Source organism: Paractinoplanes rhizophilus, assembly GCF_042664765.1.
GTDB classification, from domain to species: domain Bacteria; phylum Actinomycetota; class Actinomycetes; order Mycobacteriales; family Micromonosporaceae; genus Actinoplanes; species Actinoplanes rhizophilus.
The window spans coordinates 1-57,671 of the sequence record NZ_JBHTBJ010000017.1 but is presented as its reverse complement, the minus strand read 5'-3'; the positions used below and the strand labels follow the sequence as shown (position 1 = coordinate 57,671).

Sequence of the window (57,671 nt, the reverse complement as noted above, 5' to 3'; positions counted from 1 at the left end):
AGCGAGCGCTACCTGGCCCTGCTCGACCAGGTCGACAGCCTGGCCGCGCTGACCGGCAGCGGCGAGAAGGACCCGCTCGGCCGCGCCCGCAAGCGACTGCGCAAGGCCGACCGGCTGCTCGACACCGCGCTCACCGACGGGTCGGACGCGGAACTGCACGAGGCCCGCAAGGCGTACAAGAAAGCTCGTTATGCCGTTGAGGTTTTCGCGCCGGCCGCGGGCAAGGACGGCAAACGCCTGGTCAACGCCCTGACCGACCTGCAGGATGTGCTCGGCGCGCACCAGGACTCGGTGGTCGCCCGCGAGCTGTTGCGCGAGCTCGGGCCGGACAGCTTCTGGTTCGGCGTGCTCTGGGGGCGTCAGGAGCAGGTGGGCCGGGAGACCTACGCCCAGCTGCCGGTGGTGCTGGAAGCCTCGCGAAAGAAGAAGCTTCGTCGCCGGCTCGGCTGAGGTTCGCCGGTTCGGGGTAAGAAGCGCGGTATGCAGGCGGCGGAGGAGTACCCGGACGACCAGGTCACGCAGCCCTACGACGGGCCGGTCAAGAACCTCGGCGGCTACCGGGTCGCGGACGATGACGACGACGACCCGGTGCTGCTCAACGCGGACGGCAGCCCGGTCGACACGTGGCGCGAGGACTACCCGTACGACGAGCGGATGCCCCGCCACGAGTACGACCGGCACAAGCGGCTGCTCCAGATCGAGCTGCTCAAGCTGCAGAACTGGTGCAAGGAGACGGGCGAGCGGCTGGTGGTCCTCTTCGAGGGACGGGACGCGGCCGGCAAGGGCGGCACGATCAAGCGCTTCATGGAGCACCTGAACCCGCGCGGCGCCTCGGTCGTGGCGCTCGAGAAGCCGAGCGAGCGCGAGAGCAAGCAGTGGTACTACCAGCGCTACATCGCGCACCTGCCGGCCGCCGGCGAGATCGTGCTGTTCGACCGCTCCTGGTACAACCGGGCCGGCGTCGAGCGGGTCATGGGCTTCTGCACCCGCGCGGAATACCTGGAGTTCATGCGGCAGACGCCGGAGCTCGAGCGGATGCTGGTGCGCTCCGGCATCAACCTGGTCAAGTTCTGGTTCTCGGTCACCCAGGGCGAGCAGCGCACCCGCTTCGCGATCCGCCAGGTCGATCCCGTACGCCAATGGAAGCTCTCGCCGATGGACCTGGCCTCGCTCGACAAGTGGGGCGACTACACCGAGGCCAAGGAGGCGATGTTCTTCTACACCGACACCGCGGACGCGCCCTGGACGGTGGTGAAGAGCAACGACAAGAAACGAGCCCGGCTCGAGGCGATCCGGCACGTGCTGAACCGCTTCGATTACGCGAACAAGGACGAGGAACTGGTCGGCCGCCCCGACCCGCTGATCGTCGGCCCCGCCTCGCTGGTGGTGGAGAGCACGGAAATGTCGCCCCGCGTATTCCCGCGCCTCTAGTGATTTAAAAACGTTGGCGCGTGGTCGGGTCCCTCGATAACGTGGCCGTACACGTGAAGGGAGGTGGTCCGAAGTTGTATACCAACGGGACTCGTGAGGTGGCTGTCCGCTAGCCGCTGTCCTCGACAGCTTCGTTCTGTTTGAAGTGCCTATGTCGAGACCGTGTGGCAGCGGTCCGGCGAATATCAGGCAGCCACCCGACCCCCGGGGATCCGGCCTTGTCCGACCGGACCACGCGCCTTCGCGCGTGGAAGTTCCCGGGGGTCGCTTCATATCCGGGGAGTCGTGATGCGCGAGCTGGCCGTGCTCGGCACCGCCAGCCAGGTGCCCACGCGTCACCGCAACCACAACGGATACCTGCTGCGCTTCGACGACGAGGTGATCCTCTTCGACCCGGGCGAAGGCACCCAGCGCCAGATGCTGCTGGCCGGCCTCGCGGTCAGCCCGATCACCCGGATCTGCATCACGCACTTCCACGGCGACCACAGCCTCGGCCTGCCCGGCGTCCTGCAGCGGATCTCCCTCGACAAGGTCCCGCACCCGGTCACCGTGCACTATCCCGCCCAGGGCCAGGAGTATTACGACCGCCTGCGACACGCCACGAGCTACTGGGACAACGCCGAGATCGTCGCGGCCCCGGTGAGCGGCGCGAGCTTCACAGCCGGGCGGATCACCGCGCTGCCGTTGTGGCACTCCCTTCCGACGTACGGCTACCGGCTGACCGAGCCGGACGGCCGCCGCATGGTGCCCGGCCTGCTGGCCGCCCACGGCATCAGCGGCCCCGCGGTCGGCGAGCTGCAGCGGGCCGGCCGCCTCGGCGACGTCACGCTCGATCAGGTCAGCACCGCCCGCCCCGGGCAGAGCTTCGCCTTCGTCATGGACACCGGCCTGTGCGACAACGTCTACGCGCTGGCCGAGGGCGTCGACCTGCTGGTCATCGAGTCGACCTTCCTCGACGAGGACGCCGGGATGGCCCGGATGGTGGGGCATCTGACCGCCCGTCAGGCCGCCGCGGTGGCGCGCGAGTCACGCGTACGTGTGCTGGTCCTGACCCATTTCTCCCAGCGCTACCAGGACGCCTCCCGCTACCTGCGGGAGGCCCGCCTCGAGTTCGACGGCGAGATCGTCCTGGCCGAGGACCTGATGCGGATCCCGTTCCCGGCTAGAACCGCCACCGGGTAGCGCCGTGCGGCCTGGTTTCTCTCGGTTCGCTCATGCCGGGACAGACCGCCGGCCGGCGTCGAACTCATCGTCGCGCTCGAAACGGGTCATGGCGCTGATCTTGCCCCCGTCCAGGGTGAGGACATAGAGGCCGACCACCTCGCCCGTCCGCAGATACGCGACAAAGGCGGGCTGTCCGTTGGCGCGCGTCGGCAGGAGGCTGAACCGGCGGCCGGCCCGGAAGATCGCGGCACAGAATCCGGCGACGGCCTCGCGCCCGACGTACTCGTACGGCATCGGCGGCATCGCGATGAAGACGTCGTCGGTCAGCAGCTCGACCAGCCCGTCGATGTCGGCCGCTTCCCACGCCCGGACGAATCGCGCGACCGTGGCCTTCTCCTCCTCGGCCGCGGCGGGGCGAGGCGGCCGCGGCAGCCCGGCGCGGGCCCGTTTGAGTGCGCTCTTGACCGAGTCGACCGTGGTGTCGAGCATCCCGGCCACCTCGTCGGCGGGAAAACCCAGCACATCGCGCAGGATCAGCACGGCAACCTGTCGCGGCGGCAGCGTCTGCAGCGCGGTCACGAAGGCCAGCGAGATCGACTCCTGCCGCTCGTAGTTCTCCTCCGGCAGCAACGCGTCCGGGAACGGCTCGAGCCAGGGCACCTCGCCGAGCCGCGTCGGCTCCGGCACCTCGACGCCCGGGATGTCCCACTCCTTGGCGCGTCTCGACCGGCGCTTGTTGAGACACCGGTTGGTGGCTATCCGGTACAGCCAGGTGCGGATCGAGGCGCGGCCCTCGAACCCGGCGATCCCCTGCCAGGCCGCGAGCAGCGTCTCCTGCAGCACGTCCTCGGCGTCGTGCAGGTTGCCCAGCATCCGGTAGCAGTGCACCCGCAGCTCCCCGCGGTACGGCTCGGTCAGCTCCCGGAAGGCGTCCCCGTCCATGGGCTTCTCCTTTCTGTCCCCGGTACTGACACCCGCCGCGCCCCGTTCGGGTCGGCCGCGGTGTCAGTACTGCCGACAAGCACCTCGAGAGGAGAACCGTCATGGCCAGGATCGTCATCAGCCAGAACATCACATTGGACGGCGTCGTGCAGGACCCTACCGGCGAGGAGGGCCTGCCCGGCGGCGGCTGGTTCAATCGGATCACTCCCGGCGACCGCGAGGCGTGGGCCGGGCAGGAGAGCGCCGAGGCGATGGACGCCGTGGCCCTGCTGATCGGCCGCCGCAGCTACGAATACTTCGCGCCCCGCTGGCAGTCCCGCACCGGGGCCTGGGCGGACCGCCTGAACAGCATGCCCAAGTACGTCGTGACCGCCACGCTCGACGACCTGAAATGGGCCAACTCGACCCCGGTGCCGGCCGAAGCCGTCGGCGGGCTCAAGCGCGACCTGGACGGCGACATCGTCGTCAACGGCAGCGCCCAGCTGGCGCACGCCCTGCTGGAGCGGGACCTGGTCGACGAGCTACGGCTGATCGTCTTCCCGGCGCTCGCCGGCGCGGGCACCCGCCTGTTCCCCGAGGGCACCGCCCGCTCCTTGCGCCTGCGCACCAGCAGAACCCTGGGCGACAGCCTGACCGTGCTGACCTACGAGCTCGCCTGATCCCGGCGAACCCGGCCCGGGGGCCGCTTCCCGGGCCGGGCGCCAACGGTACGGTCGGGCGATGACGGCGTCGCTGCGTACCGGAAATGATGTTGATCTTTTGTCGGTGGGCGCGCTGCATTTTCGATCGCGGGCCGCCGCCTACGCGCACATCCTTCCGGCCGAGACGCTCGCCGAACCGCCGGCCGCGGCCCTCGCGGCCTGGTGGGCCGAGCGCTGGAAGTGGGAGCGCGACACCCATCGCCTCACCGTCGCCGAGGACTTCGACCGGATCGTCGGCTTCACCTACGTCGGGCCGAGCGAGGTCGAGGGGGCCGCCGAGCTCTACGCCATCCACGTCGACCCGGTTCTGGTCGGCACCGGGGTCGGGCGGCTGCTCATGGCGAACGCCCTGGAGCAGCTCGGCGAGATCGGCGACCCGGCGGTGCTCTGGGTGCTGGAGGCCAACGAGCGCGCCCGCCGCTTCTACGAGCGTGGCGGGTGGAAGGCCGACGGCGAGACGCGCGTCGAGGCGATCAGCGGGCAACCGGTGCCGCAGGTGCGCTACCGCCGCGGCCGGTAGGGAGCAGCCCCAGGCGGCCGAGCCGAGATCGGCCGCCCGGGCGCTCCCCCGTGTGTGTTCCAGGGCTTCATCGTCGCCCGGCGGCGGAACGCGGCACAGGAAAGCCACCGGCAAATCAACCGGCAATCAATGAGTGGAAGCGTTCCCTCTCCTCGCCCTCCAGCTCGAACGCGTCGGCGAGCAGCCGCGTGGTCTCGGGCCGCGGGCGTCCGGCACGGCCCGATTCGAGGTAGCGAATGGTGCGCACGCTCAGGCCGGTGCGCTCGGCGAGGTCCTCCTGGGACATGCCGCGCCGCAGCCGATGCCCGCGGATGCCGGGCACGGCCGAGGCACTGACGGGCGCGAGCTTGCCGCGCAACGCCGCGGCTTGTGGGTGGCCGAGGTCCACGAGGATGGCGTACGCCTCGCGCCGGCGCTCGGCCGCGGTCGCCACGTCGCCGAGGCTCTCGTAGAGGTCGCCGAGATGCGCGATGATCTGCGCCTCGACCGCGGGATTGCCGGTGCGCCGGGACAGCCGCAATCCCTCCTCGAAGTGCCGGGCGGCCTCGTCGGGCGAAGCGGTGGCCAGGTGGAGCAGGCCCAGGCTGTCCCGGGTGATCGACTCGTTCTCCCAGTCGCCGCAGCGCTGCTGCCGGGCGAGCGCCTCGGTGAAGTACGGCAGCGCGATCCGCGGCTCGCCGCGCTGCGCGTGATACCACCCCACCGCCAGGGCCGCCTTGCCCGCCCAGACCGGGTCGGCGAGGGTGCGGAAGATGTCCAGCGCCGCGCGGGCCTCGGCCAGGGCTCGCTCCTGGTCGCCCTGCAGCCACCACAGGTAGGAGAGGATGAACCGGCATTCGGCGGTGCCGGCCCGGTCGCCGTCGGCCTCGACCAGGGCGAGGGCCCGGGCCATGTGGGCTTGCGCCGCGCCGAACCGTTGCCGGCGGCCGTCGGCGACGGCCAGGAACGAGTACGCGTACGCCAGCGCGGGCCCGTCGGCGAGCGTGGCGGCCGCGTCGAGGGCGACCGCCCAGGCCGCGCCCTCGTCGTCCCAGCGGCGCTCCTCGTGCAGGAACGAGTCGAGCGCCCAGCTCAGCTGCCAGGCCTGGGTGTCGAGGCCCTCGTCGCGGGCCTGCCGGACGGCGGCGAGCAGTGTCTCCCGCTCGCCGGTGAGCCAGCCGAGCGCGGCCTTCATGTCGACCAGCGGGCTCGGCCGGGAGTCGTCGGCGGGGGCGCTCAGCGTCATCGGGATCGGCGCGCGGGTCGGGTTGAGCACGAGGTCGGCCTGGTAGGCGGTGTGCGTGTAGTGGTCCATGAGCCGAGTCAGGGCGGCGCGACGCTCGGCCGGCGGGTCGGTGTCCCGGGCGAGCTCGGCGGCGTAGGCGCGGATCAGGTCGGTCATCGCGTACCGGCCCGGCGCGGGCTCGGTGACCAGGGCCGACTCGGTGAGCTCGCGAAGCAGCCGCTTGCCCGCGACCGGTGGGACCGCGGCCAGCGCGGAGGCGGCGGCGAGCGCGATGTCGGGGCCGTTGACCAGGCCGAGCAGCCGGAACAGCCGAGCCGCGCCGGGGCTCAGGCCGGCGCCCGACCAGGAGAACACGGCCCGCAGGTCGTCGAGGGCCTCGAGCCGGCCGGCCGGGCGGCGCAGCTCGGCGGTGAGGGCCGCGAGGGCGGCCGGCGGGTGGTCGGCGGTGCGGATCCGGGCGGCGGCGAGCGTTACGGCGAGCGGGACGCCGCCGCACGCTCGTACGATGTCGGCCGCGCCCTCCTCGGTGGCGGCGCCCAGGCGCTGGTGGAACAGCGCGATCGCCGCGGGCTCGGACAGCGGGCCGAGGTCGATCGGGCGGGCGCCGACCGCGGCGATCAGCCCGGTGAGCCGGCGGCGACTGGTGATCACCGTGCGGGTGGCGTCGCCGGCCGGCAGCAGCGGCAACACCTGTTCCTCGTCGCGGGCGTTGTCGAGGAGGACGAGCAGGCGCTGCCGCTCGGTGAGGTCGCGGTAGAGGGCCTGGCGGCCGTCCAGGTCGGCGGGCATCCGGCCGGGCTCAACGCCGAGCGACTCGAGCAGCAGGCGCAGCGCGTCGGCCGGGTCGCGCGGGGCGGACGCCGCGAATCCGCGCAGATCGACATAGCGGCGGGTGTCCGGCTCGGCGCGGCGGACCCAGTGGACGGCCAGGGCGCTCTTGCCGACGCCCGGCGGGCCGGAGATGACCGTGACGCCGGGCGGGGTCTCGTCGAGGGCGGCCAGCTCGGGCTCGCGGCCGGTGAAGCCCGCGATCGGGGGTGGGACGGACATGCGATCGCAGCACCTCCACTGTGAATCAGCCCCACTATAGGTGGGCGGGAGCGCGCGACCGAGTTGATGCGGGGGAACCGATGGTCACGCGCTCCCGCCAACCGCCCCGCCCAAACCGGGGGTCGCGCCTGGCCGGAGGCGCTGGACCGGCGGAGGCGTGCCGGTCCTGTACCAGTTCAAGGGCGGGTCCTGTGGCGGAGTGCCGCGGCGCTGGCGGGGCGCTGCGGCTTCACGCCGGGAGACGTCGGCCGGGCTGATGAGCCGTGGCCTGCCGGGGGAGGTCAAGCTGTCGGCGACGTCGGGGCCTTATGGAGTTAGATCGAAATATCCGCGATTGCGGGCGCCGGGGTATCCGTGCCGGTCCTCCGTGCCGGCTCGCAGGCCGGGCATGGCCCGGATGCTGTTGAGGTCGTGCCGTACGGTCCACGCCTCCCGCCAGGGCCGCCGGGAGGCGGCGTCGGCCCGCTCGGCCAGGCGGCGCGGCGCGCACGGCCATCGCCATCCACACCAGACACAGTTCCGGTCGAGATCCGGCCCGGCGTGCCGCCCGAGCATCTGCTGGGCGTCGCGCCAGAGCATGTGGTCGACGATGTCGGGCGGTGCTTGGTCGGCGATGACCATCCGTCACTCTCCGTCGGGACGTGCTGCAACCTCCGGTACGTCCGATACAACCGCGCCGCGCCGCCGGCCCGCCGGACTTTCTGTGCGATTGCCATTGCGGACCGTCACCGTTCCTGTTCGCCGTGGGCGGACGGCCGGACGGCATCGACCCACGCCACGGTGTTGTTGAGGCGGTCATGGATACCGAACACACGAGTGTCGAACCTGAGGCGCTCGACGCCTACAGCCGCATCGTGACCGGTGTCGCCTCCAGCCTGCTCCCCTCGGTCGCCGCGCTCTCGGTGCGCACCGGTCGCGGGGCGGGCGCCGGTTCGGCGGTCACCTTCACCGACGACGGCTTCCTTCTCACCAACGCCCACGTCGTCGCCGGCGCCACCAGCGGCATGGCCGCGTTCGCCGACGGCACCGAGTCGAAGTTCGACGTGGTCGGCGCCGATCCCCTCTCCGACCTGGCCGTGGTCCGGGTGCAGAACTCGGGCGCGCCGGCGGCGCCGCTCGGCGACGCGGACGGCCTCAAGATCGGTCAGCTGGTCGTGGCGGTCGGCAACCCGATGGGCCTGGCCGGCTCGGTCACCGCCGGCGTGGTCTCCGGCCTCGGCCGCTCGCTACCGGCCCGGGACGGCCGCCGGGTCCGCATCATCGACAGCGTCATCCAGACCGACGCGGCGCTCAACCCGGGCAACTCGGGCGGCGCGCTGGCCGACTCCACCGGCACGGTGGTCGGCATCAACACGGCGGTCGCCGGCTACGGCCTCGGTCTGGCGGTGCCGGTCAACAGCACCACCCGCACGATCATCGGCGAGCTGACCGCCTCGGGCCGCGTCCGCCGCGCGTGGCTGGGCGTGGCCGGCATCCCGGCCCCGCTGCCCCCGCAGCTGGCATCCCGCCTGGGCCAGAAGCTGGGGCTCCGGGTCGTCGAGGTCGTCCCCGGCAGCCCGGCCGGAACCGCCGGGATCTACCTGGGCGACATGTTGATCTCGGCCGGCGGCCAGCCGCTGCAGACGGTGCAAGCGCTGCAGCGGCTGATGCTGGGCCCGGCGATCGGCCAGAACTTGCCGATCACCCTGCTCCGCAAGAACGCCCTGGTCGACGTGGTCGCCGTTCCCGCCGAGCTCAACTGACCGCGCTTTCCGGCGAGCACGGTATCCGGCAACACCCGCGATCGCCCCGCTGATGAGGAGACAGACGGTTTGGTGTCGCCGCGGGGTTTGCGGCGCCACCAAACCGGCTGGCTCCTCATCAGCCCCGAAGGGGCGATCGCCTGCGGAGCGAAGCGGAGCCATCAACAGAGCCATCAAAACAGGTGCGCCAGCAGGTCCTGCCTCGTCAGCACGCCGGCCGGCTTGCCGTCGACCAGGACCATGGCGGCGTCCGCCTTCTCCAGCAGGGCCACTGCCTCGCTCACCGGCTGCCCGCCGCCGATCAACGGGAGCGGGTCGCCCATGTGGCGCTCGATCGTGTCGTACAGGTGGGCCTGGCCGGTGAAGAGGGCGTCCATCAGCGCCTTCTCCGCTATCGAGCCGGCCACCTCGCCGGTGACCACCGGCGGCTCGGCCTTGAGCACCGGGAGCTGGCTCACGCCGTACTCCCGCATGTAGTCGATCGCGTCGCGCACTGTCTCGGTCGGGTGCACGTGGATCAGCGGCGGCATCCCGCCGCTCTTGCCGGCGAGGGCGTCGGCCACGGTCGGGGCGCCCGACTCGGTGTGCAGGAAGCCGTACCGGGCCATCCAGTCGTCGTTGAAGATCTTGGACAGGTAGCCCCGGCCGCCGTCGGGCAGCAGCACCACCACGACGTCGTCCGGGCCGGCCTTGCGGGCCACCTCCAGCGCCGCCACCACGGCCATCCCGCACGAGCCGCCGACCAGCAGGCCCTCCTCGCGGGCCAGCCGGCGGGTCATCTCGAACGAGTCGGAGTCGGAGACCTCGATGACCTCGTCGCAGATGTCGCGGTCGTAGGTGGCCGGCCAGAAGTCCTCGCCGACGCCCTCCACCAGGTAGGGACGGCCGCTGCCGCCGGAGTAGACCGAGCCCTCGGGGTCGGCGCCGATCACCCGGACCGGGCCCTGCTCCTTGAGGTATCTCCCGACGCCGCTGATCGTGCCGCCGGTGCCGACGCCCGCCACGAAGTGGGTGATCCGGCCGGTGGTCTGCTTCCAGATCTCCGGCCCGGTCTCCTCGTAGTGGGAGCGCGGGTTGGCCGGGTTGCTGTACTGGTCGGGCTTCCACGCGCCGGGGACCTCGCGGGCCAGCCGGTCGGAGACGTTGTAGTAGGAACGGGGGTCCTCGGGGGCCACCGCTGTCGGACATACGACGACCTCGGCGCCGTACGCCCGCAGGACGTTCTGCTTGTCCTCGCTGACCTTGTCGGGGCAGACGAAGATGCATTTGTAGCCGCGCTGCTGCGCGACCAGGGCCAGGCCGACACCGGTGTTTCCGCTGGTCGGCTCGACTATGGTGCCGCCCGGGCGGAGGAGCCCGGCCTTCTCGGCGTCGAGCACCATCCGCATGGCGATCCGGTCCTTGACCGAACCGCCCGGATTGAAGTACTCGACTTTGGCCAGCACCGTGGCTTCGATGCCCTCGGTGACGCTGTTCAGCTTTACCAAGGGTGTGTCACCGATGATCTCGACGACGTTGTCGTAGTAACGCACGCTTTAGATTACGACGACACGGTCCCGCTGCTTCTCCCACTCCAGGAAGCGCTCGGTCTCGGCGAGCACCGCGCCGGCCAGCCAGGTGATCATCACGGCGTCGTCGACCAGCCCGGCGACCAGCAGGAACGCCTCGGGAATGAGGTCGATCGGCGAGATCACGTACGCCGTGGCGGCCGCCATCACGGCCACCCGGACGCCGCCGTCGTACTGACCCTTCGCGGTCGCCTTCAGCATGCGGGGCAGGGCCGAGAGCCGTTTGCTCAGCGACGGGCCGCCGCGCGCTCCGGACACCAGTTGCTTGGCCAGCGCGGTGAACGCCGCCGTACGTCTCAGCGTTTTCGCCATCATTTCCCCTCTCCGCCACTCCAGCATGACGCGGCCGCGCCATGATTGCCTCTCACGGGGCGTGTTACCCATGATTGCCCCTCGCCGGAACGCGTTAGCCTCGGAATCCAGGCCGGATTGGGAGGGGGACCCGTGAACGGCATCGATCTCAACGAACAGGACTGGCGCCGGATCAAGGTCGCCGGCCAGGTCCTCGGCGGGTTGACGGGCGCGCTGGCCGTGGTGAGCGCCGGCTCGGCCGGGCTGCTGCTGCGGCAGGCGGCCGACGCCCGCCGGATCATCCCGCTGGCCGAGGCGCCCCCGCCGCGCGGCGACGGCCTTTACGGGCCGAAATTCGGCGGCAAGCCGCTGACCATGGTCATCCTCGGCGACTCCTCCGCCGCCGGGTACGGCGTGCACCGTCCCCGCGAGACACCCGGCGCACTGCTGGCCACCGGCGTGTCCCGCCGCCTGCGCCGCCCGGTGCGGCTGTACCGGGTGGCCGTCGTCGGCGCGATGTCGTCCGGCTTGTCGTACCAGGTGGACGCCGCCCTCGAGTACGAGCCGGACGTCGCGGTCATCCTGATCGGCGGCAACGACGTCACCCACGTCTCGGCCCGCGACCAGGCGGTGCGCTACCTCGGCGACGCGGTGCGCCGGCTGCGCGCGGCCGGCTGCAAGGTCGTGGTCGGCACGTGTCCCGACATCGGCGCCATCCAGCCGATCAAGCCGCCGCTGCGCTGGCTCGCCCGCAAGTGGAGCCGTGACCTGGCCGCCGCGCAGACCGTCGCCGTGGTCGAGGCGGGCGGCCGCACGGTTTCGCTGGCCAACCTGCTGGGCCCGATGTTCGAGGCCGATCCGGTACGCATGTTCAGCTCCGACCACTTCCATCCGTCGGCCGAGGGCTATGCCCGGGCCGCCGCGGTCGTGCTGCCGACGCTGCTGGCCTCGCTCGGCGAGGACGAGCGTGCGGCCGGGGTCGGCGTCAGCAACCTGGAGGTCGCGGCACAGGAGGCGGTCCGTTCGGCGGGCACCGAGGTGAGCCCGGCCAAGGCCGGTGGGCGGCGGGTGCTGCTGCGCCGGCACCCGTGGTTCGGCGAGCCGCGCACGTGGTTCGGGCACCGGGCCGCGCGGTCCCCCGGCGCCGCCGACGACGCGGACATGCAGCCGGCACCCGGCGCCACGGACCGCGCGGACGGCCTGGAACCGGGGCCGACGCCCGCCGGCGCGGACGGTGCGGAATTGCAGCCGGCCCAGGGCGGTGCGGACGGTGCGGACGGTGCGGAATTGCCGCCCGGACGCCGCGGCGCGCGATTGCGGCCGGCGCCCGGGGGTGCGAGCGGCCCGGTGTTGCCATCGTTGCCCGGGGGTACGGACGGGGCGGAGAATCTGGGCCCCTCCGCGAGCGGGGCCGTAGGGTGGACCCCAGCGGATCATTAGGCCGCGGGAGTGGCGAGGAGGCGAGAGATGGCGGGGCTGAACGCACGGATCGGCAGGGCGGCCGCCACCGGTCTGCTCGCCGGAGCGGTGGGCGGGGCCGCCCTGCTCGCCGGCGAGGTGCTCGCCGCCAAGGCCCGGCGCTACGCGAAACCGACGATGGGCCTCGCGCTGCGCACCTCGATGGGCAAGGTCTCGGCGCCGACGCTGCGCCTGGTGCTGCTCGGCGACTCGGCCGCGATCGGCGTGGGCGTGGAGTGGCTCTCCGAGACGGTCGGCGGCCAGCTCGCCCGTCTGCTCGCCGAGGGCACGGCCGACACCGGCGAGCGGCACGTGCTGCTCTCCAGCGTGGGCGTGGCCGGCTCGCGCGCGGCCGACCTGGCCACTCAGGTCGCGCGGGCGCTGCTGGGCGACCGGCCCGACGTGGCCGTGGTGCTGATCGGCGCGCACGACGCGACCAGCCTGCGCAGCCCCGACGAGGCGGCCGAGCTGCTCGGCCAGGCTGTGCGCCGGCTGCGCGAGGCCGGGGTGCGGGTGGTCGTGGGCACCTGTCCCGATCTGGGCGCGCTGCGGGCGATAGCGCCGCCGCTGCGCCAGGTGGCCGGCCTGCTGGGCCGGCGGATGGCGAAGGCGCAGGCCAAGGCGGTGCAGGCGGCCGGCGGCGCGGTGGTCGACCTGGCCGCGGAGACCGGGGCTGTCTTCCGGGCCGACGCGGGGACGTTCTGCTACGACGGCTTCCACCCCTCCGCCGATGGCTACCGCGTGTGGGCGCACGCGCTGTATCCGGCCGTGGTCAAAGCAGCGCTCTCCCCGCTGTGACAGGATCTGCACCCGCTCTGTGATAAATCTGCACTCGCAGAGGTTGTTACTGACCGGTTAACGTGGGGACATGCCGGAAGCTGTCATCGTCGCCACCGCGCGCTCCCCGATCGGCCGGGCCGTCAAGGGGTCGCTCAAGGATCTGCGTCCCGACGACCTCACCGCCACGATCGTCGACGCCGTGCTGAACAAGGTGCCCCAGCTCGACCGCGCCCTCATCGAGGACCTCTACCTCGGCTGCGGCCTGCCCGGCGGCGAGCAGGGCTTCAACATGGCCCGCGTGGTCGCCACCAAGCTCGGCCTCGACGGCCTGCCCGGCGCCACCATCACGCGCTACTGCTCCTCGTCGCTGCAGACCACCCGGATGGCGTTCCACGCGATCAAGGCGGGCGAGGGCGACATCTTCGTCTCGGCCGGCGTCGAGACCGTCTCCCGCTTCGCCCGGGGCAGCTCCGACGGCCTGCCCTCGGAGGCGCAGAAGCTGGTCGGTGGCGGCTGGGAAAACCCGTTCTTCGCCGACGCCCAGGCGCGCACCCGCGAGTTCGCCGCGGGCGGCAAGGTCTGGCACGACCCGCGCGAAGACGGCGCGGTTCCGGACATCTACGTCGCGATGGGACAGACGGCGGAAAACCTCGCCCAGCTCAAGGGCATCTCCCGCGAGGAGATGGACGAGTTCGGCGTGCGCAGCCAGAACCTCGCCGAGAAGGCGATCGCCGACGGCTTCTGGGAGCGGGAGATCACCCCGGTCACGCTGCCCGACGGCACGGTCGTGTCGAAGGACGACGGCCCCCGCCCCGGCGTGACCATCGAGGGCGTGGCCGGGCTCAAGCCGGTGTTCCGCCCCGACGGCCGGGTCACCGCCGGCAACTGCTGCCCGCTCAACGACGGCGCCGCCGCGGTGGTCATCATGAGCGACACCAAGGCCCGCGAGCTGGGCATCACCCCGCTGGCCCGGATCGTGTCGACCGGCGTCACCGCGCTCTCCCCCGAGATCATGGGCCTCGGCCCGGTCGAGGCGTCGAAGCAGGCGCTCAAGCGGGCCGGCATGACCATCGACGACGTCGACCTGGTCGAGATCAACGAGGCGTTCGCGGCCCAGGTGATCCCGTCGTACCAGGACCTGGGCATCCCGATCGACAAGCTGAACGTGAACGGCGGCGCCATCGCGGTCGGCCACCCCTTCGGCATGACCGGCGCCCGCATCACCGGCACCCTGCTCAACTCGCTGGACTGGCACGACAAGACGATCGGCCTCGAGACGATGTGCGTCGGCGGCGGCCAGGGCATGGCCCTTGTCGTGGAGCGGCTCAGCTGATCCGAACCCCCGGATTCCCGCCGGGTTCGGCCTGCCACGAGCGGCCGAGCTCGGCGGCTTTCATGTCACGGCGGGTCAGGGCGCGGGTCATCGGTCCTCCGGGGTGTCAATGGTCTCGACGCGGGAGATGAGCTGCTTCAGTCGTTCGATCTCCGCGGTCAGCGCGGCATGGCCGGCCGGGGTGAGGGTGATCCAGGTGCGGCCGCGACGACCCTCGTAGCCCTTCTCGACCTCGACCAGCCCGGCACCCTCCAGGACGCTCATGTGCTTGGAGAGGTTGCCGGCGGTCAGGTCGAGCTGGGTGCGCAGGTAGCCGAACTCGACGCGGCGGGCCTCGTGGGCGATGGTGAGGATGCCCAGGCGTACGCGTTGGTGCACGATGTCGTCCATGCCGTTGACCGGATGGGCCTGCGGGTCCGGGGTCCCGGTCTCGCTGCTCACCGCTGCCGCCGGCGGGCGAGCGCGAAGCCGATCCCGCCGAGCAGCAGAACCGTGCCGTTGATGACCTGCTGAGGCACCCACACCGTCCGGACGGACGCGTTCATGTGCCAGCCGAAGTCGATCGGCGCCAGGGCCACGACGAGATAGCCCACGGTGAACAGCAGCAGGGCGACGTTGCGCTCGAGCCGGGCCAGGACCAGCAGGGCGACGCCGATCGTGCCCCAGGGGGCGATCAGCCGGTCGAAGACCAGCGCCCACTGCGGAAACGTGACCGGGTGGTCCGGGAAGTACAGCCGGGCCGCCACCCAGGCGACGGTGAAGAGAACGGTCAGGGCGATGCCGGTGATCGCGTACGGCCGGACCCGGGCGCCCAGGCCGCGCGACCGGGCAACCCGCACGTAGCAGAAGGCGATCGCGGCGTACGCCAATAGCAGTGCCGGGGGCCAGTAGAGCAGCGCGCCCGTACGCGCGAACTGGCACACGGAACTGTCGCCCTGAGCCGAGCAGTGCACCTCCATGCCGGCCCAGTCGATCGGGATCCCCACATAGGTCGCCCCGGCCAGCACCAGCAACGCGACCCAGGTGACCCGCTGGTCACGGCGCACCCGGTGGGCGAGGCCGCGCGCCTCGGAGAGCAGCCGGCGCGCGTCGCCGCCGGCCGGAAGAGGTTCAGTGGTCATGCCGACAGGTTTCCATCGCCAACCATTTGGCGCAAGTGGCTGAGACAAACTCGTGCGGGCTCGTCCCGGCGTCAGCGGAGAGCGGCGCGGAGAGCGGCGACCGCCTCGGCGGCCTCGGCCATCACCGAGGGCGGCGGGTCGGCGGCGAGGAGGTCGTCGGCCATCACGCGGATCTGGTCGGGCAGGACCATGTCGTGCTCGCGCGGGACCGGCCGGCGCGGGCGACCCTCGGCGTCGGCGGCCAGGTCGGCGAGGCGCTGGACCAACTCGTGCGTGGCCGGCGCGTGCGAGCGCCACCGGGGCTGCTGCCAGTGGCGCACCTGGTTGAGCAGGCGGTCGATCGCGGCGGCGAAATCGGTCACGGGGGCGAGCGTAGCCCGGGAGAGCCGAGAGACGGCGAGGCGCCCGGACCGTGGGAGGACGATCCGGGCGCCTGGCGCTGTGGCGGACTGGGTCAGTCTCTGCTGCCGCCCTGCAAGTAGCTGAGCAGCCGGAGGATCTCCAGGTACAGCCAGATCAGGCCGACCAGGATGCCGAACGCGCAGGTCCACGAGTAACGCTGCGGCAGGCCCGCGCGGACGCCCTGTTCGATCTGGTCGAAGTCGAGCACGAAGCTCAGCGCCGCGACCACGATGCAGACCAGGCTGAAGCCGATGCTGAGCGCGCCGCCGCCCCGCAGGCCGGTGTGCACGCCGAACAGCGACAGCACGAAGTTGAGAAGCATGACCATGAAGAGGCCGCCGATGGCGCCGATCATGATTTTGCGGAACCGCGGGGACGAGCGGATCACGCGGTTGGTGTAGAGGATCGTCATCAGCGCGAAGACGCCGAAGGTCGCGACCACGGCCTGCAGGACGATGCCGTCGTAGAACGCCTCGAACGTCTTGCTGACCATGCCGACGAAGACGCCCTCGACGATCGCGTACGTCACGACCAGCGCGGGGTTGGCCATCCGCGAGAACGCGATGACGAAGCCCAGGACCAATCCGACGATCGCGGCGCCGATCCAGGCGGCGCCGGTGAGCGAATCGGGCACGAGGGTCCATGCGGCGATCGCCGAGACGGCCGTGATGCCCAGCAGGACCACGGTCTTGACGACCACGTCGTCGATCGACATCGCCCGCGCGACCGGCGGGGCCGCGAACCCCGGGGTGGTCGGGTACGGCTCGCCATATCCGTACCCGGCGGTCCGCTGCTGCTCGGCAGCCTTGCCGAGCCGCGACAGAACCGGGTTCGAAGATTTCACTGTGTCCAGCCTCCCTGAGGTTGAGCACTGTCATGTGCTGCCTTTCCAGGGTACGGGGTGACCGCACCGGATGCCTTTGCCTATAGCTGTGAGCAGGCTGGGAAGATAATCATCTACGCCCCGGCGGCTTGGTCGGGAGCCCCGGGAAGCCGGGCAGGCCAGGCTTTTCCTTCTCGGCGCCCTTGCCGTTGCTCACCTCGATCACGACCACGCCGCCCTTGATCGTGCGTCCGCTGGGGTTGGTGCCGGCCGCCGTGCCCGCCGGGCACTTCGAGTCGACGTCGTGGCCCACCGAGACCGAGAAACCGGCGTCCGCGAGCCGGCTGCGGGCGCTCGAGAGCGAATCGCATTCCACGTCGGGGATCCGGCGCTGATCGCCGTACGCGATCTTGGAGCTTTCCGGTTTCTTGAACTGGACCTTCGGTTTGCCCTTCATGTAATCGGCCAGCGTGTTCCAGACCGCCGGATTCGAGATCTGGTGCGACATCCGGTCGGGATGGTTCTGGTAGTCGGGGTTGACCATGTACCCCGCCACGACCAGCGACGTGGTGCCGGCGATCAGGGCCGCGGTCTTGTCGTGATCGGTGGTGCCGGTCTTGCCGAATACGGGGTGGCCCACGATGCCGCGGGTGGCCCGGGCGGTGGTGCCGTTGCAGTGGCCCAGCTGCGCCGAGTCGCCGACCGGGCAGCGGGCCGCGTCGAGCGCGGCCCGGGCGACGTCCTTGCTGGTGGCGCGGCTGCAGTGGGACTTGCCGACGTCGAGCTTCTCGCCGCTCTTGGTCTGGATCCGCTCGATCGGGGTCGGCTCGCAGTACATGCCGTCGCCGGCCAGCGTGGCGTACGCGTTCGCCATGTCCAGCGGCGTCGTGGCGGAGACGCCGAGGGTGAAGGCGCCCCACTGGCGCGCGTTGCGCGGCTGGGCCAGCACGGCGTCGCTCGCCGCGCGGAACTTGATGCCGAAGCGCTTGGCCACGTCCACCACGTTCTCGGCGCCGACCCGTTCCTCGAGCGGCACGAAGAACGTGTTGATCGACTTACCGAAGCCGGTCCACATGTTGTAGACGCCCTCGCCGCCGCCGCCGGAGTTCTGCGGGCACCAGAAATGCGTGCCCTTGCAGGCGGCATCGTTGCTACTACTGATGATATAGCCCGACTTATACTGTTTTTCGGCTTTGATGGTGTACGCGAGCGGATAGCCCTTTTCCAGCGCGGCCACCATCGTGAACATCTTCATCGTCGAGCCGGCCTGGTACCCGGTGATGTCGCCGCCCCCGCTGAGCAGCGGGTTCGTCGTGTTCGGGTAGGTACCGCGGATGCCCCTCTTCGCCTTCTTCGGATCCGACGAGATGTGGTTCTGCGGATGCGCCTTGTTGTCCAGCTTGTAGCGCCGGTTGGCCTGCAGCAGGCGCACCTTGCCGTTGCCGGGCTCGACCCCGGCCAGCAGCATCGCGTTCCGGCTTTTGTCCGAGATCAGGTCGTTGATGTTCTTGCGCGAGTCGGCCTGCGCCTTGACGTCCATCGTGGTGGTGATGCGGTAACCGCCGCTCTTGAGGCGGCGCTCCCGGTCGTACGGCGTCGCGCCGAACTCCTCGCGGCTCATCCACCACCGGTAGAAGTAGTCGCAGAAGAAGCCCCACATGTTCTTCGCCACCGAGACGCAGCCGTTGGCCACCGGCCGGACCTGGCGCGGGATCGGCTCCTTGATCGCCTTGTCGGCCTGGGCCTGGGTGATCGCGCCCATCTCCACCATGCCGGGGATGACGTAGTTGTTGCGGCGCTGGAGGATCTCCTTGTAGCCCTCGGGGGTGCCCGGGTTGTAGAAGGTCGGGGCCTTCACCACGCCGGCCAGCATCGCGGCCTGCCCGATGGTGAGGTCCTTCGGCTTCTTGTTGAAGTAGACCTGGCTGGCCGCGAACACCCCGTACGCCTGGGCCCCGAACGGCGCGATGTTGAGATACCGCTCCAGGATCTGGTCCTTGCTGAGCTCCTTCTCGACCTGCAGCGCGTACTTCATCTCGGTGACCTTGCGCTTGGGGCTGTCGACGGTCGCGTCGATGACCTCCTGCGGGTTGGTCGCCGAGTACGCCAGCGACATCCGCACCCACTGCATGGTGATCGTCGAGGCGCCCTGCTTGGACTTGCCGTTGTTGTTGTTCACCAGGGCGCGCGCGACGCCCTTCAGGTCGACGCCCCGGTGGTGGTAGAACTCGCGGTCCTCGGCGGCGATCATCGCGTTCCGCATGTTCGGCGAGATGTCCCGCAGCGGCACGTCGCTGCGGAACTCGTCGTAGAACTGCGAGATCTGCGTCTTGTTGTCGGACGCGTAGATCCGGCTGATCTGCGGCGAGCTGAAGGCCTTGAGCTCGCCGGGCAGGCTGGCGAAGGTCTCGCCGCCGGCCTTGGCGGCCAACCCGGACATGGCCGCGGCCGGGAAGACTCCGGCCGCGACGACAACACCCGCGAGCGCTCCGCAAATCAGCAGATTCGTCGCATTCAGGAAAATGTTGTGATCATGTCGGCGCATCCAGGACGTCACCGCACCACCATCCGGGACTGGAGTGAGAGGAGTCAATAACAGCGCACGATGTCAAATCTTGGGGTATGGCCTGCCATACCCCCAGGACGGTGGCCCGCCGTGTGTTCCCGGACCGCCGTTTGCCGAACGCTTGAGGGCATGGCGAACACGGTGGTCGACCTGGTCGGCGTGACGAAGACACCCCGGCCAGCCCGACCTGCCGCTCGCCGCCCTCGCCGAGCCGCTGCCCGCCGACGCGCTGGGCGCCCTCGACGAGATCTTCCCGCCGGCCGGCCAGGCCCCCGAGGCGTGGGCCTGGTGACCGGCCGGACGGTTCAGCCGGCGTCGGGGACGGCGACCGTGAAGGCGGTCGTGCGCACCACGCCCTCGGCGTCGCGGAACTGGCCCCACAGCCGGTACAGGCCGGGCCGGGGCAGGTCGGCGTGGACGGTCAGCTCCGGGCCGAACCGGGCGGAGGGCAGGGCGAAGACCGGCCGGCCCCGGTCGTCCTCGGCCTCGGCGTGCTCGTGCGCGAAGCCCGAGCCGTCGAGCGGCATCACCACGACGTGCCCGGCCGCCGCGAGGTACGGCCGCAGGCCGGTGACCGGCTTGCCCGTGTCGGCGTCGGCGAACCGGTAGGTGAAGGTGCTGGCACCGAGCTTGGCGTCGCCGTCCAGGGTCACCCGCATCCCGCCGACGATCTGCGTGCGCGGCGACGGCCCCGGCTCCGGACCGGATCGCGGGGTGCGCCCGTCGACCACGACCTCGCTGCGGGCGAGCAGGTCGCTCATCTGCCCGCGGCGGCGGAACTCGGCGTGGACGAGGTACCGGCCGGCGGTCGGGAAGGTCAGCTCGGTGCGGAAGACGCCGGGCACGCCGGTCGGCTCCGGGTGCAGGTGCAGGAACGTGCCGAGGTCGTCGCGGACCACGATGAAGTGCATCCACGCCTCGTGGCCGCGTCCCACGTCCTCGATCGGCCGGCCGGTGGCCGCGTCGGCGATCCGGATCTGGGCCGTCGTGCGGCGACCCGGCATCGCGCCCTTCGGAACCTCGACGCCCACCCGGATGCCGGCGTCGGCGACATCTCGCGGCTCCGCGTCGGTCGCCATCATCACGCTCATCGCGGGCCGCATCGGCATGCCGGAATCCTGCACCCAGGCGAGCACGCCGTTCATGCCCCGGCGGGCGGTGTCGGTGCGGCTCAGCGCGGTCAGCCCGGCGCCCACCGCGAGGGCGAGCACGGCCACCCCGGCCAGGTACGCGTAATCGCCGAACCGCCGGCGCGCGGTGCCGTCGAAACGGCGGAGCCGGGCCGCGTTGGTGATGACGCTGACCGAGCTCATCGCCATCGCGGCGGCGGCCAGCGAGGGGTCGAGCAGCGTGCCGGTGAACGGCCAGAGCAGGCCGGCCGCGATCGGCACGAGCAGCAGGTTGTAGCCGAACGCCCAGGCCAGGCCCTGCTTGATGGTGGTGACCGTGCGGCGGGACAGGGCGATGGCCGAGACGATGCCGCGCAGGTCGCCGCCGACCAGGGTGATGTCGCCGGCCGCGATGGCCACGTCGGTGCCGGTGCCGATCGCGACGCCGAGGTCGGCCTGGGCCAGCGCCGGGGCGTCGTTGATGCCGTCGCCGGCCATCGCCACCACCGCGCCGTCGCGCTGCAGGCCGGCGATGTGTGCGGCCTTGTCCTGCGGCCGGACGTCGGCAATGACGTGCTCGATGCCGACCTCGCGGGCGATCGCCTCGGCGGTGAGCCGGTTGTCGCCGGTGAGCATCCACACCTCGAGGCCGAGGGCGCGCAGCCCGTCGATCGCCTCGCGGGACTCGGGCTTCACGGTGTCCGCGACGGCGATCAGGCCGGCCAGGGCGCCGTCGACCGCCACATACATCGGGGTGGCCCCGCCGGCCGCCATCCGGTCGGCCTCGCCGGTGAGCGCGACGGTCGGGATGCCGTGGGCGGCCAGCAGCGCGGCGTTGCCGATCAGGACGGTCCGGTCGCCGACGGCGGCCTCGATGCCGTGGCCGGGCCGGGCGCGAAACTGGCGGGCCGGGCGAAGCGACAGGCCACGATCTTTCGCGTACGCCACGATGGCGGCGCCCAGCGGATGCTCGGAACCGACCTCCGCCGCCGCGGCCAGCGCGATCAGGTCGTCCGCGCCGACGCCGGCCACGGGCCGGACCCGGGTGACCGACGGGCGGCCGCGGGTGATCGTGCCGGTCTTGTCCAGCACCACGGTGGTCAGCCGGCGCGCCTGTTCGAGCGCCTCGCCGCCGGAGAGCAGGATGCCCAGCTCGGCGGCCTTGCCGGTGCCGACCATCACGGCGGTCGGGGTGGCCAGGCCGAGAGCGCAGGGACAGGCGATGATGAGTACGGCGATCGCGGTGCCCAGGCCCAGCGTCACTCCCGTGCCGTCGGGGCCGAAGGTCGCCCAGGCGGCGAAGGTGAGCACCGCCGTGGCGATGACCGCGGGCACGAACCAGGCCGAGACGCGGTCGACCAGCCGCTGCATCGGCGCCTTCGCGCCCTGCGCCTGCTCGACCAGCCGCACGATCTGGGCCAGCGTGGTGTCGGCGCCGACCGCCGTGGCCCGCATCAGCAGCGAGCCGGTGCCGTTGAGCGCGGCGCCGATCAACCGGTCGCCCGGCTCCTTCTCGACCGGCATGCTCTCGCCGGTCACCACGCTCTCGTCCACCGCCGACGAGCCCTCGGCGACCACGCCGTCGACCGGCACCTTCTCCCCCGGCCGCACCCGCACGAGGTCGCCGACCGCGACCTCGGCGATCGGGACGGTCACCTCGTCTTCGCCGCGGACCACCCGCGCGGTCGGCGGCTGCAGGCTCATCAGCGCCCGGATCGCCGCGCCGGCCCGGCGCATCGCGCGCGCCTCCATCCACCGGCCCATCAGCACCAGCGCGATGACCACGACGGAGATCTCGAAGTAGACGTGCAGCGGCAGGCCCGCCCTCTCGGCGGCGGCGGGCCAGAGCGTCACGAAGGCGCTGTAGCCGTACGCCACCGTGGTGCCGAGCGCGACAAGCGTGTTCATGGTGGCCGCACGGTGCCGGGCGGCGGCCCACGCGGCGGCGTAGATCGGCGCGCCGGCCCCGAACTGCACGATCGTCGCGACGACCAGCAGCAGCGGCATCAGCCAGTCCATCGTGTCGATGGGCAGCGGCAGGTACATCAGCACCATCATGGCCAGGCCGACCGGCAGGCTGAGCTGCCAGCGGCGGCGCAGCGACACCAGCTCGGGCGCGGGCGCTTCCTCGGCCGGCTGCTCCCCGGGCCGGGCCGGCTGCTCCGCGGGGCGGGCCGGCTGCTCCGCGGGCCGGGGCGGGGCGGGGACCTTCGCGGTGTAGCCGGCGGCTTGCACGGCCGCGGCCATCGCGTCCGGGCCGACCACGGACGGGTCGTAGGTGACGGTGGCCACCTCGGTGGCCAGGTTGACCGCGGCCGCCTCGACCCCGTCCAGGCGGATCAGCGCCTTCTCCACCCGGCCCACGCAGGAGGCGCAGGTCATGCCGCCGATGTCGAGCCGGCCGGAGGCGGCCGTCGATGTCGTCATGTCGGACTCCCTCATCGGGCCCACACCGGGTGGCGGGCCGTTGCCGACGAGGTTGTCCGGGCGCGCTGTCCAACCGCTGTCCACGGCCGACAGCCGGCGGACAGCGGGGTCGCACCGTGCGGGTCGGCGGCGACGGCGACGAGGCGGCCGTCCGGGCGGCCATCGCCGACGCCGGCTACGCGGCCGCCTGAGGTCGCGGCGGAAGCCTGACCAGCTACGATGGCGCGTCATGGCACAGGTGTCGATCCGGGTGCTCGGGCCGATCGAGGTCCAGGCGCCCGGACACCCCGCGGTCTCCCCCGCCCCGGCCCTGCGCGCGCTGCTCGCCCGGCTGGCGACCACGCCGGGCCGGGTGGTGTCCGCGGACGCCCTGATCGACGCGCTCTGGGGCGAGGAGCTGCCGGCCGACGCGGCCAACGCCCTGCAGATCCGGGTGTCCAAGCTGCGCCGGGCCCTGACCCGGGCCGGGCTCGACGCCGACGCGCTGGTCACCCGCGCCCCCGGCTATCTGCTCGCGGTCCCCGCCGACGCGGTCGACGCGTACCGGTTCGACCAGCTGGTCGCGGCCGGTGCGCACGACGAAGCGCTCGGCCTGTGGCGCGGCCCGGCGCTCGCCGACGCCGGCGACTCCGAGTGGGCCCGCGCCGAGCGCGGCCGCCTGGAAGAGAAGCGGCTGGCCGCGGCCGAGGACCGGCTCGAGCGGCTGGTCGGGGCCGGCCGGCACGCCGAGGCGGTGGCCGAGCTGGAGGGGCTGATCGCCGAGCATCCGCTGCGGGAACGCCTGTACCGGCTGCTGATGCTCGCGCTCTACCGGGGCGGCCGGCAGGCCGACGCGCTCGCCGTGCACCAGCGGCTGCGGGCGCGGCTCGCCGACGAGCTCGGCATCGACCCGTCCCCCGATCTACAGGCCTTGACCGAGGCTATCCTGCGCCAGCAGGTGCCGGCCGCGCCCTCCGCCGCCCCGCCCCCCGCGCCCGTTCTGCCGACCTCCGAGCCCGGGTCGCCGGCCCCCGCACCTGCTTCGGCGACGCCCGCGGCCGCCTCGCCGGCCGCCCCGGCCACTTCGCCGGTCCCGCCGCGGCTCACCTCCTTCGTGGGCCGCGACGCCGACGTGCGCACCACGCTCGACCAGCTACGGACCGCGCGTATCGTCACGCTCACCGGGCCGGGCGGCGTCGGCAAGACCACGCTCGCCCTGGAGACGGCCCGGCAGGCGGCGGACGTCCACATCGTCCGGCTGGCCGGGCTGGCGCCGCAGGCCGACGTGGCCGAGTCCCTCGCCACGCAGCTCGGGTTGCAGACCCCGGCCACCGGCGACCAGGCCGTCGAGGCGGTCGTCGAACACCTCCGGCACCGGCACGTCCTGCTCGTGGTGGACAACTGCGAGCACGTCATCGACTCCGCGGCCACCGTGATCGACCGGGTCGTGCACGGCACCACCGGCGTCCGGATCCTGGCCACCAGCCGCGAGGCGCTCGCGGTCCCCGGCGAGACGCAGATCGCGGTGGGTCCCCTCGCCGTACCCGTCGAAACCGCCACCCTCGAAGAGATCGCCGCCGCGCCCGCCGTGCGCCTGTTCCTGGATCGCGCCCGCAGCGTGCGGCCGGGCCTGCCGCTCGACGAGGACGCGTGCCGGGCGATCGCCGAGATCTGCCGCCAGCTCGACGGCATGCCGCTGGCCGTCGAGCTGGCCGCGGCCCGCGCCAAGGCCCTGCCACCGGCCGAGATCGCCGGACGGCTGCGCGACCGGTTCGCGCTGCTCACCGCCGGCCCGCGCGGCAGCGAGGCGCGGCACCGCACGCTGCGCGCCACCATCGACTGGAGCCACGACCTGCTGCCCGCCGACGAGCGGCGGCTGCTGCGCCGGCTGGCCGTCTTCCGCGGCGGCTGGACGCTGGAGGCCGCCGAGGAGGTCTGCGGGTTCGCCGGCGCCGAGCCCGCCGACGTACCCGACCTGTTGTTCCGGCTGGTCGACCGGTCGCTGGTCACCGCGGACCCGGCCACCGGCCGGTTCCGCCTGCTGGTGACGATCCGCGAGTACGCGTCGGGCAAGTTGCGCGACGCGGGCGAGGAGACCGAGGTCGCCCGGCGGCACCTCGCCCACTACGCCGACCTGGCCGAGCGCTACGGCCCGCTGACCCGCTTCACCGGACCCGCCTGGGATCGCATCGCCGAGGAGCAGGACAACCTGCGGGCCGCCCTGGAGTTCGGCCCGCGCTCGCCGGACGGGCTGCGGCTGACCCTGGCGCTGATCATGTTCTGGAACTACGGCCGGCGCTTCGAGGGGGTCCGCGCGATCGAGGCCCTGCTGGCCGGCGACGGCCTGTCCGACGACGCCCGGGCGCGGCTGCTGCAGGCGTACGGCTTCCTGCACGTCTACTACCCGACCGCCGAGTCCCGCGCCGCGTCCCGGGCGAGCCTGGCCCTGTTCGAGGCGCTCGGCGACGAGCACAACGCGGCCATCGCCCGCCTGACGATCGCCTTCGAGGGCCAGTACGGCGGCGACGCGCCGGAGAATCTCGCCCTGGTGCGTCGGGCCCGCGAGGTGCTCGGCGACGTCGACCGCGGCTGGTGGCGGGCGATGACGTACCACGTCGAGGGCCTGATCGAGCTGCGCACCAGCGCCTTCGAGGCCTCGGCCGGGCACTTCCGGCACAGCCTCGAGCTGTTCCGGGCCGCCGACGACCGGCTGATGAGCAGCGCGCTCGAGGCGCACCTGGGCATCGCGCTGCGCGAGAGCGGCCGGCTCGACGAGGCCGTCGCGGTGCTGGAGCGGGCCGCCGACCAGTGCCGCCGCACCGGCTCGCTGCACGGTCTCGCCTTCGCGCTGGTCCAGCTCGCGCACACCCGGCTCGACGCGGGCCGGTCCGAGCGGGTGCCGGCCGAGCTGGCCGAGGCGGACGAGGTGGCGGCCCGGGTGCGTAACCCGCGCAACCCGGCGTGGGCGGCCTGGGGCCGGGCCCGGCTGGCGCTGGCGGCCGGCGATGCCGTGGCGGCGGCCGACGACTGCCGCCGTGCCGCGGAGCTGCTCGCGGACCGCGAGTTCCCGTGGGCGCGGGCCCGGTTGTGGGCGACCTACGCCGAGGCGGCCCGGGCCGCGGGCCGGCTCGACGAGGCCGAGCGGGCGCGGGGCGCCATCATCTGAGGCCGGCGCGGTCGCGCGCGGCCCGGATCGACCCGAGATCCATGTCGCCGGTCACGACCAGCCGGCCGGGATCCACCCGCACGGACACGACGCCCGGCACGTCGCTGACGTGCCGGCTCAGCCGGCGCACACAGCGCCGGCACAGTCCGCCGGGCACCGGAACGGTTACCTCAGTCATGGGAGCAGCGTGCCGCGGGCCGCTGTCCAAACGCTGTCCGCCGGGAAACAGCCACCGGACAGCGCCTCTCGCGAAGCTCGGCATCGTCAACCACCGCCGAGCGACCCGGGAGGTCCGCCGTGCTCACCCCGTACTCCCTCGATCTGCAGCGTGCGCACCACGCCGAACTGCTACGCAAGGCCGCCGCCGCCCGCTTGATCCGTCGCCGGCCCCGGTGGGGCCGCCGGCGCGCCGCCTGAGAGGAGCCGATCATGACCAGCATCGCCATCGAGGCCCGGGACCTTGTCAAGACGTACGGCAAGGGCGACACCGCCGTGCGTGCCCTGGACGGCGCGAGCCTGACCGTCCCGGCCGGCCAGTTCACCGCGATCATGGGGCCGTCCGGCTCCGGCAAGTCCACCCTCATGCACGCCCTCGCCGGACTGGACGAAGTGGACGCCGGGCAGGTGCTGCTCGGCGGGGCCGACGTGACCCGGCTCGGCGAGCGGCAGCGGACCCTGCTGCGCCGCGACCGGATCGGCTTCGTCTTCCAGAGCTTCAACCTGGTGCCGACGCTGACCGCCGCCGAGAACATCCACTTGCCGCTCACCCTGGCCGGGCGACGCCCGGACGCCGCATGGGTCGACCGGCTGGTGACCACGCTCAGGTTGAGCGAGCGCCTGCACCACCGGCCGGCTCAGCTCTCCGGCGGCCAGCAGCAGCGCGTGGCGGTGGCTCGCGCGCTGGTGGCCCGGCCGGAGACCGTCTTCGCCGACGAGCCGACCGGCAACCTGGACTCCCGCGCCGGCGAGGCGCTGCTCGGCTTCCTCCGCCACGCCGCCCACGACCTGGGGCAGACCATCGTCATGGTCACCCACGACCCGCACGCCGCCTCGTACGCCGATCGGATCGTCTTCCTCGCCGACGGCCGCGTCGTCGGCGACCTCCTCGACCCCACCCCGGCCGAGATCCTCGGCCGGATGGCCGGCCTCGAGCCTGCGACCGCCGCCCGCAAGGAGAACTGACATGTGGCGCCTCATCGTCCGCAACACGCTCGCGCGCCGGGGCCGCCTGGCGCTGACCATGCTCGCCGTGGTTCTCGGCATCACCTTCGTCAGCGGCGCGCTGATCCTCACCGACACCTCCCGGCAGGTGCTCGACGACCAGTTCCGCACCGCGAACGCCGGCGTCGACCTGGTCGTCCGGGACGCCGCCGCGTTCGGCTCGGCCATGGGCGTCGAGGTGGAGCGCGATCCGCTGCCACCGGACACTGTGGACCGGGTGCGATCCGTGCCCGGGGTCGCCTCCGCCGCGCCGGTGGCCCGCGGGCAGGGCCTCATCGTCGCCGGCGGCCGCGCGATCGTCCCGCCCGGGCGGTCGCTACTGCAGTCCTGGATCGAACCGCCCGCCGGGGCCTTCACCCTGCGCGCCGGGCGCGCCCCGGCGGCCGGCGGCGAGGTGGTCGTCGACGCCGCCACCGCCGATCGATACGGCATCACCGTCGGCGAAGCGGTCACCGTACGGGCGAAGACCGACCTCGCCGGCCGGGTCGTCGGCCTCGCCGGATTCGGCGACCGGCCCGGGCTGCCGGACAGCACCGTGGCGCTGGTGAGCCTGCCGGCCGCGCAGCGAATGCTGGGCTTGAACGGCGGGAGCACCGAGCTCGCCGTCAGCGCGGCCGACGGGGTCGACCCCAACGCCCTGCAGCGGCGCGTCGCCGCCGCCCTCGGCAGCGGCTACGAGGTCACCGCGAGCCGCGACCTCGCGGCCGCCGACGCCGCCGCGGCCCAGAACCAGCTCGGCTTCCTGCGGGTGATGCTGCTGGCGCTGGCCGCCGCCGGCCTGCTCGTCGGCGCGTTCCTGATCGCGAACACCTTCTCCATTGTGGTCAGTCAGCGCGTCCACGAGCTGGCGGTGCTGCGCGCCGCCGGCGCCACCGGCCGGCAGGTGCTCGCCTCCGTGCTCGGCGAGGCCCTGCTCATCGGCCTGGTCGCGTCGGCCGCCGGCCTGGCCGCGGGCGTCGGCGCCGCTGCCGGGCTGCGGCGCCTGACCGCCGCGTTCGGCATCCTGCTCCCGGACGGCGGGATGGTGCTCGGCGGCCGGACCGTGGCGCTCTCCTTCGGCATCGGCGTGCTCGTCACCGTGCTCGCCGCGCTCGGCCCGGCCCGCCGCGCGGCCCGGGTGGCCCCGGTCGAGGCGATGCGCCGCTCCACCGCGGCCGAGCCGATCGGTGCCACACGCACGATCGGCGGCACGACCCTGACGATCGCCGGCGCGGCGGGCGTGACCGCGGCGATCCTCGGCGCCGGCGGCCTGGCGGTGCTCGGCGCGTCCGCCGCCGCGCTGGTGATCGGGCTGACCATGGCCGCGCCCGCGCTCACGCCACGGGCCGCTCGCGTACTCGGCCGGCCGCTGCACGCGCTCGGCATGCCCGGCCGGCTGGCCCGCGCCTCGGCGGCGCGCACCCCGCGGCGGACCGCGGCCACTGCCCTCGGGCTCGCCCTCGGCCTGGCGCTGGTCAGCTTCACCGCCGTGCTCGCCACCTCGGTGCGCAACGCGGTGCGGCAGAGCTACGCCGAGGTGATCAGCGCCGACCTGGTGGTGGAGAGCTCCCGCAACGAGATGCTCGGCGGCCTGCCGATGTCGGTCCACCACCACGTGGCGGCGCTGCCGCAGGTGGCGGTCGCGTCCCGGGTGCGCTACGGCCATTGGAAGGACGGCCAGATGACCCAGGCGCTCACCGCCGTCGACCCGGACACCCTCCCCCGGGTCACCACGCTGCGACTCGACGCCCTGCGCTCCGGCGGCGTCGCCCTCGCCGCACACGTGGCCGCCGAGCGCGGCGTCGCGGTGGGCGACACGCTGGCGATGACGTTCTCCCGCACCGGCACCCAGCGCCTGCCGATCGTCGCCCTGCTTCCCGACCGCGACGCGCAGGCGCTGCAGACCGACTATGCGATCTCGCTGGACACGTATGCCCGCAACTACGCCGAGGACATGGACGCCAGCGTCTTCGTCAAGCTGGCCGACGGCGTGCCGGCGGCCGAGGGCCTGCGGACGCTGCGGGCGGCCCTGCAAGACAACCCCATTGCCGAGGTACGCGACCAGGCCGCGGCCGTGGCCGGCCGGACGCGCACCGTCGACCAGGTGTTGGGGCTGGTCACCGTGCTGCTGTTGCTCACCATCGCGATCGCCCTGCTCGGCATCACCAACACGCTCGCGCTGTCGATCGTCGAGCGCACCCGGGAGATCGGCATGCTCCGCGCGGTCGGCATGACCCGCGCCCAGCTCCGCACGATGGTCCGCGCCGAGGCCGTACTGATCGCGGCCCTCGCCACGGCGGCGGGGGTGGCGCTGGGGGTGGCCTGCGGGGCGGGGGCGGTCCGCTTGCTCGGCGACGCGGTGCAGGCTGCGGTGGTGCTGCCGGTGGGGCGGTTGGCGTCGATTGTCGCGGTCACTCTGGGCGCGGGGATGGTCGCCGGGCTGCTGCCGGCCCGGCGGGCGGCGCGGTTGGATGTGTTGAGCGCGATCGCCAACCCGTGAGGGTCCGTCGCCGCCCGGCGTCCAGCGATTGGCCTGACGATGATCCGCATTCGGCTGAGAGACCGGCGGCATGGTCTTAATCTTGAGGCGTCCGCTCGGTGCCGGAGGTGCTCGTGGAGAGGCACGGCCCCGTCGTAGGGGTTCTCGCGACCTCGTTCGGGGGCCCGTACTTCGGCGGGCTGCTGGGCGGGATCAAGGCCGCCGTGGCGGCGCAGGGCGGCCGGCTGATCGCCATCCAGACGCTCGACGCCGGCACGTTCAACACCGATTTCCGGGATCCGCCGGCCTACAGCCATCGGGTGGCGTGGGAATCCATCGACGGCTTCATCACCATCCTCACCGGGGCGAACTCGGACTATCTCCGCGCGGCCCAGGAGTCCGGCCGGCCGGTCGTGGTCGTCAGCGACTACCCCGACGGCGTGAGCTGCCCGACCGTCGGACCGGACAACCGGGCCGGAACCTCCGCCGCGGTCCGGCACCTGATCGAGCACGGGCACACCAGGATCGCCTTCGCCGGGCATCTCGAGCAGGTGGATGCCGGCGAACGGTACGAGGCCTACCGGTCGACACTGCTCGCGCACGGTATTGCCCCGGACGACAGCCTGTTCTTCGACACCGGCAGCATGCAGGAGGGCGGAGGCGAGCGGGCGGCCCGCGCGATGCTGGCCGCCGGGCTGCCGTCGACGGCGGCGGTGACCGGAAACGACCCGAACGCCTTCGGCCTGATCCGGGCGCTCGCCGCAGCGGGCCACGACCTGCCCGGCGACCAGGCGGTGATCGGTTTCGACGACCAGCAGGGCAGCGCGTCGATGATCCCGAGCCTGACCACGGTCCGGCAGCCCCTCGCCGAGATCGGCGGGATGGCCGCACGACTGGTCCTGCGGATGGTGAACGGCGAGCCGGTGCCGAACGAGCGATATCAGCTCCCGACCTCGCTGGTGGTGCGGGAGTCGTGCGGCTGCCCGGGCCCACTGGCGCTGTCCTCGGGCCGGATCGTGGACGGCGCCGCCGACGCCGGCCGGTTGCTGGCCGAGATCCGCTCGGTGGTGGACCGGGACGCGCCGGTCTGGTCGCCCGGCGCCCACGCCGCGGAACTGGAGGTGGCGGTCAAGAGCCTGGCCTCGGCGCTCACCGACGCCGCCGCCGGCTCGCCGACCCCGACCGGCACGGAACTGCGCCGGCTCCTGCTGCCGATCGCCCGGCGCCTGCAGAACTACGAGGTGGCAGTGGCCGTGATGCGGTTGATCCGCGACTACGGCCGGGCCGTGCAGACCTCGGCCGGCGCGGACACCGCGGTCCACCGCCGGGTCGAGGACGTGGTCTACCAGGTGTTCGCCGTGCTCGCCCAGGCACAGTCCTCGTTCCAGGTGGCGCACGGCCGGTCCACCATGTCCGCCCTGGGCACCCAGTACTCGGTGAGCATGCAGTTGTTGCGCAGCCAGGAACGCGATCCCCGCTCGCTGGACTGGTTGCGGATCACCGACATCCGGGGTGGCTGCCTGGGCCTGTGGCCGAGCGGGACGGACCGCCGCGACGGGTTCCTGGACGTCATCGCGACCTTCGACCGCCGGGCCGACGCGGCCGTCCAGGGCGGCGGCCGGGTCGAGATCGAACGGTTCCCGCCGGCCGAGGTGATCGACCTGGCCGACTCCGCGGCCGACGACATGATCTACGTCGCCCATCTCAAGGTCGACAACGGCGACTGGGGCATGCTCGCCCTGGTCGGGCCGATCCAGGCGGGCCTGGCCGAGGGCCGCGAGACGATGAACCAGTGGGCGGCCCTGCTGAGCGTCGCGCTGGAGCACGACGCGGTTCTGCAGACCCTGCGCGAGCAGGAGGAGGTGCTGCGCCGGGCGGCTCTCTACGACGACCTCACCGGGCTGCCGAACCGCAGCCACTTCCGGGACCGGCTGATGCTGGCGATGGACCGCTCGGCGTGCCGGGATGGGCTCGGCTACGCGGTGCTGCTGCTCGACCTGGACGGTTTCAAACTGGTCAACGACAGCCTCGGGCACGAGGCCGGCGACCAACTGCTGCGGGAAGTCGCCGGCCGGCTCACGGTGGAGCTGCGTGCCAACGAGGTCGCCGCACGCCTGGGCGGCGACGAGTTCGCCGTCCTGATCGAAGACTTCGCCGGACCGCAGGCGCCGATCGTGCTCGCCGAGCGCCTGCAGGCCGCCGTGTCCGCCCCCTGCCACGTGGCCGACACCGACGTCGCCGTCACCGCGAGCATCGGCATCGCGCTCGGAACCGACAACTACACCGACACCCAGGCGGTGATGCGCGACGCCGATGCGGCCATGTACTACGCCAAGAGCAACGGCAAGCGGGGGTACGCCTTGTTCACGCCCTCGATGCACACCTCGGCGATGGACCGGCTGCGCACCGACGCCGAGCTGCGCCACGCCATCGACGACGACCAGCTGGAGCTGTTCTATCAGCCGATCATGGCGCTGGGCACCGGCCAGGTCGCCGGGGTCGAGGCGCTGCTGCGCTGGCGGCATCCGACGCGTGGACTGCTCGTGCCGCCGGTGTTCCTGCCCATCGCCGAGGAGAGCGAGCTCGGCGTACGGATCGGCGCCTGGGTGCTGCGCACGGCCTGCCGGCAGGCCGCGCAGTGGTGCCGGGAACCGGGCCGCGAGCGGTTCCGGATGAGCGTGAACGTCTCGAACCGGCAATTCTGGCAGGGCCGGCTGATCGAGGACGTGATCGACTGCCTGGACGCGTCCGGCCTGGACCCCGGCTGCCTGGCTTTGGAGATCACCGAGGGCGTGATCATGCACGACGTGCGGCAGGCGACGCAGCTGCTGGCCACCATCAGCGAGATGGGCGTCGAGGTGCACATCGACGACTTCGGCACCGGCTACTCCTCGCTGGAGGCCCTGCACCACCTGCCCTTCGCCGCCCTGAAGATCGACCGCTCCTTCGTGTCCCGGCTGACCACCAGCGCGCGCAGCCGCGAGCTCGTGCGCACCATCGTCACCATGGGACTCAACCTGGATCTGCGGGTGATCGCCGAAGGCATCGAGACTAGCGAGGAGCTGGAGCTGGTACGCCAGCTCGGGTGCACACACGGTCAGGGCTATTGGTATTCGCGGCCGGTGCCGGCGGAGGAGTGCTCCAGGTTCTTGGCCGAGCATCCCGAGACCACGGCCGGACACCGCTGACGCTCCTGCCCAACGGTCGGCCCTGCGGCGGCGCCATCGTCCACGCCTGTTTCTATCCGACGGCAGAGAGGCTGCGGCCGCTTCGCGGCCGCCTGGCCGGCTCAGCGAGTCTGGATCGTCAGCTGGGGTTCGGATGCCGGCTTCGCCCGTGTCGCGCGACCCGGCGACGGCTGGCTGCCCTCCGGATACAACGTGACACCGGACTGTGTGGCAAGGCTCGGAACCGGACACAAACCAGACGCCAGCCGCTCCGGTGCCACACCGAAAATCGTGACGAGCGCGTCATCATCCGAGCGGTCGGGCGCCTGGCTCCGGCTCGTCACCATGCCGGCTTCCAAGCGGCTCTCACCGGATCGGCCGATACTTATCCCGCCCTGTCCTTGCAAGACTTCCGTCGATCATTAAGTCGCAACGGAAGAGGCAAGGGATGTCCCGCGGCGGGGTTTTCTGTGTGGAAGGCCAATGGCATCGCAACCTCGATGAGGAGGGTTCAGTCCTTCCGACGCTGGAACTGCTCGAGCGGCTACGCCGGATTCGCTACATCCACAAGGATGTAGCAACCGCGGACGAACTTAGATATTTCCTCGGGCGATGGGCGCTGCGCCAGTACGCCGACTATCACGTCGGCTTCTTCGCCATGCATGGTGAGCCGGGGAGGCTCTGGTTGACGGACCAGCACAGCGTGGATCTGATGGACTTGGCCGCGCCGCTGGCCGGCCGCTGCGACGGTCGACGCCTCTACTTCGCCAGTTGTTCCGTGATGCGCTTCTCCGACGCTGAGTTACAAGACTTCCTCAGGACTACCGGCGCTGCAATGGTTTGCGGATACACGCGGAATGTCGACTGGGTTGAGTCCGCGGCGTTCGAGACTGTTCTCCTGGATGTCATGGTTAACAGCTCCCGGCACGACGGCGCAGAGCAACGCCTGGGATCCACGCGGTGGGCGGCGCTAGCGGCGAGCCTTGGCTTCAGGGTGATGTACCTGAACGGGAAGACGTGGCGACCGCGGCTCCCAGTTTCGGCACACACGGGATCATAGTTTCTTCATTCAAAGCCTCGTCGGCACGGCACCTGTGCGAGACGGCTCTCGTTGAGCCTGGTTGCGGCCGCCTCGGCGCGTACAGCGAATTCGTACGCGCCAATCAGTTGGAAGCAGAATCGACAACGTCGTCGGTCACGTATCCTCGAAGCCTTCAGCCATTATCAATGCGGCCTGGGGGCCAGCAGCATTGTCTCCCAAAATACGTCCCTGACGCTCGCGTCAAGCAATAGTGACAAACCGAGTGGGTTCTTCAAGCACGCGCTCTGCACCGCGCAAATCAGCCAGGCGGGCGGCGAGCGTGGCGACGGCAAGGCGTTCCGGAAGCGCCTCGCTGAACTTGAGACCGTTGAGCGCTCGTTTGTTCACCTCGGGCAGGCAGAGACGCGAGTTCGCGTCGGCTGTCAGCTCACGCCAGGCCGCGGAAGTCAGGTCCTCGCGTAGCCGGATGTACTGGTCGTTGAACTGCTGCCCGGGATCGGTCACCTCGCTGAGCGTGGCAGTAAGCGTGGCGTTGGCGCGGAAGCCCGCCCAAGTCCACCACTTCAGGTCGCCGCTCTTGTCGCGCAGGATCACGTTGCCCCCAGGATGCACGAGCGACGCAGACTGCTCGCGCTCGTCGGCGAGCCGATCCACGGCCCGTCTGGTCAACTGCACCGGTGGGTCCGCGCCGAGCAGGACGTCCCGCATCGCGCGGGCGAGTTCGTACCCAGCGCCGGCCAGACCCCGCGATGTCCATCGCGCGCGGCCGCCGGAGTCGACCGGTTCGACGAAGCAGCGTCGACGCTTCCAGTCGATGTAGGTGACCTGCCAGCTGCGCCCGGAGAGCAACAGCCTGCGCGGGCCTTTCACCTCTTCGACCAGCAGATAGGGGTCGATCTTGCCGAGCTCGCTGCGGCCGACGAGCACGGTGAACTCGGGGGCGCCGAGGAAGACGGCGGTCATGCCCATGAAGTGTCGGCGCCCGAAGCGCTTCTCCGCCTCGGATCCGATGAAGTGCATGCCGGCGTCGCTGTCCAGGTAGCCCTCCCGGGCCAGGTGACGGACGATCGGCTCGGCGCTGTCGTCGAAGGGCGGCAGGCCGTTCCACCACTGCCGCCACGTCTGGTCGCCGACCTGATGCTCCTGCAGGCAGAGCGCCATCATCTGCTGGGCGACGATGTGCCGCGGCTCCGGCGTGGGCGTCACCGGCTCGACCCAGCCGCTTCCCCACAGTTTCAGCAATGCAGCTGCTTCCACGAGGGTCTCGCCCTTGAGGGTAAGGAAAAGGCAATTGCGTACGGCGTCAGCACGCCGGCCGGTTCTGCCGAGGCGCTGCAGGAAGCTCGCCACAGTGGACGGCGCGTCGATCTGGATGACGCGGTCGAGGTCGCCGACGTCGATGCCGAGCTCCAGCGTGCTGGTGGAAACGATGACGCAGTCCCGAGCCTCGGCGAACGCCTGCTCGGAGCGGCGGCGCTCGTCCGTGGAGAGCGAGGCGTGCGACAGGAACGTGGTGATGCCGTGGCCGCGCAGCATTTCGCCGAGTTCCTCGACGGTTTGCCGGGCCTCGCAGAACACCAGTCGCTTCTGTCCGGCGTGTAGTGCGGCAATGACCTTGGCCGCGTTGTCGAGAGAGCCGACGTAGTCGAGTTCGATGTCGCCGGGCGGCACGGTTCCGCTCACGCTGACCGGGAGATCCGGGGCGACGACCTCGCATGGTCTCGTGCCGGCGCTAGCTCCTTGCAGCCATTCCAGCAACTGCCGAGGGTTTCCCACAGTCGCGGACAGGCCGACGCGCTGCAGCGGCCGACCGACCAGGTGGGTCAATCGTTCGAGTACGGCGAGGAGGTGCCAGCCACGGTCGTCGCCGGCGAACGCGTGCACCTCGTCGACGATCACCGTGCGGAGCCCCGCGAAGAAAGCGCGATGGTCGACCTTCGTGCTGACCAGCATCGATTCGAGGGACTCCGGGGTGGTCAGGAGGATGTCCGGCCGCTCCGCCAGGATGTTGCGGCGGCCGCCCATCTTGACGTCGCCGTGCCACAGGCCGACCCGGCGGCCGATCCAGCCGGCGTATCGCTCCAGGCGCGGTTCCAGATTGTTGAGCAGCGCCTTGAGCGGGCAGAGATAGAGCACCGAGGTGCCGGTCCAGTGCTCGGCCGCCATGCGGGTGAGGATCGGGAACGACGCCGCTTCTGTCTTGCCACCCGCGGTGGGGGCCAGGAGCAACGCGTCGTCGCCCGCGACAAGCGGTGCCACCGCGGCGCGTTGCAGTGGACGCAGGTCCGGCCAGCCAAGTGTGTTGACGATGTGGTGAATCAGGACTGGGTCGAGTTCGGTTCCCACGTGCGCCTACAGCTGCAGGTTGATGTCGTCGGCGCTGGCGGCATTACGTTCCACATCGGTCAGTTCGTCCGAGCGCACGGTGAGCGCGTAATGCTGGCGAGGATCCCAGTCGGCGAACTGATCGACGCGGTCGAGCACGTCGGCGACCAACTTCTTGAGATAGACACGCGGCGCGACACCGACCTGGCCGCCGAGTTTGCCGGTGACCGCCGTGGCGAGCTGTCGCAGATAGTCGTCATCGACTCGATCAGCGACCGCCGGGCTGCCGTAAATCTCGCGTACCCGGGCGCCGAGCTCGACCAGCGCGTCAAGCGAGAATCCCGGCAGGCGCAGCTGCGTGGCTCGCGGGTTGTCCCAGCGGGCGTCCGGTCCGAAGTCGGTGGCGAGCCGCTGGGCCAGCGGGGCGAGCCGTTGCACGCCCTGAGTGCCGTCGTAGAAGGCGGGCGTACCGGTGATGATCAGGAACAGGCCGGGGAAGCGCCCGGCGTAGATGTCGTCGATGAGTTGCCGGAGCGCGTTGAGCGCCTTGTCCCGGGCGTCCGACCGGACGCGCTGCAGAGTTTCCACCTCGTCGAGCACGAGCAGCAATCCGGGATGGCCGCTGTCGCGCAGCACGGTGAGCAGTCCCTGCAGGAAGCTCATCGCGGCGAAGTGGTCCAGGTCGCCCTTCACACCGGCGGCGCGCCGGGCAGTCGCGGCGACGTGCGGCTGGCCACCCAGCCAGGCGGCGAGCCCATCGGCGTTGACGTGGTCGGCGGCCGCGGTGGCGGCTCGATAGCCGCGCAGCGCGGCCGCGAAGCCAGGTGTGCTGCGGGAGATCTGCGCGAGCCGTACCTCCAACAGGTTACCCACGGCGGCGTCGAGCGCTGCCTGGTCGTCCTCGGCGACCGTGCCGCCGGCAAGCACGTCCTCCTCCAGCGCGAAGATCCAGCCGTCCAGGATCGGGCGGAGCGCGCTGGGCGGGAACTGCTCGGTGCTGAGGTTCTCGACGAGCCTGCGGTAGACCGTCTCCATCCGGTGCAGCGGCGTCTCCAGCTCGGAGATCTGCACCTCGGCGGCGGCGAAGCCCCGGCGCTTCGCTCGCTCGGCCAACCAGCGGGTGAAGAACGTCTTGCCGGCGCCGTACTCGCCGCGAATGGCTTTGAAGACGCTGCCGCCCCCGGCGACCCGGTCGAGATCATCGTCGAGGGCGGCCTCGAATCGGCCGAGGCCGACGGCGAGGGCGTCCAAGCCGTTCATGGGTACGACGCCGCGGCGCAGGGCATCGATGATGTCCTTACGCCGCCGCGCGGAGATCTCGAGACTCATCTGCCACCCAGGTGGAACTGCTCGACGAGCAGGTCACGATCGAGCTTGACGGTCACGTTGTCGGGATCGACGGACAGCACCGGGTATCCCTCCACCTGCAGCAGCTTGCGAAGGGCGGTGACTGTGCCGACGATCCGCCCGGCTGGGATGCCAGCGCGGGCGGCCAAGGTGTCCATCGTGGCCCGGTTGCCGCCCGCGATCAGCGCGCGGAGCAGGGCGCCGACCCGCTCGTCCGGCAGGGGCGCGCGCGGGTCGCGACGTTGCCGGTAGACGTCACTGGCGAGCAGTTCCGCGACGAGGTCCGGCCCGGCCGGGGCGGGCGGGGTTTCCGGCTCCGCCGTGGCATCCGGGGCCAGGTCGAACAAGCTCTCGGATTGGGCTTGGGGTTTGCGTTGGGCCGGCCGCCGGGCCGGGACAGCGGCAGGCACCGCCGAGGGCTCGACGGAGAGCGATTCCCGCCACCAAGGGGGGCTGGCGACGGGGGCGGGGCTCCAGCCCGGCACGGCGGACTCGTCGCCGTCGGTGAGCACGAGCAGCGGGATGACGGCCTCGGCCGCGGACGCGCCGCCGTGGTAGCCGGCCTTGCGCGGACCGTACCGAAGCTCCTCACGCCACGGCAGCACGACGGCGCCGCCGCCCTTGGCGACCCTGCTTCCGCGAACCAGCACCTCGCCTTCGCCGGCCGGCGGGTCGGCCGGCCGCCAGCGGTTCTCGCTGCTCGGGCTCGGTCGATGGACGGCCTCGGGGCCGCGGTCGACGACGTGGCCATGATCGGAGACGATCACGACCACCCGCCCGTCGGCGAGCATGAGCAGGTCCCGGATGCTTGGTATGGTCTCGCTTCCCCAGACGGTGGTGCCGGGGTCGCTGCGGTCCAGGGCGTCGTCGATGGTGTTGACCACGGCCGCGACCAGCGGAACACCCGGATCGGCGAGGGCGTCCGCCACGTCCCGGGCGATCGCGGTGCCGGCCTGCCCGCGCAGCTTGCTCTTGTGCAGCAGCACCCCCTGCGGGAACCGCTGCTTGAAAGCCTTCAGCTCGGCGTCCTGCTGGCCGACCGCTATCCTGCCGCTGATCAGGCTGCAGCGGCTGACGTCGGTGATCGTCGGGAGGGCGGCCAGCACCCCGGCCCGCGGTCCACCGCCCGGCGTCAGCTCCATCCACGTGCCGACCCGCGTGAGCGACTCCGCCAGCTCGGTGGCGGCCGCGACGCTCATGCCGTCCATGACCAGCAGCAGCGCGCGGCGGCCGGTGGCCAGGATCGGCTGGATGACCTGATCGAGCACGTCCTCGACCCGAATCAGCTTGTCGGGGTCCTGCTCGGCCTGGGTGGCCGCGGCGAGCAGCTCGGCGAACTGGTGGTCGTGGCGGGCCCGGCGGGCGTCCACGGCCCGGTGCAGCAGGTGCAGCGCCTCCGCGACCTGCGGATCGGTGTCGCCGGCGAAGATGTCCAGGCGCGCCCGATCGACCCAGCCGTCCTCGTGGACCTGGCGCTGCAGCGCCTCGTAGAGATTGGCCGGCTGCGGGTGGTCCGGCGCGGCAAGCCAACGCAGCAACCGTACGGCCATCCGCATGGTCTCGAGGCGCGACGGGTCACCACCACGGTGTTCTCCGAGCCGGACCAGCGCCACCTGAGCGGCGGCGATCCGGGACTCGTCGGCGGCACCGGCGGCGGGCACGGCGAGCCGGACCGCCGCGGCGACATCGCGAATCCGCTGTGCGAAGCCCGCGGGGAGCAGGTTGCTGCCGTCCAGCAGCGAGGTGGCGTCGACCTCCCGGGCGATGTGCTCGGCCCGCGCGAGCATCCGGTTGGCCTCGGCCGACCCACCCTCGACGCCGATCGCCCGGTCCACCCACGTCTCGGCGGCGGCGCTGAAGGTCCGCGCCTCCGCGTCGGTCAGCCGATGGCCGCCGAACCAGGATTCCAGCCGAGCGCGGGCCGCGGCCGTGTCGGTCGCCCGCTTACCGGTCGGCATCCGCTTTCCGGCCGGTGCGGGCCATAAAACACCAACAAGCAAACCTAGGGGTACGGCGTCAGCACCGTTACCGGCCCGCGCCGCCGCCACGACGGGTACGGCTACGTCGCCGGCGACCTCCACCAGATAGCTGGTGAGCCCGGTGATCAGCGTGTCCGGCAGTTTGGACAGGCGCAGCACCCGGGCTGCGTCGGTGCTCCACTGGATGAGCCCGGCGCCGTCGATCTCGTCGCGGTCGAGGCCCAGCAGCTCGGCAGTGAGACTGCGCAACGCGTGATCGCGGGTCAGCACGGACCCCTGTACCACCGGCCATTTGCCGGCCGGGGCGTAGGTGATCAGCGCCTCGGCGGCCCAGCGGCTGCGCTTGACCAGGTTGGGGTCGACCGTTTTGGCTTCGAACATCTGCATGGCGACGTCCCAGATATCGACCGTACGGACGTGCTGCTCACTGATATGAGCAAGCAGGCCCTCGCCGAGGTCGTCATTGGACAGCTCCGTCAGCAGCACCAGACGCTCGCCGCCGGCCCGCTCGTGCAGTGCGGCGCGGGCCGCGAGCGGTGTCGGGCACGGCACGATCCGCACGGTCGTGCCGTTGATCGACAGCACCGGAGCGTCCGGCCACTCCGGCTGGGCCCGCAGCGCGATGGCGGGCGCGGGGTCGTCCTTGTCGGCCAGCCAGGCCTCGACCCGACGCCGGATCGCGGCCGGCTGCGCCACGGTCACCGAGCCTCCCAGCGCACGGTGAGCGTCCGGCCCTTGCTCAGCTCGGCCTCGAGGTCGGTCATCAACTCGGCCAGCTCGGTGCCGGTGCTGACCGTGCGGTTTCGCTCGCCCGGCGGGTTCACCACCGGCGGCGCCGGAATGGGCGGGTTGGCAACGGGTGGCGACACGACGGGCGGACCGGGCACCGGCGGATTGACGACCGGAGGCTTGACGATCAGCTCGGTTGCCTCGTTGCCCGCGACGCGGAGGGCCTCCACCAGGTCGGCGGCATGTGCGTCGTGCCGCGCGGCGACGGCGAGCTTGCCCATGATCCGTTCGGCCTCGGCGTCGCCTGTCACCGCGCGCTGCCGCACGGCGTCGAACAGACTCCACTGTGCGTCGGCGAGGGCTCGGCTCACCGCTTCGGCGGTCTTGAACACCGCGCCGATGGCAGCGTCGTCGATGTCGAAGTCCACGGCCGCCAGGATCTCGATCAGGACCCGGTTGTCGGACTCGCCGCCGAGAGTCTCGAGCATCCTGGCAACCTTGCGGGCCTGGTGCAGACGCCCGCTCGGCTCCTGCGGATCAAGTCCGAGCGTGGCGGCGTGCTCCACCAATCGCTGCACCAGGACGGGCACCGCGGACCGGAACCGTACGGCCTCGGCTCGTACGCTCTGGGCCAACGCCGCCATGGCGGCCGGGCTCAGCCAGGTCGACACCGGCACCCCGAAGATCCCACCGGCGTGCCTGCCGGCAGCCGCCCACACCGACTCCGGGGGCAGGTCGATCTGGCGCAACTCCATGCCGTGGTCGGCGATGGCCTGCACGGCGTCGACCGTGGTCGCCGTGTCGCCCTGGTACCAGGCGAGCTGCTGCTCCTCGGCGAAGACCGCGATGATCAGGTTTTGCAGGTCCTTGTCGAAGCCGCGCGCCTCGGGCTCGTCCAGCAGCGACCGCAGCACGTGGACCGGGAAGCGCTTGGTGTAGTCCTTGCGCGCCGCGCCCTGCGTCAGGTGACCGCTCCACCAGCAGGTGCTTGCGGTCAGCACGTACCGGTGGTCGATCAGCTCGCCGAGCCGCAGCGGATTGCAGATCCGCCGGATGGTCTTCTGGTCGGCCTGGTCCACCGCGACGCCCTTGGTGGGGTCGGCGGCGGCGAGCTTCGCGTACCTGAGGATCTTGTTCAGCTCGGCCCGGGTCGGCGTCTTCTCGTCCTCGGGCAGGGCCGGCGTGCCCGGGTAGGACCAGGTCAGCAGCTCGCCGGTGAGGTTGACGAAGGCGTCGCGCAGCACCCCACCGCGCGGGTCACCGACCCGCAGGCCCTCGGCGAGGGTGTGCAGCACGCCGATGTTGTCCTGCTCCACGATGCCCGGCTCCGGCACAGCCGCGCCGTACGCCTGTTTGAGGGCGGTGAGCAGCGCCGACTTCAACTGTTGCTGGCGCAGGTTGAAGAACGCCTTCGCGCCCTCCCGCCAGGCCTTGGCCTGGTCGGCGGCGAGCGAGTCGATCCGGTTGCCGTTGGGCCCGTTCAGCAGATAGTTGACCTTTGCGAGCATGCCGACGCGGCCCATCGAGTCGTCGCTGAGGAACAGCGGCATCCAGAAGACGGACCGCGATCCTCTCTCCAGCGTCTCGATGCGGGCGAAGTCCTCGTTGCGCTTGTGGCCCGGGTCGAACGGGTAATCGATGATGACCCGCCAGCCGTCGCCGCCCGCGATCAGCGCACTGTCCGGCATGTTGTCGCGGTCGCGGACGTTGCCGAACCGCACGTTGATCACATGCTTGCGGCCGCGCCACTCCCGCACGTACGGGTACTCGCCGTACGTGCCTGCCTGGTTGTCCAGGCCGAGCTCGCCGCCGACCAGGTCGCGGATCAGCTGTTGCAGCACGCCCGACGCGGTCTCGTTAGCCGGGACCATGTCGATGAGTACGCCGTAGTCGTCGTCCGGGATCTCGACCTGGATGACCGGGTCGGGGCCGTCGGAGATGTGCAGCTCGCCGGCGTCCGCGTTGAGCTGCCGCATCCGGCCGAGGACGATCTGGTTTTCGTAGCCCGGCAGCGGCGACGCGATCGAGCCGAAGTTGAGCGCGTGCAGCTTGGCCGCGGTCAGGTTGTGCAGCGCCGGCACCTCGCTGACCAGGTATCCCAGGATCAGCGTCTTGATCAGGCGGTCGTCCACCTGGAACATCTCGTGCGTCGCGGCCTGCTCCTCGGTGACGCCGTGCAGGCCGAGCAGCAGCGGCCGGAACCGCTTGAGATAGCTCTCCCGAGCCTTCTGGAACTTGTGCTTGAGCTGCGGCCGGTCGGGCAGCTCGCCACGCAGCACGAGGGGCTCGAAAAGCGCCGACACCCCGATCAGATCGTTGACCCGCAGCGTGTCCCGCCGGTCGACGAGCAGCTCGGTCATCACCTTCAGCGCGGTCCGCTCCCGCTGCAGGGCCTGCGACAGCGCCACCAGCGTGGCGACCAGCGCCGGCGAGAACGGGTAGAGCCGCCGGAACGCAGCCGCGTCGGACCCGATGCCGGCGTCGCCGTACTGGGCGCCGAGCAGCAGCGTGTCCCACACGTCGCGACGGTTGCGCACCGCCGCGAATGCGTCGTCGATGACCTTCCGGGCGGCCTCGTCCTTCGGCTTGAGCAGCCGCTTCTCGGTGATCTCCGGCAGGTTGGTGTCGGCCAGCACGATGTCCTGCCCGAGCCGGCCCTGCACGCTGCGCATCACATCGGCCAGGGCCGCCCGCTCGGTGCCGCCGACTTGCGGGCCGAGGAACTCCTCCAGGTTCCGCTGCCGCGCCACGAACGACACGATCGGCAGCGGCCGGGCCGCGTCCGACGACTCGACCAGCTTGTTGAGCTTCGCACCCTCGGTCTGCACGAAGGTGTGGTCGGCGATCTTCGTGGACAGCCAGAGGATCAGCTCGTCGAGGAAGAACACCATCGCGTCGTACCCGAGCGCCTTGGCATGTCGAGTGACCACCGCGAGCCCGGTGTCGAAGTCGAGATACTCCCCGCTCTGCACCGCACCGGAGAAGAAGGCCGTCGTGAGCGCGCTGACCAGTTGGTCGCGCAGCGGGGTGCCGGGCGGCTCATTCGCCGCCTGGTCATACGTCTCCGCCGTCCAGTCGCCCTCGCTCGCCATCTCGGCCGCGAGCCCGCCACCGGATCCGCCGGCCGCTCCCCCACCGCCCAGCGCGGCGAAGAACTGCGCGTCGCCCATCCGCTCCCGCAGCCGCGCCGCGTCGGCCAGCAACGCATCCGAGCGGTGCACCGCCGGAATCGGCGCCTCCGGATGCAGCTGCCGGATCTGCCGCAGATACCCCTCGAGGACGGCCTGCTCCACCGACCGCGCGTCGAGCATGTGGAACGTGAGCGTCAGGAACTTGCGCCCCTTCAACGCCGAGTCGGACTTGTCGATCGGCTCCGCCAGACCGCGGACCGCCCGCGCCTCCGGGTTGTGCCGCAAAATCTCGCGCAGCACCGCCATGAAGTGCGACTTACCGGAACCGAACGAGCCGTGCAGGAACTTCGCCTGCGACCGCCCGGTCTGGACCGCGTGCGCGACCATGCTCAGCGCCTCGTCGAAGTTCCGCTTCAGGTCCTCCGTCACGACGTACCGATGCAGGTCGGCACCCTCGGACGCCCGGACCACGAAGTCGGCGTCGCCGACCGACTCCGGAATGTCGATGAGGTCACGCATCAGGGTCAACGTCCCACTCCTTACCCGTCGCCCGATCCTATGTCGAGGGACCGGCAGCTCCCGTCCCCCACGCTCCGCCGAACGGTCAGCTCAACCCGCGAATCCGCGTGAGCTCCGCCCGATCGGCCCCGAGCGTCGCCAGCTCCGTGTCGATGAACCCGGTGAAGAACTGCGCCGGCGACCCCGGGAACCCAGGCTGCGGCTCCGCATGCCACTGCTTCAGCCACGGCTCCAACTCGGCCAACCCCGCCAGCAGCGGCAGCAGCGCTTCCTGCTTCCACCCGGCCTGCGTCTTCCGGTCCAGGTAGACGGTGGCAATCGCCTGCGCTTGCGCCAGGTGATCCCATCCCGCCCACCCCAACAGCAGCGTCGGATCCCCATCACGACCCGCATTCGGGTACGAGACGAACCGCTCCTTCGGAACGTCAAGCTTCCCCCGGTTACGCCAGTAGGACGCCTTCAAGAAGTCCCCCGACGTGTACTTCGGCGGCACCGGGATGTCGAGCTTCTCCCCCGCATCCTCCCGCCGCTGCTGTTCCCAGGTCTCTTCCCACTGCTTCCGCTTCCGCAGCCCAGCCGCCTTGTACCGCAACGCCGGCAGGAAGGGCACGTGCTCGTCCGCAACCAGCTTCCCCAGCGTCTTGACCAGGTCGTACTGATCCGACCCCACCCACAACTCCAGCACCGACCGGAAATCGTCATCGTGCCGGACACGGTCAGCCAACTGCGCCACCGACAGTGGGGTGGGCGCTCCCGCCCACAGCTCCGCCGACTCAAGCCGATCCAACAGCCAGTCCCGCAACGCCTCGCGCTGCATCACGTCCCAGCCCTTGGTGGCCCACCGCCGCTTGAACTCAGGCCGCTCGATCAGACCTATGTTCCGATCAGATTCAATAAGCGCGATCCGCCTCTCCACGACAGCCCGGTAGTCCGGCGACCACTGCTTCGGAAGTTCCGTAACCGGTGCGAACTTGTGGTTGTGGTGGCGGAACCACGTTGTCGTCGTCTCTCCCGCAGCCTGTTGGCGTGCTAACACAATCGCGAAGGCACGCTCAGCCGGCTGCAGCTCTGGGTACTCCGAGACGGCAAGGCTCTCGTCGATCAACCCATAGGCCTTGTAGATCGCCCAGTCCAACTCTTCCTGCACGGCAACCATCGTCCCCCTAACGGACTCATATTGAGCCCGCGCAGCTTGAAGTCGCTTCCGAGTTGGAATCCCGGCAGCGGAAACAGCCAGTGGCGTGAGACCCGCCATTTCCTGCGCCAAGGCATCTATCCTCTGAGCGAGTTGAACCGGAGACGACACCGGGAGAGGAAACTCCTGCAGTTTGGTCCCAGTGAACTCGAATCGGTGCTCCCACGGCTCGTCCGCACCGGCTTGCTCGGCACCCGGCCGACCCTTGTTGTGACTGACCTGCTTGAGCCAGAAGCAGGCGGTCGAGCTGTTGAGCACTCCGAGCAGCCGCAGGTGATCGTCCTCCGTCGCCCCCTCCGGCAACTTGATCACCGGCGCCGACTGCTTGAAGACCTTCCCACCCCGATCCAACACAAAGTGGTTATGCGTCGCCACAAAAGCGAACGCAATAGACATGCTGGTATTCATTTTCTCTCGAGCCAGAAAGCCGTATTCATGCCACTTCATAGTGGGAATTTCCTCGATCGGCCGGCGGAACCAGACGCGCCGCCTAAGATTCTGCCGATTAGGCCAGAGAAATCGATGCAATCGGGGGGTGTCGGACAAATCTACCGGCACTAGCGCTTCGGCGTATGGCCAAGCAGCAACATCCCCCAGTTGTAAGCTATAATCACGCATTTGGTCGCCAATAACCATATGACGATTCTCAACTCCGCACCGATTAGCGACGCGCTCGGGAACCAAGTACGCATCATCTTCCAGCGTGACAGCAACGATTCCGATATCATGCGTAACCGCAGAAAGGACAGCGGTCACTCCACGCTGAAGCTTCTCCATCAACGGACCCGCACCACCACCGCTAAGACTCCAAGGGTGTTGGGCCAGAGCTCGTCGCTCAATATCCGCGCATGAAACCCACTCGCTCTCGGAATTTGGCGAGTCGATCTGATCTACGATTGACCGCCAGACCAGTCCTCGCGCCGGATCATTGGGTTGCGATGGCTCACCACGAATACCAAGCACTGCTCTTACCGGTAAGCTGTATCGACTGCTGACTAAACGGTTCCGACCTAACAGGATAACCGTCGGGGTTCCATGACCTGGGATGTAGGCGCCGGACGCATCGATGACTTCTACTAGTTCGACATCCCCTGCGAAGAAGTTGTTGATCAGCTTCTTGCCGAATTCTCGTTTCATGAACGAGTTGGCGGCAATTTGCCCGACATAGCCAGCGCTGTCGCCATTGCTGTCGCCGCGCTTGGCCAGCTTGAAGAACAACTGAGCGAAAGGCACGGTCAGCGCGTATTTGCCGGAGCAGGCCGAGTACCGCTTTCGGTATAGCTCGTTGAGCGCCTTGTCCTTGACGGTGATGTAGGGCGGGTTGCCCACGACGACCGTGTACTGGTTCGAGCGCAGATACTCGGTCAACTCGTCGTAGTCCTCGGTGACAAACGCGAAGATCTTGCCGTCGTCCTCAGTGCCGTAGGTGAACTGGCCTTGGTGGGTTGAGGAACGGCCCCACCCGAGCAGCGAGTCGCCGGTTGCCAGCCGCAGATTAAAGGCCGGTGCGGTTTCCAGGTCGTTCAGGCCGCAAGCGTTCAGGGCAGCGATCATCAGCCGGAAGCGAGCAATGGCCACGGCGAACGGGTTGATGTCCACACCGGTCACCTGATTGAGCGCCCGCTGCACCAACTCCCGCACGTCCTCGGCCGGCTCGCGGTCCTTCCATCGCGTGATCAGGCGATCGAAGGCGCCCAGCAGGAAGTGACCCGAACCGCAAGTCGGGTCGATGACCTTCGTGTCAGCGAGGCCGAATTCGCGGTAGGCCGGCTCGAAGGTGCGGTCGAGAATGAACTCTTCGACGAACTCGGGCGTCTGCAGCAGGGCGTACGTCTCCCGGGCGTGTGCCGACAGGTTCTGATAGAGGTCCCCCAAGAAGCGCGTGTTCAGGCCAGGCGACTCCAGCGACGCGTACCCGTCGCCGCGCCGGAAGAAATCCGACAAGGCCTCCGCCGCACGGCCGGAGATGCCAAAACGCCACACCGGGTTGTGCTCGTCGAAAATCTTGCCGGTGGGGCGGAGTTCGGCCAGGTACTTGAAGGCCTCGCGCAGCCAGTGCCGGTCGTTGTGGGTGGGGTTGGCGATCAGGTAGCCCTGGCGTTCCCGCACCGCCCGCTCGACCGGGGCGGCGGCCGTCGGGCCGCCGATCCACACTCGCTTGATCAGCGCGTTGTCCTCGCAGAAGCGGACGAAGACGCAACCGAGGACCCAGGCGACGGCGGCCTGGTCGAGGGGATCCTCCAGCCACGACTCGAAGGTGGCGGCGGTGCGTTGCGCGTCGAACGCCGCCTTCCACTCTGCCTTCAGCGACGATCGCAGCTCATCATTGTCGGCGACGACGTCGCGCAGGTCGTCGACCAGGAGTTTCACCTGGCCCTGCAGCGCCTTGAGCTCGATCAACGGGTGGTCCTTTCCACGGCGGGGCCTATCCAGGCGGGCGGCAGCCACAGCGACTGGCCGACCGGCGAAGTCAGGGGGATCTGGGTGTCGTCGAGCATGGCGGGCTCGGGGCGGCGCGCGGCGACCAGCAGGAGCCGGGCGCCGGGGCGTGGGCGGGTGGGGTCGGCCAGGCGCTGCAGGAGCTGCATCTGGCCGTAGCGGGCGAGCGGCGCGGCCTCGGTGATGAGCACCGGGTCGGTGGTCTCGAGGGCCTGCTCGATGGCGGGCGCGACGTCGCGCTGGACCATCAGGGTCAGGGCGCGGAAGTTGGCGTCCGTGGGCTGGCCGGTGTCGGCGCTGATGATGTTCTCCCAGGCGTACTTCGCCTCGCGGAGCCGCTCGATCAGCAACGCCGTGACGTTGACCTCGGTCAGGCTCAGCCGTTCGATCAGGGCCCGCCGGGCCGCCGTGACCTGGCGCAGCGACGCCAGCACTGCCAGGTAGCCGCGCTTTTCGAGTACGGCGGCCAGCTTGGCGTCCGCGTCGGCGACCGCGGCCGGGCCGACGAACGGCGCGGCCGTGCCCGACCTGCGCGTGCTGGTGTAGCCCACGGGGAGCGTCGGGGGCACGTACTGCCGGGTCGTGGCGTCCCAGGCGAGCGGCACCTCGCATTCGGACAGCAGCTCGTCGAGGGCCGGCCGGGCGGGCAGGGGCGCGGCGAGCGGGAAGCGGGCGCGTACCCGATCGTGCAGGGCATCGACGGTGAGCTTCTGGCCGATCAGGCTGCCCATCGCCAGCCGCAGCGCCTGCGGCGCGGGCATGCCGACGGGATAGAGCTGGCCCTGCGCGTTGACGTCGGCGGCGCCGTGCGTGGCCGCGGCGGCGAGTTGCAGCAGGCGCTGGTCGCTGAGGGTGGGCATGCCCTCCTGCTTGAGGGTGCGCAGCGTCTCGACCGCCCGCTGCCGACTGGGCAGCGGCTGCTGCGCCGCCAGGTCGGCGGCGATCCGGCCGAGCCGCACCACGTACGCGAGCAGGTCGGCGGCGGTCGTGAGCGCGGTGGGATCGTCCGGTTCGCGGCCCACCAGGACGGTGTCCGAGCCGCGGAACCGCTGGATGGCGACCCGGGCATCGCCGCCGCGCTGCAGCTCGGCCTCCACGGCGGCGTGGACCAGGCCGATCGCCTGTGCGGTGCGCTTCGGCTCGGCGGCGAACGTGCCGCGGGAGACGATCAGCGCCTCGGCGATCTCCTCGGCCGACATGACTAGGCCGCGGACTTCCAACAAGGCAACAACTTCATCGCGTACGGCGGTGAGCGCCGGATTGTCGAGCCAGCTCTTCGCGTGCTTGCGGATCAGCGCGGAGACCTGCGGCTGGCTCTGGCCGATCGCCGGGCCGGCCTCGGTCTGCGGCATCCAGCTCAGATACCGGTGGTCCGCGGTGGGCGCCTGGCCGAGCAGCTTGGCCAGCGGAGCGTGGTCCTTGGATCGTTTGCTGGGCAGCAGGGTGGCGCTGACGGCCTCGATCCCGTGTGGGAGGACGACGTCAGTCGGCGGCTCGGCGGTCGGGACGCCACCGAGCTCGACCCGCAGCTCGCGGACCCGGGCGAGGATTTCCTTGCGGGTAGCGTCCGGCACGCCCTTGGCCCGGGTGAGGGCGGACGGCTCGTAGTCGAGCAGCTCGCCGACGTCGGCCACGCCGAGCCGGTTGAGGGCGGACAGCGCCCGCACCGTCAGCCCTACGGCTTCGAGCGGCGTCTTGCGAGACAGCGGCTCCTGCACCGGCGGCACTTCGCCCGGCCCGTGCTGGGACGGCTCCGGCACGTTGTGGAAGATCATCCTCCAGGCGTCGGCCATCTGCTCGGCGGTGTCGAAGCGGTCCTTCACGTCGCGGGCGAGGGCCCTGCCGAAGAACGCGACCAGCCGGTCGGCGACGGCCGCCTCGAACATGGCCGGTTCGAGGGTGACCTCGTCCTTCACGGTCGCCGGGTTGGCTCCCTCCCCCCACCGTGGCAGCGTGCCGGTGGCCATCTCGAAGAGTGTCACCGCGGCGGAGAACCGGTCGGCGGCGGCGTCGTAGCGCATCCGGCGGGGCGGGCCGAGGAACGGGTCCAGGTACGGCGGGGTTCCCGCGCTGATCTGATCGGCCGGGGTGGCGGCCAGGGAGAAGTCGAAGATGCACAGGTGCGGCTGGCGGTCGCTGGGCCGGGGCCGGGCGGCCAGGTTGGCCGGTTTGATGTCGCGGTGCCAGACCCCCTCGGCTTCCAGGAAGGTGACGATGTCCAGCAGGTCGCGGCCGTAGCGTTCGAGCAGATCGAGGGCAAGCCGGCGGCCGCCTTCAAGTTCTTCGGCAAGGGTGCGTTCGCCGGCGCTTTCCAGTACCAGCGCGGTGCGGTTGCCGACGGTGACCGGGCCGTCCTGCAGGGCCGCCACCAGCCAATGTTGGTGCATCTTGCGCAGCACGGCCGCCTCGGCGGCGAGCCGGTCAGCGAACTGCTCGTCCCGGGCAACCTTGAGGACGACCTCGCGCTTGCCACTCGGTGTCTCCTCGCTGACCAGCAACGCGATGGCCGTCGCGCCCGAGCCGAGCCGGCTCTGCACGAGCCGTTCGCCTTCCAGCATGTCGCCCTTGTGTGCCTCCAGCGGATCGATGTGGACCACGGGCTCGGGCGCGGTGAGCTCGTCCCATACCTGCTCGATCCCGTCGCGGAACTTCGCGACGCTGGGCAGGCGGTGGCTCGGGTCACCGTAGGTGGCGTCATAGACGAGCAGGGCTAGGCTGCCGGGAATGCCGTCCGCCACCGCGGACAGGTTCAGGCCGCCCTCGCTGACCGCGGCGACGAGTTCCTCCGGCGTCTCCGCCGGCGGACGGCCGGTAAAGATCCGGTATGCGATGGCGCCTAGCGAGAAGACGTCCAGCGGGATGCCGGGCACGTCGATCCGGTGCGCGGCCTCGGGCGCCTGGTAGCGGCGTACGTCGTCGTCGAAGAACAGCTCCATGCCGGCGCCGTCGGTGGAGGTGAGCCGCGTGGTCCGGGTGGCGTCGGCGAGCCGGCCGCCGGCCTGCCATTCGGTGACCAGCAACTGCGGTCGCGGATCGTCCGGGTGCCGGACGTAAATGGACTGCGGGGTGAGCGCCCGGTGCACCAGGCGGCGACTGTGCGCGTACGCGATGATCTCGGCCAGGTCGCCGACCAGCTGCAACCTTTGCGCCAGCGTCATGGTCGCCTCGTGCTGCAGCAACCACTGGTCCAGCCGCACCGAGCGCTCGTCGTGGTTGAAGACCACGGCCGGGCCGAATGCGTGCTCGACCAGGTCGACAGCCTGCGAGACGCCCGGATGCTGGATGCCTTGCAGCAGCCGGAACTCGCGCTCGGCAGCGCGCCGGATGATCGGTACGTCCTCGGAGGCGGCACGGCTGGTCAGGTAGAACCGGACGCGCCGGGTGACATGCTGGTCGATGATGTGCTTGGCGATGAAGTCCTGCCAGCCGATTCCCTCGGCGAACGGCTTGCCGAACAGCAGGAGCTGGCCAATCTTCCGGTCCGCCACCGACGGACGGATCTTGGTACCGCGCACCAGGTCGATGATCTGCTGGCCGCGCGATGCGTCGACAAGCTGGTCCTGATACTTCGGTCTATCGAGCAACAGCTGCTTGAGGCTTGGCAGACCGGACTCGGCATGGTTGTCCAGGCCGTAGACGTGCTGAGCGCCGATCGGGTCCAGTTTCGAGCGCATGTTGCGGGCGTGCAGGAAGACCGCGGCGCCGACGAACGGCACCAGCCTCTCCTTGCCCTGCTGCTTGGCGTAGTACCTGATCAGGCTGGCGAGCCGCTTTGCTTTCCGGTTGGCCAGGATCAGCGGGTTGTCCCAGGGCTCGAGGCGACGGCCGGACATCCGGCGTACCCATTGGGTGCCGCCGCCCTCGATCTCGCCCTGCCAGTGCTTGAGCTCGAGCACGTAGAGGGCGCTGCGGGTCAGGACCAGGGCGTCGACCTCGTTGAGGGAGCCGTCGGTGCCGACGAACTCGACGTTCGCCCAGACGTGGAAGGGGTCCTCGTCCGGAAGGTAGGCCGCGAGCTCTCGCAGGCCGTCCTTCTCGTGCTGGAACGGGCTGGGATTGATCTCTTCCCAGCGCGGCGAGTTCAGCTTCACCGCAGCTCCCTCCCGTTGGCTCTGACGCCTGGCACCGTATCGGTAACGAGATCTGCCCGGCGACAGGGTGTGCGGCGCGGCGTGCTCTGCGTCATCACGTCCGGTTCGTTTCGGTTTGGTCGGCGCGGATCGACGCGATCAGGTCGGCCACCTCGGCGGGACTCGGATGCGCCCCACCGGGCAACCGCCGCACGTCGGCCAGCAGACCGGTCAGCGTCTGTCGCGCCGCTTTCCGCTCTCCCGAACGCAGCTGCAGCAGGGCGATCTGTTTGCGCAGCTCCAGCGTCCGCGGGTCGTCGCCGTACGCGTCCCGCCGCTCAGCCAGCAGCAGGCCGAGCTGTTCCAATGCTTCGGCGGCGCCACCGGTCATGGCGTCGCAGATGGCCGCTTTGACGCGGCAGTCGAACAGCAGATCCGAGCTGCCCCCACCCGTGGTCGTGAGAGATGCGGCGAGCGCGCGGTAGACAGGTGCGGCCCGCCGGTAGTCGCCGCCCTCGAACAGCGCGGTGGCCAGGTCGTAGCGGATACGCAGCACATCCTTGTCGGTGTCGCCGAAGATCTCCCGGGTCTGCTCCTCCAGCTCGCCGAGGACTTCGGCCGCCTGGCCGAAGCGGGACTCCCGAACGAGCCGGCGCGCGTGATCGCGAGCCTTCGCCAGGTTCTCGCGGCTGATGGGCGCTTCCGGATGTGCCGGTTCCCGAACCGCCTCGACCGGGACGGGGGTGTGCTGCTCTTTGCGCCAAGCCCGGCCGACCAACTCGGCGTACATGGGGATCGGGCTGGCCGTGCCGGCCGGCTGGAGAGCGCCGGGCAGCTGTCCGAGGTCGGCGGCGAACGGAAGCAGGCGCTGATAAACATGCTCGGCGTCGGCCGGACGGTCTTCGGGACGTTTCCGGAGCAACTCCAGGACCAGGTTCTCCAGGGCGGCGGGGACGTCCGGCCGCACCGAGCGCAGCCGCGGTGGCGGCTCCTTGACCTGCTGCGTCATCACCGAGTAAGCGGTGGATCCAGCGAAGACATGGTCGCCGGTGAGCATCTCGTAGATGGTGCAGCCAAGGGCGTACAGGTCGGTGGCGGGCTCGCTCAGGTTGGCCTCCACCTGTTCCGGCGCCATGTAGGCCGGCGTGCCGACCGGCTCGCCGCTCAGCGTTATCCGGGAGAAGTCGGCGAGGGTGGGCGCTACCGCCAGCCCGAAGTCGAGCACCTTGACACAGCCGTCGGGCTGCAGGATGAGATTGCTCGGTTTCAGGTCGCGGTGCACCAGGGAGGCGGCATGTGCGGCGACGAGAACCGCGCAAACCTGGGCGCAGATGGCGGCCGTCCATCCGACCGGCAGCGGGCCCTGCTCGGCGATCAGATCAGCGATGCTCATGCCGTGCACACGCTGCATGACGAGGAACGGACGGCCGTCTGCGTCGGTGCCGACGTCGTACACCGCCGGCACGCCGGGGTGCTCCAGGCGGGCGGTGATCCGGGCCTCGCGCACGAACCGACGCACGTGCTCCTGCTCCGGCACGCCGTGCGGGACGCGGATGAACTTGACCGCGATCTCTCGGTCGAGCTTGACGTCGCGGCCCAGCCAGACTTCGCCCATGCCACCGCGGGCGAGCGGGCTCGCCAGCTCGTAGCGGCCGTCGCTGAGCGTCCGGTCCGGCACCACGCCTCCTGGATCGTGTGGTTGACCGAGCGAATCTATTCCTCCGTGGTGACCAGGCCGTTGGCGAGGCCGTCGGCGGTGTGCCGGGTGAGTTCCTCGCTCAGCGCCGCCGCGTCCCGGATGGCGTCGTCAAATTGCTGCATCTGGCGGAACACGGCGCCGTGCCGGCGTTGCTCGTCGATCGGGATTCGCGGGACCTGTGCCCGTCGAACGTCGAAGCGCAGGGAGCCGCTGGACGACGACGTACCGGCCTGCCGTTCGTTGGTCGAGCTCCGCAGGTAACCCGCCACGAACCACGGATCCATGGCCTGCGGGTCGCACCGCAGCAGGTGCAACCCGCGCCCGAGAAGCGCGCCGCCCTCGGTGATCACCCGGGGTTGCAGGCGCGCGGCGATGACGGGTACGACGATGTCACCGGATCGCAGATCGATCTTCGGGCTGACAAGCAGTTCGGCGCTGCCGCTGGCGGCGGTGCCGTTGATGACGTCGTCGCTGGTCAACACGGGATGTCCGGCCGGCTCGCTGCCGGCGCGGACCGGGCCCAGCAGTTGTAGTTGGCCGGTGCGGGCGAGATCAGCGACTGACACGGTGGGCACCGGAGCCAGCGGCTCGGGCGCGGCAGCCACCGCGGGGAGCAGCCCGGGCAGGCGGTCCACGATGCCGGACAGCCGTTGCCGGCTTTCCACCAGGGCGGCCGCCACATCGGTTCCGGCCATGGCGGGCGCGCCATGCCGACCGGGTGTCAGATCGACTTCCTCGTCGAGCAGGTCGATCACCGAGACGGCACGGCCCGGTGCGCCGTCCGAGTCGATCGCGTCGAGGGTTTTCTGATACGCGTCGGCGACCGGATCCGCAGTGGTGTCGACCAGCAAGACGGTCGGGGCTGCTTCGCGCGTACGGTGCAGTATCCACAGATGGAGGCCGATGCCGTGCGGCGCGGCAGCTCCCGGAGGCAACGCGATGATCGCGCGAAGGGCGCCGCGGCGCAGAAGTCCGGCGCGGATGCGCCGTCCGGCCCGGCGGGCGGCCGCCGAGGGCGGCATCAAAAGCACGGCGATGCCGTCAACCTTCAAATGGGCGTACGCATGCTGCACCCAGGCCAGCTCGGGTTCGGTACGCGGGGGGACGCCGAACTCCCAGCGCCGGTCATAGCCGAGCTCCTCGTGCCCCCAGTTGGTCTGCCCGAACGGCAGGTTGGCGACCACCGCGTCCACGGTCAGATCGGTGAACGCGTCGTGGCGCAGCGAGTCGCCCGTTCGGATTTCGCCGGGCAGGCCACCGGCCGCCAGCCACAACGCCGCCAGACGGGTGGCGGCGGCGTCATTGTCCTGGCCATAGACGGCGGCCGCACCGGAATCGGCGGCCGCGCGCAGCAGCCGGCCGGTGCCGCAAGCGGGATCCAACACGGTGCCGCCGCGGACCCGCGCGAGTGTCACCATCAGTCGGCCAAGCGCGTCGGGCGTGGTGACGGCACGCTGGCCGGGCAGGTCGGCGAAACGCTGCCAGAGCATTTCCAGGGCGGCCCTGGCGCCGTGGGTCTCGGCGAGCGCGGCGACGTCGTCGCGTAGCGGCTCGAAGGGCAGCGGGCGGCGGCCGAGCAGCGCATCTCCGGCGGCGGCGAGGGCCTCGGCGGGATCATCGGCGGCGGCCAGCAGGTTGCGCCACAGTCGGTCCTCGTCCGCGACACCGGGCAGTCTGCCCTGCGCGATCAGCCATTGCTCGACCTGTTCCAGATCGAACTGCGGGCTGGCGGCCGTGCCGCCGACCGGGGCGGGAAACGTGGTGTACCGCTTGCGCCAGTTGCTCACCGCGGCGCGGCCGACGCCCGCGAGGCGGGCGATGTCGGCGGCGGTGACTCTCGCTCTCTGCTGCACGCCGGTGAGTGTACACATCATCGTTGACAGAGCCGCCATACATAGGCGCTCGACTCGCGGGTTCACAGCGTCTGTTGACATGGCTCTCGGACGAACCGTAAAGTCGACGCGTCGTCGGGCGATCCGCTCGCCCTCACTTCCCAATGTCCGGAGTGTGCTCATGTCGTACCCACAGCAGCCGCAACCCGTCGCTCAGCCGCAGCCGACAAAGCACCACAGGTGGCACTGGATCGCAGGTGGCGTCGCCCTCGTCGTGGCGCTGGGCTGCGGCGCGGCCAGCGGCGGAAAGGACGCCGCCGACACGGAGGCCGCGCAGGCGGCGACCACGGCGCCGACCAAGGAGGCCACCGGCAAGCCGAAAACCAAGCAGGACAAGACGCCGGGGCTGAACCAGCCGGCCCGGGACGGCAAGTTCGAGTTCACCGTCACCCGCGTCAAATGCGGCGCCACCAAGGTCGGCTCGAGCCTGCTCGGCGAGAAGGCGCAGGGCCAGTACTGCCTGATCACCCTGCGGGTGAAGAACATCGGCAAGGAGGCGCAGGCCTTTGCCGACTCGGCGCAGAAGGCATACGACGCGAAGAAGGTCGAGTACTCCGCCGACTCCGGGGCAGGGATCTACGTCAACGAGGACAACCAGGTCCTCTTCCAGGACATCAACCCGGGCAACGCGGTCACCGGCACGCTGGTCTTCGACGTGCCGAAGGGCACCAAGCTGACATCACTGGAACTGCACGACTCGGTCTTCTCCGGCGGCGTTGCCGTGAAGCTCCAGTGAGGACGCCCTGATGAAAAACACCAAACGCCTTGAGCGTCGTGAGCCCGCCCTGTACGTCGTCGCCGAATGGGAAGGCTCCCCTGGACCTCGGCGACTCGCGATCGAGGTGGCTGCCGAGGAGGCGGACGGCATCACCGCGAGCGTCATGCGCCGAGTCGACCGGCTCCTCGCCGACATGACAGCCGAGTTCAACGAGATCCCAGCCGTCGGCGGCCACGCCGTCATGGTGCGCCACTATGTCGAGGACCGGCTGGCCGGGCTGCCGTCCGACGACGCCGGCTACCACCGTGGCCTCCTGGACATCCACGACGAACTGGTCGACCGCGGCCACACGGCACCCGAGAAGGCGATCGCCGACGCAATGCGCATACCGGAAGAAGCGATGCGTGCCTGCCTTCAGGTGGCGCGGCAGCACGTCGCGGCACCCGACCCCCTGCCGTACAGCGAAGGTCGTAACTCTTGAACAATCCCGCAATGATCAAGGCCCGCACTGGTGTACGACACGTTCGACGGTCAGACGTTTCGCTGACCGCCCCCAGGGCCGAACCGGTCGAATCTGCGCACGGCCGGACAACCTATTAGGCCGTGACGACCCAGTTCGAATCTCATCAATTACCGGTGAGATGACTTAGCGTACACATTCTCCTTACCCGCAGCGCCAGGGAGCTCGTAGACCCATGACCTCGCTTCTCCATCACGAGGCACCCACCACGATTCGTGCCCGGGCGGCCGCACTCACCGAGTATTTGCTCGCCGTGCGCGCCCAGATGGAGAAACCGGCGCGGACCGTGCCCACGGGCTCGGCGATCTGGCAGAACGGCCTTCCCGAGCATCCGGACTGCCGGCTCGGCCCGCGGGACACGGACTCGAGCTGGCTCAGCGTGGGGCGGCCGCCGAAACCCAAATCGCTTGCCGCTCCCGGCCGGATTTCGTCGCTGCTCGCCGGGCCGATCGAGGCGACCCGCGAACCCGCCTTCCGCGCTCCGGGCGGGCTCACCGAGGAGGAGGTGGAAGAGCGGGCCGCCGAGGTCGGCGAGTGGGTCGAGAACACGTGGCGGCCGTGGGCCATCGCAACGCGGAGAATCACGGCAACCCGCGAGCTGCACGCGCGCCTGATCGAGCTGCGGAGCCGGCTCGACATGAACACGGCGGGCGAGGAGCTGGTCTGGGGGCACGGCATCGTGCACCTCGAGATCGCGGGGCACCGCGTCGCGTACCCGTTGGTCGCGACACCCGTCGCGATCGACTATGACGCCGACCATGCGGTGGTCAGCGTGTCGCCGCAGGGGCCGGCCCGGCTGCAGACCGACGCGCTGACCGGCCTGGACGACCAGTCGCTGCGTCAGCTTCTCGGTCTCGGCGACGGTGGCCTGGTCGCGGTCGACCTCTGGGATGACCTGGAGCGGCGCGAGCTGTTCGAGCGGGCGCTGCGCCGCCTCGGCCACGACCCGGTGCTGCGCGCGGCCGACGCGCCGGCGATCGGCGGCCCGCACATTCACGACACCGGTGTGCTGTTCGTCCGACCGCGGCAACGGATGCTGCGGCGCTTCCTCGAGCAGCTCCGCGATCGGCTGCTCGCCGGCGACACCGGGACCATCGGCGCGCTTGCCTCCGTGCTCGCGCACGAGCCGAGCAGGCTGGAGATGCCCTCCGACGACCCACGGCGCTGGCAACCGGTCGGCACCCGCCTCCTCATGCCGTTGCCGACCAACGAGGCGCAGGAGTCCATCGCGCAGCGGCTGTCGCGCAACCGCACGGTCGCTGTGCAGGGTCCGCCGGGCACCGGCAAGACCCACACCGGAACCTGTCAAGTCAAATGAGACAATTTCTTGATTTTTCTTAGCTTTCTGCTGCGGGGTGGATGGTCGCGGCTGGGGTGGTGACCTGGTCGGGTGGGTTGTTGTCGGGTTTGTTGATCCATGCC

At 70.9% G+C, this 57,671-nt stretch carries 35 protein-coding genes and 2 pseudogenes (1 of these 37 running past the window's edge); 17 read left to right on the top strand and 20 right to left on the bottom strand.

The genetic code is table 11. The annotated features are described in order from the left end of the window. The 3 genes from ACFQS1_RS22675 to ACFQS1_RS22665 all read left to right on the top strand — a co-directional run. Nucleotides 1-450, top strand: the end of a protein-coding gene (locus ACFQS1_RS22675; protein ID WP_378971578.1) for a CYTH and CHAD domain-containing protein. Its footprint begins 972 nt before the window's first position; the window shows 450 of its 1,422 coding nt (coding positions 973-1,422); its start codon lies off the left edge, out of view; the stop codon is at nt 448-450. A 30-nt stretch (nt 451-480) separates the two neighbouring features. Continuing rightward, complete coding sequence (ppk2, locus tag ACFQS1_RS22670; RefSeq protein WP_378971576.1) at nt 481-1,431, top strand: polyphosphate kinase 2; 951 nt, start codon at nt 481-483, stop codon at nt 1,429-1,431. Nucleotides 1,432-1,719: 288 nt separating this feature from the next. Beyond that, the gene (locus ACFQS1_RS22665; protein ID WP_378971573.1) at nt 1,720-2,613 is read left to right on the top strand and encodes a ribonuclease Z; all 894 of its coding nucleotides are present in this window, start codon (nt 1,720-1,722) and stop codon (nt 2,611-2,613) included. Nucleotides 2,614-2,643: 30 nt separating this feature from the next. On the opposite strand, the pseudogene ACFQS1_RS22660 reads toward ACFQS1_RS22665, so the two are convergent. Next, nucleotides 2,644-3,540 (bottom strand): annotated as a pseudogene (locus ACFQS1_RS22660) (RNA polymerase subunit sigma-70); the annotation flags it as partial. Nucleotides 3,541-3,638: 98 nt separating this feature from the next. Here ACFQS1_RS22660 and ACFQS1_RS22655 point away from each other — a divergent pair. Both ACFQS1_RS22655 and ACFQS1_RS22650 read left to right on the top strand, forming a co-directional pair. Beyond that, entirely contained in the window at nt 3,639-4,196 is a 558-nt protein-coding gene (locus ACFQS1_RS22655; RefSeq protein WP_378971571.1) for a dihydrofolate reductase family protein, read from the top strand. Between the two features lie 61 nt (nt 4,197-4,257). Next, entirely contained in the window at nt 4,258-4,758 is a 501-nt protein-coding gene (locus ACFQS1_RS22650) for a GNAT family N-acetyltransferase (RefSeq protein WP_378971569.1), read from the top strand. A gap of 115 nt (nt 4,759-4,873) precedes the next feature. Here ACFQS1_RS22650 and ACFQS1_RS22645 read toward each other — a convergent pair whose 3' ends face one another. Then, nucleotides 4,874-7,033 (bottom strand): tetratricopeptide repeat protein, encoded by a 2,160-nt coding sequence (locus ACFQS1_RS22645; protein ID WP_378971567.1) that lies wholly within the window; start codon nt 7,031-7,033, stop codon nt 4,874-4,876. 306 nt (nt 7,034-7,339) lie between these two features. Beyond that, entirely contained in the window at nt 7,340-7,654 is a 315-nt protein-coding gene (locus tag ACFQS1_RS22640) for a hypothetical protein (protein WP_378971564.1), read from the bottom strand. A 176-nt stretch (nt 7,655-7,830) separates the two neighbouring features. Between ACFQS1_RS22640 and ACFQS1_RS22635 the strand changes: the two genes are divergently transcribed. Continuing rightward, nucleotides 7,831-8,775, top strand: coding sequence for a S1C family serine protease (locus ACFQS1_RS22635; protein ID WP_378971562.1), 945 nt, complete (start codon nt 7,831-7,833; stop codon nt 8,773-8,775). 173 nt (nt 8,776-8,948) lie between these two features. Here ACFQS1_RS22635 and ACFQS1_RS22630 read toward each other — a convergent pair whose 3' ends face one another. Further along, nucleotides 8,949-10,307 carry a cystathionine beta-synthase gene (locus tag ACFQS1_RS22630; RefSeq protein ID WP_378971559.1) on the bottom strand — a complete coding sequence of 453 codons (1,359 nt, stop codon included), beginning with the start codon at nt 10,305-10,307 and terminating at the stop codon, nt 8,949-8,951. Between the two features lie 3 nt (nt 10,308-10,310). Continuing rightward, nucleotides 10,311-10,655 (bottom strand): YkvA family protein, encoded by a 345-nt coding sequence (locus ACFQS1_RS22625; protein WP_378971557.1) that lies wholly within the window; start codon nt 10,653-10,655, stop codon nt 10,311-10,313. Nucleotides 10,656-10,826: 171 nt separating this feature from the next. Here ACFQS1_RS22625 and ACFQS1_RS22620 point away from each other — a divergent pair. The 3 genes and pseudogenes from ACFQS1_RS22620 to ACFQS1_RS22610 form a co-directional block, all read left to right on the top strand. After that, a pseudogene (locus tag ACFQS1_RS22620) lies at nt 10,827-11,762 on the top strand (SGNH/GDSL hydrolase family protein); the annotation flags it as partial. A 339-nt stretch (nt 11,763-12,101) separates the two neighbouring features. Next, nucleotides 12,102-12,890, top strand: a complete 789-nt coding sequence (locus ACFQS1_RS22615; RefSeq protein ID WP_378971555.1) for an SGNH/GDSL hydrolase family protein — start codon at nt 12,102-12,104, stop codon at nt 12,888-12,890. 70 nt (nt 12,891-12,960) lie between these two features. Beyond that, complete coding sequence (locus ACFQS1_RS22610) at nt 12,961-14,205, top strand: acetyl-CoA C-acetyltransferase (protein WP_378971552.1); 1,245 nt, start codon at nt 12,961-12,963, stop codon at nt 14,203-14,205. A gap of 87 nt (nt 14,206-14,292) precedes the next feature. Here the strand turns inward: ACFQS1_RS22610 and ACFQS1_RS22605 are convergent, their stop codons facing one another. The 6 genes from ACFQS1_RS22605 to ACFQS1_RS22580 form a co-directional block, all read right to left on the bottom strand. After that, on the bottom strand, nt 14,293-14,646 hold the full coding sequence (locus tag ACFQS1_RS22605) for a winged helix-turn-helix domain-containing protein (protein WP_378971550.1): 354 nt from the start codon (nt 14,644-14,646) through the stop codon (nt 14,293-14,295). Further along, nucleotides 14,643-15,326, bottom strand: a complete 684-nt coding sequence (locus tag ACFQS1_RS22600) for a hypothetical protein (protein WP_378971548.1) — start codon at nt 15,324-15,326, stop codon at nt 14,643-14,645. The genes ACFQS1_RS22605 and ACFQS1_RS22600 overlap by 4 nt, the downstream gene beginning before the upstream one ends. 71 nt (nt 15,327-15,397) lie before the next feature. Continuing rightward, nucleotides 15,398-15,688, bottom strand: coding sequence for a hypothetical protein (locus ACFQS1_RS22595; protein WP_378971546.1), 291 nt, complete (start codon nt 15,686-15,688; stop codon nt 15,398-15,400). A 92-nt stretch (nt 15,689-15,780) separates the two neighbouring features. Beyond that, entirely contained in the window at nt 15,781-16,572 is a 792-nt protein-coding gene (locus ACFQS1_RS22590; protein WP_378971543.1) for a Bax inhibitor-1/YccA family protein, read from the bottom strand. Between the two features lie 109 nt (nt 16,573-16,681). Beyond that, entirely contained in the window at nt 16,682-19,096 is a 2,415-nt protein-coding gene (locus ACFQS1_RS22585; RefSeq protein ID WP_378971764.1) for a transglycosylase domain-containing protein, read from the bottom strand. A 326-nt stretch (nt 19,097-19,422) separates the two neighbouring features. Then, complete coding sequence (locus ACFQS1_RS22580; protein WP_378971541.1) at nt 19,423-22,653, bottom strand: heavy metal translocating P-type ATPase; 3,231 nt, start codon at nt 22,651-22,653, stop codon at nt 19,423-19,425. Between the two features lie 229 nt (nt 22,654-22,882). Between ACFQS1_RS22580 and ACFQS1_RS22575 the strand changes: the two genes are divergently transcribed. Next, nucleotides 22,883-25,798, top strand: a complete 2,916-nt coding sequence (locus tag ACFQS1_RS22575; RefSeq protein WP_378971539.1) for an AfsR/SARP family transcriptional regulator — start codon at nt 22,883-22,885, stop codon at nt 25,796-25,798. On the opposite strand, the gene ACFQS1_RS22570 is transcribed toward ACFQS1_RS22575, so the two are convergent. Next, entirely contained in the window at nt 25,791-25,976 is a 186-nt protein-coding gene (locus ACFQS1_RS22570; protein ID WP_378971536.1) for a heavy-metal-associated domain-containing protein, read from the bottom strand. The two genes, ACFQS1_RS22575 and ACFQS1_RS22570, sit on opposite strands and share 8 nt — an antisense overlap. 251 nt (nt 25,977-26,227) lie before the next feature. Here ACFQS1_RS22570 and ACFQS1_RS22565 point away from each other — a divergent pair, with 251 nt between their 5' ends. The 4 genes from ACFQS1_RS22565 to ACFQS1_RS22550 all read left to right on the top strand — a co-directional run bounded on the left by ACFQS1_RS22565 (nt 26,228) and on the right by ACFQS1_RS22550 (nt 33,704). Next, on the top strand, nt 26,228-26,980 hold the full coding sequence (locus ACFQS1_RS22565) for an ABC transporter ATP-binding protein (protein ID WP_378971534.1): 753 nt from the start codon (nt 26,228-26,230) through the stop codon (nt 26,978-26,980). A 1-nt stretch (nt 26,981) separates the two neighbouring features. Beyond that, nucleotides 26,982-29,498 (top strand): FtsX-like permease family protein, encoded by a 2,517-nt coding sequence (locus tag ACFQS1_RS22560; RefSeq protein WP_378971531.1) that lies wholly within the window; start codon nt 26,982-26,984, stop codon nt 29,496-29,498. A gap of 98 nt (nt 29,499-29,596) precedes the next feature. Then, nucleotides 29,597-32,665 (top strand): EAL domain-containing protein, encoded by a 3,069-nt coding sequence (locus ACFQS1_RS22555; RefSeq protein ID WP_378971529.1) that lies wholly within the window; start codon nt 29,597-29,599, stop codon nt 32,663-32,665. 427 nt (nt 32,666-33,092) lie between these two features. After that, entirely contained in the window at nt 33,093-33,704 is a 612-nt protein-coding gene (locus ACFQS1_RS22550; protein ID WP_378971527.1) for a DUF6642 family protein, read from the top strand. Between the two features lie 222 nt (nt 33,705-33,926). Here the strand turns inward: ACFQS1_RS22550 and ACFQS1_RS22545 are convergent, their stop codons facing one another. The 8 genes from ACFQS1_RS22545 to ACFQS1_RS22510 all read right to left on the bottom strand — a co-directional run bounded on the left by ACFQS1_RS22545 (nt 33,927) and on the right by ACFQS1_RS22510 (nt 54,906). Continuing rightward, complete coding sequence (locus ACFQS1_RS22545) at nt 33,927-36,032, bottom strand: DEAD/DEAH box helicase (protein ID WP_378971524.1); 2,106 nt, start codon at nt 36,030-36,032, stop codon at nt 33,927-33,929. A gap of 6 nt (nt 36,033-36,038) precedes the next feature. Then, entirely contained in the window at nt 36,039-37,340 is a 1,302-nt protein-coding gene (gene brxD / locus ACFQS1_RS22540; protein ID WP_378971522.1) for a BREX system ATP-binding protein BrxD, read from the bottom strand. Next, nucleotides 37,337-40,039 carry a BREX-2 system phosphatase PglZ gene (gene pglZ, locus ACFQS1_RS22535; protein WP_378971520.1) on the bottom strand — a complete coding sequence of 901 codons (2,703 nt, stop codon included), beginning with the start codon at nt 40,037-40,039 and terminating at the stop codon, nt 37,337-37,339. The genes brxD and pglZ overlap by 4 nt, the downstream gene beginning before the upstream one ends. Then, entirely contained in the window at nt 40,036-43,716 is a 3,681-nt protein-coding gene (locus ACFQS1_RS22530) for a phage resistance protein (RefSeq protein ID WP_378971762.1), read from the bottom strand. Before ACFQS1_RS22530 ends, pglZ begins: the two co-directional genes overlap by 4 nt. A gap of 85 nt (nt 43,717-43,801) precedes the next feature. Next, nucleotides 43,802-47,311 carry a BREX-2 system adenine-specific DNA-methyltransferase PglX gene (pglX, locus tag ACFQS1_RS22525; RefSeq protein WP_378971518.1) on the bottom strand — a complete coding sequence of 1,170 codons (3,510 nt, stop codon included), beginning with the start codon at nt 47,309-47,311 and terminating at the stop codon, nt 43,802-43,804. Continuing rightward, the gene (pglW, locus tag ACFQS1_RS22520; protein WP_378971516.1) at nt 47,308-51,441 is read right to left on the bottom strand and encodes a BREX system serine/threonine kinase PglW; all 4,134 of its coding nucleotides are present in this window, start codon (nt 51,439-51,441) and stop codon (nt 47,308-47,310) included. The genes pglX and pglW overlap by 4 nt, the downstream gene beginning before the upstream one ends. A gap of 94 nt (nt 51,442-51,535) precedes the next feature. Next, a complete protein-coding gene (locus ACFQS1_RS22515) occupies nt 51,536-53,098 on the bottom strand; it encodes a serine/threonine-protein kinase (RefSeq protein ID WP_378971514.1) in 1,563 nt (520 codons plus the stop codon). Between the two features lie 35 nt (nt 53,099-53,133). Continuing rightward, a complete protein-coding gene (locus tag ACFQS1_RS22510) occupies nt 53,134-54,906 on the bottom strand; it encodes an HsdM family class I SAM-dependent methyltransferase (RefSeq protein ID WP_378971511.1) in 1,773 nt (590 codons plus the stop codon). Between the two features lie 226 nt (nt 54,907-55,132). Between ACFQS1_RS22510 and ACFQS1_RS22505 the strand changes: the two genes are divergently transcribed. The 3 genes from ACFQS1_RS22505 to ACFQS1_RS22495 all read left to right on the top strand — a co-directional run bounded on the left by ACFQS1_RS22505 (nt 55,133) and on the right by ACFQS1_RS22495 (nt 57,567). Further along, complete coding sequence (locus ACFQS1_RS22505; protein WP_378971509.1) at nt 55,133-55,747, top strand: DUF4352 domain-containing protein; 615 nt, start codon at nt 55,133-55,135, stop codon at nt 55,745-55,747. Between the two features lie 10 nt (nt 55,748-55,757). Then, nucleotides 55,758-56,210: a hypothetical protein gene (locus ACFQS1_RS22500; protein ID WP_378971507.1), complete on the top strand. Its 453-nt coding sequence runs from the start codon at nt 55,758-55,760 to the stop codon at nt 56,208-56,210. A gap of 214 nt (nt 56,211-56,424) precedes the next feature. Further along, on the top strand, nt 56,425-57,567 hold the full coding sequence (locus tag ACFQS1_RS22495; protein WP_378971505.1) for a DEAD/DEAH box helicase family protein: 1,143 nt from the start codon (nt 56,425-56,427) through the stop codon (nt 57,565-57,567). Nucleotides 57,568-57,671: the final 104 nt, after the last annotated feature.

Excerpts from the sequence above, each read along its gene's own strand:
- ppk2 (WP_378971576.1), top strand. The coding sequence starts at position 481 with ATGCAGGCGGCGGAGGAGTACCCGGACGACCAGGTCACGCAGCCCTAC.
- ACFQS1_RS22665 (WP_378971573.1), top strand. The coding sequence starts at position 1,720 with ATGCGCGAGCTGGCCGTGCTCGGCACCGCCAGCCAGGTGCCCACGCGT.
- ACFQS1_RS22655 (WP_378971571.1), top strand. The coding sequence starts at position 3,639 with ATGGCCAGGATCGTCATCAGCCAGAACATCACATTGGACGGCGTCGTG.
- ACFQS1_RS22650 (WP_378971569.1), top strand. The coding sequence starts at position 4,258 with ATGACGGCGTCGCTGCGTACCGGAAATGATGTTGATCTTTTGTCGGTG.
- ACFQS1_RS22645 (WP_378971567.1), bottom strand. The coding sequence starts at position 7,033 with ATGTCCGTCCCACCCCCGATCGCGGGCTTCACCGGCCGCGAGCCCGAG.
- ACFQS1_RS22640 (WP_378971564.1), bottom strand. The coding sequence starts at position 7,654 with ATGGTCATCGCCGACCAAGCACCGCCCGACATCGTCGACCACATGCTC.
- ACFQS1_RS22635 (WP_378971562.1), top strand. The coding sequence starts at position 7,831 with ATGGATACCGAACACACGAGTGTCGAACCTGAGGCGCTCGACGCCTAC.
- ACFQS1_RS22625 (WP_378971557.1), bottom strand. The coding sequence starts at position 10,655 with ATGGCGAAAACGCTGAGACGTACGGCGGCGTTCACCGCGCTGGCCAAG.
- ACFQS1_RS22615 (WP_378971555.1), top strand. The coding sequence starts at position 12,102 with ATGGCGGGGCTGAACGCACGGATCGGCAGGGCGGCCGCCACCGGTCTG.
- ACFQS1_RS22610 (WP_378971552.1), top strand. The coding sequence starts at position 12,961 with ATGCCGGAAGCTGTCATCGTCGCCACCGCGCGCTCCCCGATCGGCCGG.
- ACFQS1_RS22600 (WP_378971548.1), bottom strand. The coding sequence starts at position 15,326 with ATGACCACTGAACCTCTTCCGGCCGGCGGCGACGCGCGCCGGCTGCTC.
- ACFQS1_RS22585 (WP_378971764.1), bottom strand. The coding sequence starts at position 19,096 with ATGCGCCGACATGATCACAACATTTTCCTGAATGCGACGAATCTGCTG.
- ACFQS1_RS22580 (WP_378971541.1), bottom strand. The coding sequence starts at position 22,653 with ATGACGACATCGACGGCCGCCTCCGGCCGGCTCGACATCGGCGGCATG.
- ACFQS1_RS22575 (WP_378971539.1), top strand. The coding sequence starts at position 22,883 with ATGGCACAGGTGTCGATCCGGGTGCTCGGGCCGATCGAGGTCCAGGCG.
- ACFQS1_RS22570 (WP_378971536.1), bottom strand. The coding sequence starts at position 25,976 with ATGACTGAGGTAACCGTTCCGGTGCCCGGCGGACTGTGCCGGCGCTGT.
- ACFQS1_RS22565 (WP_378971534.1), top strand. The coding sequence starts at position 26,228 with ATGACCAGCATCGCCATCGAGGCCCGGGACCTTGTCAAGACGTACGGC.
- ACFQS1_RS22560 (WP_378971531.1), top strand. The coding sequence starts at position 26,982 with ATGTGGCGCCTCATCGTCCGCAACACGCTCGCGCGCCGGGGCCGCCTG.
- ACFQS1_RS22550 (WP_378971527.1), top strand. The coding sequence starts at position 33,093 with ATGTCCCGCGGCGGGGTTTTCTGTGTGGAAGGCCAATGGCATCGCAAC.
- brxD (WP_378971522.1), bottom strand. The coding sequence starts at position 37,340 with ATGAGTCTCGAGATCTCCGCGCGGCGGCGTAAGGACATCATCGATGCC.
- ACFQS1_RS22530 (WP_378971762.1), bottom strand. The coding sequence starts at position 43,716 with ATGCGTGACCTCATCGACATTCCGGAGTCGGTCGGCGACGCCGACTTC.
- ACFQS1_RS22505 (WP_378971509.1), top strand. The coding sequence starts at position 55,133 with ATGTCGTACCCACAGCAGCCGCAACCCGTCGCTCAGCCGCAGCCGACA.
- ACFQS1_RS22500 (WP_378971507.1), top strand. The coding sequence starts at position 55,758 with ATGAAAAACACCAAACGCCTTGAGCGTCGTGAGCCCGCCCTGTACGTC.
- ACFQS1_RS22495 (WP_378971505.1), top strand. The coding sequence starts at position 56,425 with ATGACCTCGCTTCTCCATCACGAGGCACCCACCACGATTCGTGCCCGG.